This window comes from Vibrio sp. 1S139 (assembly GCF_041439475.1).
Classification (GTDB): domain Bacteria; phylum Pseudomonadota; class Gammaproteobacteria; order Enterobacterales; family Vibrionaceae; genus Vibrio; species Vibrio crassostreae_C.
The window spans coordinates 57,672-115,342 of record NZ_JBGOOD010000005.1; the positions used below are offsets into that span (position 1 = coordinate 57,672).

Annotated in this window: 52 protein-coding genes (2 of these 52 cut by a window edge); 38 read left to right on the forward strand and 14 right to left on the reverse strand. The window is 46.0% G+C overall.

Going from position 1 to position 57,671, the window contains the following annotated elements:
• Positions 1 to 812, reverse strand: the 5' portion of a protein-coding gene (locus ACED46_RS03160) for an O-succinylhomoserine (thiol)-lyase (protein ID WP_017061143.1). 370 nt of this gene lie to the left of the window's left edge; the window shows 812 of its 1,182 coding nt (coding positions 1-812); its start codon is at positions 810 to 812; its stop codon lies beyond the left edge, outside the window.
• Positions 813 to 1,020: 208 nt separating this feature from the next.
• On the opposite strand from ACED46_RS03160, the gene metJ reads away from it, so the two are divergent.
• The gene (gene metJ / locus ACED46_RS03165; RefSeq protein ID WP_004415993.1) at positions 1,021 to 1,341 is read left to right on the forward strand and encodes a met regulon transcriptional regulator MetJ; all 321 of its coding nucleotides are present in this window, start codon (positions 1,021 to 1,023) and stop codon (positions 1,339 to 1,341) included.
• Between the two features lie 184 nt (positions 1,342 to 1,525).
• On the opposite strand, the gene ACED46_RS03170 is transcribed toward metJ, so the two are convergent.
• Both ACED46_RS03170 and rpmE read right to left on the reverse strand, forming a co-directional pair.
• Entirely contained in the window at positions 1,526 to 2,815 is a 1,290-nt protein-coding gene (locus tag ACED46_RS03170; RefSeq protein WP_371720881.1) for a malic enzyme-like NAD(P)-binding protein, read from the reverse strand.
• Positions 2,816 to 3,149: 334 nt separating this feature from the next.
• Positions 3,150 to 3,368, reverse strand: a complete 219-nt coding sequence (gene rpmE, locus ACED46_RS03175) for a 50S ribosomal protein L31 (protein WP_004737142.1) — start codon at positions 3,366 to 3,368, stop codon at positions 3,150 to 3,152.
• Positions 3,369 to 3,700: 332 nt separating this feature from the next.
• On the opposite strand from rpmE, the gene priA reads away from it, so the two are divergent.
• From priA to ACED46_RS03190, 3 genes are all read left to right on the forward strand, one after another.
• Positions 3,701 to 5,902 (forward strand): primosomal protein N', encoded by a 2,202-nt coding sequence (gene priA / locus ACED46_RS03180; RefSeq protein WP_371720882.1) that lies wholly within the window; start codon positions 3,701 to 3,703, stop codon positions 5,900 to 5,902.
• A gap of 240 nt (positions 5,903 to 6,142) precedes the next feature.
• On the forward strand, positions 6,143 to 7,147 hold the full coding sequence (cytR, locus tag ACED46_RS03185; RefSeq protein ID WP_017061147.1) for a DNA-binding transcriptional regulator CytR: 1,005 nt from the start codon (positions 6,143 to 6,145) through the stop codon (positions 7,145 to 7,147).
• A 122-nt stretch (positions 7,148 to 7,269) separates the two neighbouring features.
• Positions 7,270 to 7,809 (forward strand): SPOR domain-containing protein, encoded by a 540-nt coding sequence (locus tag ACED46_RS03190; protein ID WP_371720883.1) that lies wholly within the window; start codon positions 7,270 to 7,272, stop codon positions 7,807 to 7,809.
• Between the two features lie 108 nt (positions 7,810 to 7,917).
• On the opposite strand, the gene ACED46_RS03195 is transcribed toward ACED46_RS03190, so the two are convergent.
• Positions 7,918 to 8,178 carry a hypothetical protein gene (locus tag ACED46_RS03195; RefSeq protein ID WP_017061149.1) on the reverse strand — a complete coding sequence of 87 codons (261 nt, stop codon included), beginning with the start codon at positions 8,176 to 8,178 and terminating at the stop codon, positions 7,918 to 7,920.
• Between the two features lie 298 nt (positions 8,179 to 8,476).
• Between ACED46_RS03195 and hslV the strand changes: the two genes are divergently transcribed.
• The 4 genes from hslV (at position 8,477) to rraA (ending at position 12,089) form a co-directional block, all read left to right on the forward strand.
• The gene (gene hslV / locus ACED46_RS03200; RefSeq protein WP_004729692.1) at positions 8,477 to 9,025 is read left to right on the forward strand and encodes an ATP-dependent protease subunit HslV; all 549 of its coding nucleotides are present in this window, start codon (positions 8,477 to 8,479) and stop codon (positions 9,023 to 9,025) included.
• 58 nt (positions 9,026 to 9,083) lie between these two features.
• Positions 9,084 to 10,424 (forward strand): HslU--HslV peptidase ATPase subunit, encoded by a 1,341-nt coding sequence (hslU, locus tag ACED46_RS03205; protein ID WP_017061150.1) that lies wholly within the window; start codon positions 9,084 to 9,086, stop codon positions 10,422 to 10,424.
• 155 nt (positions 10,425 to 10,579) lie between these two features.
• The gene (locus tag ACED46_RS03210; protein ID WP_017061151.1) at positions 10,580 to 11,497 is read left to right on the forward strand and encodes a 1,4-dihydroxy-2-naphthoate polyprenyltransferase; all 918 of its coding nucleotides are present in this window, start codon (positions 10,580 to 10,582) and stop codon (positions 11,495 to 11,497) included.
• Between the two features lie 73 nt (positions 11,498 to 11,570).
• Positions 11,571 to 12,089, forward strand: coding sequence for a ribonuclease E activity regulator RraA (gene rraA / locus ACED46_RS03215; protein ID WP_102333889.1), 519 nt, complete (start codon positions 11,571 to 11,573; stop codon positions 12,087 to 12,089).
• Positions 12,090 to 12,186: 97 nt separating this feature from the next.
• Here the strand turns inward: rraA and zapB are convergent, their stop codons facing one another.
• Positions 12,187 to 12,429 (reverse strand): cell division protein ZapB, encoded by a 243-nt coding sequence (gene zapB, locus ACED46_RS03220; protein WP_008219652.1) that lies wholly within the window; start codon positions 12,427 to 12,429, stop codon positions 12,187 to 12,189.
• A 324-nt stretch (positions 12,430 to 12,753) separates the two neighbouring features.
• Here zapB and glpX point away from each other — a divergent pair, with 324 nt between their 5' ends.
• The 3 genes from glpX (at position 12,754) to ACED46_RS03235 (ending at position 15,050) form a co-directional block, all read left to right on the forward strand.
• The gene (gene glpX / locus ACED46_RS03225) at positions 12,754 to 13,761 is read left to right on the forward strand and encodes a class II fructose-bisphosphatase (protein WP_017061153.1); all 1,008 of its coding nucleotides are present in this window, start codon (positions 12,754 to 12,756) and stop codon (positions 13,759 to 13,761) included.
• 198 nt (positions 13,762 to 13,959) lie between these two features.
• Complete coding sequence (locus ACED46_RS03230; RefSeq protein WP_017063674.1) at positions 13,960 to 14,580, forward strand: metalloregulator ArsR/SmtB family transcription factor; 621 nt, start codon at positions 13,960 to 13,962, stop codon at positions 14,578 to 14,580.
• 122 nt (positions 14,581 to 14,702) lie between these two features.
• Positions 14,703 to 15,050, forward strand: coding sequence for a DUF3135 domain-containing protein (locus ACED46_RS03235; protein WP_017061155.1), 348 nt, complete (start codon positions 14,703 to 14,705; stop codon positions 15,048 to 15,050).
• A 61-nt stretch (positions 15,051 to 15,111) separates the two neighbouring features.
• Here the strand turns inward: ACED46_RS03235 and ACED46_RS03240 are convergent, their stop codons facing one another.
• Positions 15,112 to 15,540 (reverse strand): DUF805 domain-containing protein, encoded by a 429-nt coding sequence (locus ACED46_RS03240; protein ID WP_017063673.1) that lies wholly within the window; start codon positions 15,538 to 15,540, stop codon positions 15,112 to 15,114.
• A gap of 45 nt (positions 15,541 to 15,585) precedes the next feature.
• Positions 15,586 to 15,933 (reverse strand): 5-carboxymethyl-2-hydroxymuconate Delta-isomerase, encoded by a 348-nt coding sequence (locus ACED46_RS03245; protein WP_050632402.1) that lies wholly within the window; start codon positions 15,931 to 15,933, stop codon positions 15,586 to 15,588.
• A gap of 249 nt (positions 15,934 to 16,182) precedes the next feature.
• Between ACED46_RS03245 and tpiA the strand changes: the two genes are divergently transcribed.
• Complete coding sequence (gene tpiA / locus ACED46_RS03250) at positions 16,183 to 16,953, forward strand: triose-phosphate isomerase (RefSeq protein WP_017061158.1); 771 nt, start codon at positions 16,183 to 16,185, stop codon at positions 16,951 to 16,953.
• A 142-nt stretch (positions 16,954 to 17,095) separates the two neighbouring features.
• Positions 17,096 to 17,449: an endonuclease domain-containing protein gene (locus ACED46_RS03255; protein WP_017061159.1), complete on the forward strand. Its 354-nt coding sequence runs from the start codon at positions 17,096 to 17,098 to the stop codon at positions 17,447 to 17,449.
• Between the two features lie 370 nt (positions 17,450 to 17,819).
• Here ACED46_RS03255 and pfkA read toward each other — a convergent pair whose 3' ends face one another.
• The 3 genes from pfkA to ACED46_RS03270 all read right to left on the reverse strand — a co-directional run bounded on the left by pfkA (position 17,820) and on the right by ACED46_RS03270 (position 20,682).
• Positions 17,820 to 18,782, reverse strand: a complete 963-nt coding sequence (gene pfkA / locus ACED46_RS03260) for a 6-phosphofructokinase (RefSeq protein ID WP_017061160.1) — start codon at positions 18,780 to 18,782, stop codon at positions 17,820 to 17,822.
• Between the two features lie 317 nt (positions 18,783 to 19,099).
• Positions 19,100 to 20,008 carry a CDF family cation-efflux transporter FieF gene (gene fieF, locus ACED46_RS03265; RefSeq protein ID WP_371720884.1) on the reverse strand — a complete coding sequence of 303 codons (909 nt, stop codon included), beginning with the start codon at positions 20,006 to 20,008 and terminating at the stop codon, positions 19,100 to 19,102.
• Positions 20,009 to 20,172: 164 nt separating this feature from the next.
• Positions 20,173 to 20,682: a CpxP family protein gene (locus ACED46_RS03270; RefSeq protein WP_371720885.1), complete on the reverse strand. Its 510-nt coding sequence runs from the start codon at positions 20,680 to 20,682 to the stop codon at positions 20,173 to 20,175.
• Between the two features lie 178 nt (positions 20,683 to 20,860).
• On the opposite strand from ACED46_RS03270, the gene ACED46_RS03275 reads away from it, so the two are divergent.
• The 4 genes from ACED46_RS03275 to trmL all read left to right on the forward strand — a co-directional run bounded on the left by ACED46_RS03275 (position 20,861) and on the right by trmL (position 24,180).
• Positions 20,861 to 21,550 (forward strand): response regulator, encoded by a 690-nt coding sequence (locus ACED46_RS03275; RefSeq protein ID WP_017066566.1) that lies wholly within the window; start codon positions 20,861 to 20,863, stop codon positions 21,548 to 21,550.
• The gene (cpxA, locus tag ACED46_RS03280; RefSeq protein ID WP_017066565.1) at positions 21,550 to 22,929 is read left to right on the forward strand and encodes an envelope stress sensor histidine kinase CpxA; all 1,380 of its coding nucleotides are present in this window, start codon (positions 21,550 to 21,552) and stop codon (positions 22,927 to 22,929) included. Before ACED46_RS03275 ends, cpxA begins: the two co-directional genes overlap by 1 nt.
• Positions 22,930 to 23,005: 76 nt before the next feature.
• A complete protein-coding gene (locus ACED46_RS03285) occupies positions 23,006 to 23,623 on the forward strand; it encodes a superoxide dismutase (RefSeq protein WP_017066564.1) in 618 nt (205 codons plus the stop codon).
• Positions 23,624 to 23,700: 77 nt separating this feature from the next.
• Positions 23,701 to 24,180, forward strand: coding sequence for a tRNA (uridine(34)/cytosine(34)/5-carboxymethylaminomethyluridine(34)-2'-O)-methyltransferase TrmL (gene trmL / locus ACED46_RS03290; protein WP_009844716.1), 480 nt, complete (start codon positions 23,701 to 23,703; stop codon positions 24,178 to 24,180).
• Positions 24,181 to 24,319: 139 nt separating this feature from the next.
• Here trmL and ACED46_RS03295 read toward each other — a convergent pair whose 3' ends face one another.
• The gene (locus ACED46_RS03295) at positions 24,320 to 24,844 is read right to left on the reverse strand and encodes an FxsA family protein (RefSeq protein ID WP_004729712.1); all 525 of its coding nucleotides are present in this window, start codon (positions 24,842 to 24,844) and stop codon (positions 24,320 to 24,322) included.
• A gap of 284 nt (positions 24,845 to 25,128) precedes the next feature.
• Here ACED46_RS03295 and aspA point away from each other — a divergent pair, with 284 nt between their 5' ends.
• The 11 genes from aspA (at position 25,129) to ACED46_RS03350 (ending at position 39,833) form a co-directional block, all read left to right on the forward strand.
• Complete coding sequence (gene aspA / locus ACED46_RS03300; protein WP_371720886.1) at positions 25,129 to 26,580, forward strand: aspartate ammonia-lyase; 1,452 nt, start codon at positions 25,129 to 25,131, stop codon at positions 26,578 to 26,580.
• 180 nt (positions 26,581 to 26,760) lie between these two features.
• Positions 26,761 to 28,068: an anaerobic C4-dicarboxylate transporter gene (locus ACED46_RS03305; protein ID WP_017061168.1), complete on the forward strand. Its 1,308-nt coding sequence runs from the start codon at positions 26,761 to 26,763 to the stop codon at positions 28,066 to 28,068.
• A 510-nt stretch (positions 28,069 to 28,578) separates the two neighbouring features.
• Positions 28,579 to 30,027, forward strand: coding sequence for a YfcC family protein (locus tag ACED46_RS03310; protein ID WP_371720887.1), 1,449 nt, complete (start codon positions 28,579 to 28,581; stop codon positions 30,025 to 30,027).
• 804 nt (positions 30,028 to 30,831) lie between these two features.
• Positions 30,832 to 32,055 (forward strand): arginine deiminase, encoded by a 1,224-nt coding sequence (arcA, locus tag ACED46_RS03315; RefSeq protein ID WP_017062724.1) that lies wholly within the window; start codon positions 30,832 to 30,834, stop codon positions 32,053 to 32,055.
• Between the two features lie 73 nt (positions 32,056 to 32,128).
• A complete protein-coding gene (arcC, locus tag ACED46_RS03320) occupies positions 32,129 to 33,040 on the forward strand; it encodes a carbamate kinase (RefSeq protein WP_017062723.1) in 912 nt (303 codons plus the stop codon).
• Positions 33,041 to 33,181: 141 nt separating this feature from the next.
• The gene (locus ACED46_RS03325) at positions 33,182 to 34,192 is read left to right on the forward strand and encodes an ornithine carbamoyltransferase (protein WP_371720888.1); all 1,011 of its coding nucleotides are present in this window, start codon (positions 33,182 to 33,184) and stop codon (positions 34,190 to 34,192) included.
• Between the two features lie 493 nt (positions 34,193 to 34,685).
• Positions 34,686 to 35,615, forward strand: a complete 930-nt coding sequence (gene pyrB / locus ACED46_RS03330) for an aspartate carbamoyltransferase (protein WP_371720889.1) — start codon at positions 34,686 to 34,688, stop codon at positions 35,613 to 35,615.
• A gap of 15 nt (positions 35,616 to 35,630) precedes the next feature.
• Entirely contained in the window at positions 35,631 to 36,095 is a 465-nt protein-coding gene (gene pyrI, locus ACED46_RS03335; RefSeq protein WP_371720890.1) for an aspartate carbamoyltransferase regulatory subunit, read from the forward strand.
• Positions 36,096 to 36,422: 327 nt separating this feature from the next.
• A complete protein-coding gene (locus ACED46_RS03340; RefSeq protein WP_017063664.1) occupies positions 36,423 to 36,911 on the forward strand; it encodes an arginine repressor in 489 nt (162 codons plus the stop codon).
• A 229-nt stretch (positions 36,912 to 37,140) separates the two neighbouring features.
• Positions 37,141 to 38,991, forward strand: a complete 1,851-nt coding sequence (locus ACED46_RS03345) for a protein-disulfide reductase DsbD (RefSeq protein ID WP_371720891.1) — start codon at positions 37,141 to 37,143, stop codon at positions 38,989 to 38,991.
• Positions 38,992 to 39,203: 212 nt separating this feature from the next.
• Positions 39,204 to 39,833, forward strand: coding sequence for a response regulator transcription factor (locus ACED46_RS03350; protein WP_017062717.1), 630 nt, complete (start codon positions 39,204 to 39,206; stop codon positions 39,831 to 39,833).
• Here ACED46_RS03350 and ACED46_RS03355 read toward each other — a convergent pair.
• Positions 39,830 to 41,581, reverse strand: a complete 1,752-nt coding sequence (locus tag ACED46_RS03355; RefSeq protein WP_017066561.1) for a potassium/proton antiporter — start codon at positions 41,579 to 41,581, stop codon at positions 39,830 to 39,832. The two genes, ACED46_RS03350 and ACED46_RS03355, sit on opposite strands and share 4 nt — an antisense overlap.
• Positions 41,582 to 42,007: 426 nt before the next feature.
• On the opposite strand from ACED46_RS03355, the gene ACED46_RS03360 reads away from it, so the two are divergent.
• From ACED46_RS03360 to ACED46_RS03375, 4 genes are all read left to right on the forward strand, one after another.
• On the forward strand, positions 42,008 to 42,274 hold the full coding sequence (locus ACED46_RS03360) for a DUF4212 domain-containing protein (RefSeq protein ID WP_010435433.1): 267 nt from the start codon (positions 42,008 to 42,010) through the stop codon (positions 42,272 to 42,274).
• A 10-nt stretch (positions 42,275 to 42,284) separates the two neighbouring features.
• The gene (locus ACED46_RS03365) at positions 42,285 to 43,988 is read left to right on the forward strand and encodes a sodium:solute symporter family protein (RefSeq protein WP_017062715.1); all 1,704 of its coding nucleotides are present in this window, start codon (positions 42,285 to 42,287) and stop codon (positions 43,986 to 43,988) included.
• A 187-nt stretch (positions 43,989 to 44,175) separates the two neighbouring features.
• Entirely contained in the window at positions 44,176 to 44,562 is a 387-nt protein-coding gene (locus tag ACED46_RS03370) for a hypothetical protein (protein ID WP_017062714.1), read from the forward strand.
• 12 nt (positions 44,563 to 44,574) lie between these two features.
• A complete protein-coding gene (locus ACED46_RS03375; RefSeq protein ID WP_017062713.1) occupies positions 44,575 to 45,960 on the forward strand; it encodes a lyase family protein in 1,386 nt (461 codons plus the stop codon).
• A gap of 117 nt (positions 45,961 to 46,077) precedes the next feature.
• On the opposite strand, the gene ACED46_RS03380 is transcribed toward ACED46_RS03375, so the two are convergent.
• Positions 46,078 to 49,509, reverse strand: a complete 3,432-nt coding sequence (locus ACED46_RS03380; protein ID WP_032545914.1) for a PAS domain-containing hybrid sensor histidine kinase/response regulator — start codon at positions 49,507 to 49,509, stop codon at positions 46,078 to 46,080.
• Between the two features lie 118 nt (positions 49,510 to 49,627).
• A complete protein-coding gene (locus ACED46_RS03385; protein WP_017062710.1) occupies positions 49,628 to 50,824 on the reverse strand; it encodes a 3-phenylpropionate MFS transporter in 1,197 nt (398 codons plus the stop codon).
• Between the two features lie 232 nt (positions 50,825 to 51,056).
• Between ACED46_RS03385 and ACED46_RS03390 the strand changes: the two genes are divergently transcribed.
• The 6 genes from ACED46_RS03390 to accC form a co-directional block, all read left to right on the forward strand.
• A complete protein-coding gene (locus ACED46_RS03390; protein ID WP_102429028.1) occupies positions 51,057 to 52,889 on the forward strand; it encodes a DUF294 nucleotidyltransferase-like domain-containing protein in 1,833 nt (610 codons plus the stop codon).
• 10 nt (positions 52,890 to 52,899) lie between these two features.
• A complete protein-coding gene (locus ACED46_RS03395) occupies positions 52,900 to 53,532 on the forward strand; it encodes a 3'-5' exonuclease (RefSeq protein ID WP_371720892.1) in 633 nt (210 codons plus the stop codon).
• A 218-nt stretch (positions 53,533 to 53,750) separates the two neighbouring features.
• The gene (gene acs / locus ACED46_RS03400) at positions 53,751 to 55,700 is read left to right on the forward strand and encodes an acetate--CoA ligase (protein ID WP_009844693.1); all 1,950 of its coding nucleotides are present in this window, start codon (positions 53,751 to 53,753) and stop codon (positions 55,698 to 55,700) included.
• Positions 55,701 to 56,023: 323 nt separating this feature from the next.
• A complete protein-coding gene (gene aroQ / locus ACED46_RS03405) occupies positions 56,024 to 56,473 on the forward strand; it encodes a type II 3-dehydroquinate dehydratase (protein WP_371720893.1) in 450 nt (149 codons plus the stop codon).
• A 74-nt stretch (positions 56,474 to 56,547) separates the two neighbouring features.
• Positions 56,548 to 57,000 (forward strand): acetyl-CoA carboxylase biotin carboxyl carrier protein, encoded by a 453-nt coding sequence (accB, locus tag ACED46_RS03410; protein WP_017062707.1) that lies wholly within the window; start codon positions 56,548 to 56,550, stop codon positions 56,998 to 57,000.
• Between the two features lie 15 nt (positions 57,001 to 57,015).
• A protein-coding gene (gene accC / locus ACED46_RS03415) for an acetyl-CoA carboxylase biotin carboxylase subunit (protein WP_017062706.1) crosses the window boundary here: on the forward strand, positions 57,016 to 57,671 show its 5' end (the start). It continues 688 nt past the right edge of the window; only the first 656 of its 1,344 coding nucleotides appear in the window; its start codon is at positions 57,016 to 57,018; the stop codon falls past the right edge of the window.

The window sequence follows — 57,671 nt, forward strand, 5'->3', positions numbered from 1 at the left end:
TCTTGTTGCTGTAGAGACGCTAGAATCTCACGTGAGCTTTCTTCGTGAACTCGCATACGCGCACCTAGCGTACGAATACCACGTAAAGTCATGTAGCTATCAAATGGTGTGCCGGTCGCACCAATACAGTTGCCCCACCATGCTAGCTCTTCAGCGTGCTCTTCAGTTTTCGTGACGACAACGCCACCAATAACGTCCGAGTGTCCGTTGATGTACTTAGTGGTTGAGTGGATAACAAAATCCGCACCCAGCTCTAAAGGCTTTTGGAACACAGGAGTCAAAAACGTGTTGTCGACAGCAACCAGAGCACCAACCTCTTTCGCTTTTCGGCAAGTTTCTGCAATATCAACCACACGAACCAAAGGATTCGATGGTGTTTCAATTAAGATCAACTTTGGCTTAAGCGCGATCGCTGCATCCAGTGCCGCTTGATCCGATTGATCAACGAATAGAACTTTGAAGTCACCTTTGAGTGAGCGAGTGTTAAACAGACGGTAAGTACCACCGTAGCAGTCGTGTGGCGCGATAATAAGATCATCGCCACCTAAGAAAGCAGAAACCCATAAGTTTAGCGCCGAGGTACCACAGTTAGTGACCACCGCGCCTTTGCCCGATTCAAGCTCAAACAGTGCCGTTTCTAGTAAACCGCGGTTTGGGTTACCTGAACGGGTGTAATCGTACTTTGGCACTTCACCAAAAGCGGGAAAACCATAGTTAGTCGAAAGATAAATAGGTGGGACAACGGCATGGTGTTGCGTGTCTGACTCGATACCAGTACGTACTGCGATTGTTGCTGGCTTCCGGCTGCTCATAGGTGCTTCCTTACAAGTTTTGCGTCTGAGAATCACAGCTGCTTGTCGGCATTTTGCGACTGTGTTAGATATATGTTATTCACTTTACTTTCATAAACGTGAGACGTCAACACTTCTAGACGTCTATATGTCTTTGCTTATGGCGGTAAATCCCGCTAAAATCACCACTATTAATTTATTCTAACAACTAAAGTGATGAAGGTACGCAATGGCCGACTGGAATGGTGAATACATAAGCCCATATGCTGAGCATGGAAAGAAAAGCGAACAAGTAAAGAAAATTACAGTTTCTATCCCTTTAAAAGTGCTAAAGGTGCTTACTGACGAGCGTACTCGCCGCCAGATTAACAACCTACGCCATGCAACAAACAGTGAGCTACTGTGCGAAGCCTTTCTACATGCGTACACAGGCCAACCACTACCAACGGATGAAGACCTTCGTAAAGACCGCCCAGACGATATTCCTGCTGAAGTGAAAAAACTGATGACAGAGATGGGTATCGAGTTCGAAGCGTTTGACGAAGAATAAAAACAACTCAGTCACTGCCTTCATTATTGATTCGCTCTAGCTGAACCCTATTGATCACATCACGCATAGTTTTATATGATTGCGCTGTGAATGATAGACATAAAAAAACCGACTCCAGATGAGTCGGTTTTTTATTATTCTTTTGCGCTCAATAGAGCAGTCGCTATAAAACTATAACAAGCTATTAAGCCATATAGTTAGCAGGCATCTCGATACGAGCTACGCCAGATTCAACAGCCGCTTCCGCAACTGCTCGTGCTACGCGAGGAAGTAGACGTGGGTCCATTGGCTTAGGAATGATGTAACCCTTACCGAACTCCAGTGCAGTCTCGCCCGCAGCTGCTAGTACTTCAGCTGGAACTTCTTCTTTCGCCAGTTCACGAATCGCTTTAACCGCCGCTAGCTTCATTTCGTCATTAATTTCGCTCGCACGCACGTCTAGTGCACCACGGAAAATGAATGGGAAACAAAGTACGTTGTTTACTTGGTTAGGGTAATCACTGCGGCCTGTACCCATAATTAGGTCAGAACGAACTTCGTGTGCAAGCTCAGGCTTGATCTCTGGATCTGGGTTTGAACATGCAAACACAACAGGCTTATCAGCCATCAGCGTTAGTGCTTCAGCAGGCAGTAGATTCGGCCCCGATACACCCAAGAACAGGTCAGCGCCTTCGATAACATCTTCAAGCGTACGCTTATCAGTGTTATTTGCGAACAGCTCTTTGTATTCGTTGAGGTCATCACGACGAGTGTGGATCACACCTTTACGGTCAAGCATGTAGATTTTTTCACGCTGAGCGCCACACTTAATCAGTAGCTCCATACAAGCAACCGCTGCTGCGCCAGCACCTAAACAAACGGTCTTACACTCTTCAAGTTTCTTACCTTGAAGCTCGATCGCATTCAGCATACCCGCTGCCGTTACAATCGCTGTACCATGTTGGTCATCGTGGAATACCGGAACATCACAACGTTCAATCAGGCGGCGTTCAATCTCAAAACAGTCTGGTGCTTTGATGTCTTCCAGGTTAATACCGCCGAATGTATCTGCGATATTCGCAACCGTATCAACGAACTCATCGATTGTGCGGTGTTTCACTTCAATATCGATAGAATCTAAACCAGCAAAACGCTTAAACAAGAGCGCTTTACCTTCCATAACTGGTTTAGAGGCAATAGGGCCAAGGTTACCTAGGCCAAGAATCGCTGTACCGTTAGAGATAACAGCAACCATGTTGCCTTTACCTGTGTACTTATAAACGTTATCAACGTTCTGTGCGATCTCGCGAACAGGCTCAGCCACGCCAGGGCTGTATGCAAGTGCTAGGTCTTCTGCAGAGTTTGCAGGCTTCGTCAGTTCTACGGCAATTTTGCCTGGAATCGGGAACTCATGATAATCAAGAGCTTGCTGACGGAATTGTTCTTGAGGCGATAATTCTTGAGAGGATTGAGCTTGGCTGCTGTCTTCAGACATAGGTGTAGGTTCCTAGGATATTATTATTTGGGGGATCTTGTTCATGTTAATGGATGTACTTCAAAGTTCCTAGGTGGTTGAAGCCTCTGTCTCATTAAAAAACGAGATTTCACTACTAATAAGACCAGTGAGCAGTTGAAATTACTATCGCTTGTTGAAGTTTCGTGCTGAATTTTGGTGAAGAGAGATACGCAAGGAATTGCCCTGAAATAGAATAGAGAGGCAACTTATCGTTGGGTGAGAGTGATGCTTGAATAGAAGTCAGTGCTTTCTCAAATTACAGGCAACAAAAAAGGACACCGAAGTGTCCTTTTTCATGTCTAAATAGCGAGAATTACTTCTTGCTAGAAAGAGCACCGAAACGCTTGTTGAAGCGATCAACACGGCCGCCAGTATCTACGATACGTTGCTTACCAGTGTAGAACGGGTGACATTTGTCACATACGTCTAGGTGGATTGATTCTTTTGCTAGCGTTGAGTTGAACTCAAATGTGTTGCCGCAAGAACAAGTTGCAGTAACTGCTTTGTATTCTGGGTGGATTCCAGCTTTCATGGGATAACCTCAAGTAGGCCGTGTCGCTATACGATTCTAAGCCGCACACCACACGTAGTTTAAAAAAAGAAATAAAGACACCGCATCGACACAAAAGAGTGATGAAGCCATACCTTTAAGGCGCAGTATAGTAATGAATCTATAAAGCAGGATCAACCGATTTGATACATTTTTCACCAATTCTCTCTTTATTTCCTTTATCGGCCTGAGATTTCGGGCTGTCGTTGTCGGTATACGCTAACTCGCCACCTTCATCCAAACTGCTTCTCGAATTTAACCGCCTTATCCTTTAGACTGTTCGCTCTCGTCAACTCAGATAAAGCCGTCCCTTTATGCGTCCAATGATTGCCCGTGTGGCACTGCCGGTTCCACTCGACAAGCAGTTCGATTACAAGATTCCAAACCACCTATTTCCGATTATTGGTGGACGAGTCTCTGTGCCTTTTGGACGACAAACCTTAACCGGCATTGTCACGGCTCTGGTTAACGAATCCGAGTTCGATCTAGATAAGCTCAAGCCCATTAAAGCCTTATTAGACAACCAACCCGTTTGGCCGGAATCTGTCTATTCACTGTTAATGTGGTGCAGTCAGTTTTATCAGTACCCCCTTGGCGAAACCTTTGCTAACGCCCTTCCGAGCGCTCTAAGAAAAGGCAAAGCCGCCGACTTCGCGACGCTGGTTGAGTGGCAGTTAACACCATCAGGCAAAGACCAACTGATGCAAGGTTTTGGTCGCGCGGTCAAACAAGCCAAAGTGATGCACATGCTTGAGCACGGTCCGGTTCCTCATCAAGAGTTCATTGATGAAGAAGTTGGCAGTGCCGTACTCAAAACGCTAGAAGAGAAAGGCTGGATTGAATCAATAGAGAAAAAGCCAAAACGTCAGCCATGGCCAGTTGAACTTGAGAATGACCAAGACAAACCTAAGCTCAATGCCGAACAAGCCATCGCGATTGCGACCGTAAATAGCCAAACCGACTTTGGTTGTTTCCTGTTAGAGGGCGTTACTGGCTCAGGTAAGACCGAGGTTTACCTGAATATGATTAAGCCGATTCTCGATCAAGGTAAACAAGCGTTAGTGCTCGTGCCCGAGATTGGTCTCACTCCTCAAACGATTAACCGCTTTAAGCGACGCTTTAATGTGCCTGTTGAGGTTATCCACTCAGGTTTAAACGATTCAGAACGCCTGAATGCGTGGTTATCGGCGCGCGATAAAATAGCAGGCATCGTGATTGGTACCCGTTCAGCTCTGTTCACGCCATTTGCTGACCTAGGTATTATCATTGTCGATGAAGAACACGACGCGTCTTATAAACAGCAAGATAGCCTGCGCTACCACGCTCGTGATGTGGCGATCATGCGTGCGCACAAAGCGCAGATCCCGGTTGTGTTAGGCTCTGCAACTCCAGCATTTGAAACACTGCACAACGCTCAAATAGGTAAATACAGTTATCTCACCCTGACTTCACGTGCGGGTGTCGCACTGCCGACCACCAATAAGGTGTTGGATGTTAAAGGTGAATATCTAGAAAGTGGCCTGTCTGCGTCGTTAATTGCAGAGATGCAAAGACACCTCAAAGCAGGCAACCAAGTGATGCTGTTCCTCAATCGCCGAGGGTTTTCTCCGGCATTGATGTGTCACGATTGTGGTTGGACAGCCGAGTGTAAACGTTGTGATGCTTACTACACCTATCACCAATACAGTAATGAGATGCGCTGCCACCACTGTGGTTCTCAGCAGCATATCGTGCACAACTGCCAAGGTTGTGGGTCTGTGAACTTGGTGACAGTGGGTGTCGGTACCGAGCAGTTAGAAGCTCAACTTGGTCAACTATTCCCGGAATACAAAACCATTCGTATTGACCGCGACAGCACCCGCCGTAAAGGCAGTTTAGAAAGCGCGCTCGAGTCGATTCGTAAGGGTGAATTCCAAATTCTTATCGGCACGCAGATGCTTGCTAAGGGTCACCATTTCCCTGACGTGACACTTGTGGCGTTATTGGATGTGGATGGCTCTTTATATAGCAGTGACTTCCGAGCGTCTGAACGTCTTGCCCAGCTATTCATCCAAGTAGCGGGACGCGCAGGACGAGCAAGCAAACCCGGTGAAGTGATCTTACAGACTCACCACCCAGAACATGGGTTGTTGCAAGCCTTGCTACACAAAGACTATAACCACTTTGCTCAGACGGCACTGGCAGAGCGTAAGCAAGCAATGTTACCGCCCTATACCTTTATGACGCTGTTTAGAGCAGAAGCCAATGACACTCGCTTGGTGGAAGAGTTCTTGCGTCAGGTTCGTCACACATTGGAATCGCACCCTCTGTTTGACCAATATTGCATGGTGTTAGGGCCAACCCCGGCTCCGTTAGCAAAACGAGCGGGCAAATCGCGCTGGCAGTTAATCTTACAAACTCAGACGCGCTCGTTAATGCAGAAGCTATTGATGAGTGCCAAGCCGGCCATCAATATGTTACCTGCTGCGAAAAAAGTTCGCTGGTCACTCGATATTGAGCCGCAAGATTTGAGTTAAACCCACTTGGGTTAAAACTAATGATAAGTTTGTTCACAAATATTTCATATTTATCGTGAGCAACTTCACACTAGTCATGTGATTTTTGTTAATCTAGCCGTAACTTTACACGGATTAAACGAATAAAATATTGCAATAAAAAAAGTGTTAGCAACACTTTCATAATATCTATTCGATTACATTTATTATTCACGCCTTAGATGCTTAGGCGGCAAAGGAACTTAAAAGAGGGTTTAATTTATGGCGACAATGAAGGATGTTGCCCAGCTAGCAGGCGTCTCAACAGCCACGGTATCACGTGCATTGATGAACCCTGAGAAAGTCTCAGTTTCGACTCGCAAACGAGTGGAAACAGCAGTACTTGAAGCTGGATACTCACCCAATACATTAGCTAGAAACTTACGTCGCAACGAATCAAAAACCATCATCACTATTGTTCCTGATATCTGTGACCCTTATTTCGCCGAGATCATTCGTGGTATCGAAGATGCCGCAGTAGAAAATGATTACCTTGTTCTACTGGGTGATAGCGGCCAGCAAAAGAAGCGCGAGTCTTCGTTTGTTAACTTAGTTTTCACCAAACAAGCCGACGGCATGTTGCTGCTTGGCACTGACCATCCGTTTGATGTCAGCAAACCTGAACAAAAGAATTTACCGCCGATGGTAATGGCGTGTGAGTTTGCCCCTGAGCTTGAACTGCCTACGGTACACATCGATAACCTGACCTCTGCCTTTGAAGCGGTGAACTACCTAGCTCAGTTAGGTCATAAGCGTATTGCTCAAATTTCAGGACCAGTATCGGCAACACTGTGTAAGTTCCGCCAACAAGGCTACCAGCAAGCGCTGCGTCGCGCCGGAGTCTCAATGAATCCAGCCTATAGCACGGTCGGTGACTTCACCTTTGAAGCGGGCGCTCAAGCGGTTCGTCAATTACTGGCACTTCCTGAACAACCTACAGCTATCTTCTGTCACAACGATGCGATGGCGATTGGTGCGATTCAAGAAACGAAGAAGCTGGGCTTGCGCGTTCCTCAAGACCTATCGATTGTCGGCTTCGATGACATCCAATTCGCTCAATACTGCGATCCACCGCTAACCACCATTTCTCAGCCTCGTTATGAGATTGGACGCCAAGCGATGTTGATGATGCTTGATCTATTAAAAGGCAACGATGTGCAAGCAGGTTCACGTCTGCTTGAAGCTAAATTAGTGGTTCGAGGCAGTACAGCGCCACCTCGAATATAACCCTTAGAAATACCCTTATAAATATGCGGCACATTTTGATGTGCCGCTTCCATTTCTGCACTATTATCCTCGCGCAATCTGGATTACCATGAGGGCAGAATCAGCAACTATTGAATTGTCTTGTGGCTAATAGAGATTATGTAAAGCGCGGTCGTGGCACGAAAAAACCGACCAAAAAACAAGCCCCTCGCCGTAAACCTTGGCGCAGTGGTCTTTTGGCGATCCTCCTTGCCGGTGGTTTTGGTTACGGACTTTACCTATTGAGTAATGATCCTGAGCCGCCTGCACCAACGCCTGTGGCAACCAAACCAAAACCTAAGCCAAAACCAGCGAAAGTGATTCCGCCGCCTCCTGAAGAGAAGTGGGACTACGTTGAAACGCTGCCAAACCGCGAGATTGAAGTAAAAGCCAAAGAGCAACAGATCTCTAAGATCCCTTACATCATGCAGTGTGGCGCTTACAAAACCTCGTCGCAGGCAGAAGCACGTAAGTTGGATATTGCCTTCCAAGGTATCTCAAGTGAGATCCGCAAGAAAGATGGCAGTAGCTGGTACCGTGTGGTTTTAGGGCCATACAAGTTGAAGCGTGACGCAGAACGCGATCGCCATAAGCTGCAACGAGCGAAAATTGAACCTTGCGCTATTTGGAAAGACGGGTCTTAATCAACTCAATATATAATAGGGGGAAGAGGATTCCCCCTATTGCTGTTTGAAAGCGTTCAATAGTTCATCGCACAAGCAATACCAGTATGTTAATCAAAAGAGTGCGTTTTAACGAAACTGAGGTACTTGTTCGTAGTACTCAAGCCCAAAGTCAGTCAGGTAGACCTGCTCCTTATTTATCTCGATGTAACCAAAAAAATCCAAGTGCGCTAAAACGTTAGGAAATGGACGTTTAAGAAAAACGTTGACCGAGTTTTTTAGATGTTCTGTTGAACACTCGCCCGCCTCCTGATACATCAGATGATGCAGTATAGACAGCTCATCCAGATCCATATCTCTATTAAAAAAACTGATATTGTCACTATTCATCACACTACTCCTTATGCAGTGAATACCACTGATTAGTGAACATCATTCCTTATAAATCAAACAAAAAGTGTTAACCATTTCACGTTAGAAATTTGTTTTATCTTTTTTTATATTTATCACAAACTATTAACCCACCAACCCTTGCCACACATAGGCTCAACAGGTAATGGATGTTTGAAACAACTGGTAACATTTAGTTTTTTTGATATGACATACCATTAAATGTGGCACTTGAATTCATGATAGTGGAGCCACATATAAGTAGTAACCATAAATAATAATCAAAAGAGGTCGACTCGTGACTACCATTGTATCTGTACGTCGTAATAATAAAGTCGTCATCGCGGGTGATGGACAAGTATCTCTGGGCAATACAGTAATGAAGGGCAACGCCCGTAAAGTACGTCGCCTATACAACAACAAAGTACTGGCCGGTTTTGCTGGCGGTACGGCTGATGCTTTCACGCTATTCGAAAAATTTGAAAGCAAGCTGCAAATGCACCAAGGCCATCTCACCAAAGCGGCAGTTGAGCTAGCGAAGGATTGGCGTAGCGACCGTGCTCTACGTAAGTTAGAAGCACTGTTAGCAGTAGCGGATGAGACCGCTTCACTGATCATCACAGGTAACGGTGACGTAGTTCAACCTGAGAACGACCTGATTGCGATCGGTTCGGGCGGAAACTTCGCTCAAGCAGCCGCTACTGCACTATTAGAAAATACTGATTTAGATGCGCGTGAAATCGCAGAAAAGTCGCTGAACATTGCAGGCGACATCTGTGTCTTCACCAACCATCACCACACTATTGAAGAACTAGAAAGCACCGTTGAGCTGCCAAAGCCAGAGTAACGACCGCTTCCATCAATAACGTTGTATTCAACAGTGATTAAAGAATTAAGGAAAAACCATGTCTGAGATGACTCCTCGCGAAATTGTTCACGAACTCAATCGCCACATTATCGGCCAAGACAACGCTAAGCGCTCAGTGGCTATCGCTCTTCGTAACCGCTGGCGCCGTATGCAGCTTGAAGAAAGCCTACGTGTTGAAGTATCGCCAAAAAACATCCTGATGATTGGCCCAACGGGTGTAGGTAAAACTGAAATCGCTCGCCGCCTAGCGAAATTAGCAAACGCGCCTTTCATCAAGGTAGAAGCGACTAAGTTCACCGAAGTGGGTTACGTTGGTAAAGAAGTTGAAACCATCATCCGTGATCTAACGGACGTTGCGATCAAGATGACGCACCAACAAGCGATGGAAAAAGTACAATACCGCGCTGAAGAACAAGCTGAAGAACGCATTCTTGATGCCCTTCTACCACCAGCGCGTGATGCTTGGGGTCAGAACGAGCAATCAACTGAAGACACAACCTCTTCAAACACTCGTCAGATTTTCCGCAAGAAACTGCGTGAAGGTAAGCTAGATGACAAAGAGATTGAAGTTGATGTAGCCGCACCGCAAATGGGCGTTGAAATCATGTCACCTCCAGGCATGGAAGAGATGACAAACCAGCTGCAAGGCATGTTCCAAAACCTAGCGGGCGACACCAAGAAAAAGCGTAAGATGAAAATCAAAGACGCATTCAAAGCACTGACGGAAGAAGAAGCTGCGAAGCTTGTGAACCAAGAAGAGCTGAAAGAGAACGCGATCTTCAACGCTGAAAACAACGGCATCGTATTCATCGATGAGATCGACAAAATCTGTAAGCGTGGCGACAGTTCAGGCCCAGATGTATCTCGCGAAGGTGTTCAGCGTGACCTACTGCCTCTTATCGAAGGCAGCACAGTATCAACCAAGCACGGTATGGTTAAAACTGACCACATCTTGTTTATCACATCAGGCGCATTCCAAGTGGCTAAGCCATCTGACCTGATCCCTGAGCTACAAGGTCGTCTACCAATCCGCGTAGAACTTGAAGCACTATCAGCACATGACTTCAAACGCATCCTAACTGAGCCAAAAGCATCTCTAACAGAGCAATACATTGCCCTAATGAAAACAGAAGATGTCAACATTGAGTTCACTGAAGATGGCATCAACCAGATTGCGGACGCAGCATGGCGCGTAAACGAAACCACTGAGAACATCGGTGCGCGTCGTCTACACACAGTGATGGAGCGTCTAATGGATGAGATTTCATTCGAAGCAACAGACAAAGCTGGCAGCAAGCTAGTGATTGATGAAGCTTACGTAACATCGAAACTTGGCGAATTCGTTGAAGACGAAGACCTAAGCCGCTTCATCCTGTAGCACACCAAACTCTAACTTATTGCTCTATCTCAAAGAAATAGCAGCTAATAAGCGAATTCAAGGCCCACTTTCGAGTGGGCTTTTTATTACCCGAAAAATGGGCGTATACTCAAATCACAGTATGAAACGAAGACTTACAAAGAATTAGACCTACGATGAAACAATCTCTACTGATCTGGCTTGATGCCGCACGACCAAAAACTCTGCCTCTCGCACTTGTCTCTATTCTTACAGGAAGTAGTTTAGCGTTCGCCGGTGGTCAGTTTTCTTTATCGATAGCCCTACTGGCATTTTTAACCGCCACCCTATTACAGATTTTATCGAACCTAGCCAATGACTATGGCGACGCCGTAAAAGGCACAGACAACGAAAATCGTCTGGGGCCAACACGTGCCATGCAATCTGGCGCGGTAACAGCGAAAACCATGAAGCAAGCGATCATCCTCAACATCGTGTTTACTATGGTCGCTGGGCTGATTCTTATTTTTCATGCCTTAACCTCGATTGAAAGTATCTTATCTTTCATTGCGTTAGGCATATTAGCCATTGTTGCTGCCATCGCTTATACCGTCGGTAATAAGCCTTATGGCTATATTGGCCTTGGCGACTTATCGGTATTTATCTTCTTCGGTTTATTAGGTGTTTCAGGGACTTACTTCTTGCACACTGGCCATGTTGAACCAAGCCTATTCCTTCCGGCATTGGGCTGTGGCTTGATGGCGGTTGCGGTACTCAATATCAACAACATGCGTGATATCGAAAACGACAGCGAATGTGGTAAGCGCACCATGGCGGTTCGCCTAGGACAACGCAAAGCCAAACACTATCATTTTGCTCTGCTTGGCCTCGCCCTTGCGTCTTTCGCTATCTACCTGCTTATTCAAGAAAAACCGGTCTGGATCAGCCTGCCGTTTTTGCTGAGCATTATTATTGTTTACAAGCATGGCAAAGCCGTTTGGGAAACCGAAAAGCCAGCGCAAATTGCACCAATGATGCCCGTGATTGTGAAATGCTCACTGGTCACTAACCTATTGTTTGCAGGGGTTGTCGTAGCTCAAACTCTATTGAGTTAAATGAGACTAATCATTGCAAAGGGATCAAGCGCCGATATACTCAAAGTAAGCTCATTGTTCAAAAGGTATACTAATGGAATACAACACTTCAGCACTGTGCGACATATATTTGGATCAAGTTGATGTCGTGGAGCCAATGTTCAGCAACTTCGGTGGACGTGCATCCTTCGCAGGACAGATCACGACATTAAAGTGTTTTGAAGACAACGCTTTGATTCGCTCTGTACTAGAGCAAGACGGTCTGGGGCGTGTGTTGTTAATCGATGGGGGCGGCTCACTACGTAAAGCGCTGATCGATGCTGAGATAGCCCTACTTGCCGAAGACAATGAGTGGGAAGGGATTGTGGTTTACGGGTGCGTTCGTGAAGTCGATGAGCTTGAAGACATGAACCTAGGTATCCAAGCCTTGGCTTCTATCCCTGTTGGTGCGAGCCAAGAAGGTGTCGGTGAATTAGACGTTCCAGTGAACTTTGGCAGCGTGACCTTCTTACCTGAAGATTACCTCTACGCAGACAACACTGGCATCATTCTTTCTGCCGAACCTCTAGATGTAGAACTCAATTTGGATGTCGAGGAAGAAGACGTCGAGTAACTCTCACTCAGCTTCAAATAATAAAACAAATCATAAGAACACAAACAAAAACGCCCGCTACTGAGTAGCGGGCGTTTTTTTAAATCTGAAGAGTCGATTACTCTACTTCATCCATTTTACCAAGAAGGTTACGGATGCGATCTTGCCATGCTGAATGCTCTTCCTGCATTTGCTGAGTTTTTTGCTCTAGCTCGTGACGGCTTGCTTTAAGCTCACCAGCTTCTGTTGCTAGTGCTTGTTTCTCTTCTTTAAGCTCTTCCACTTCCATTTGAAGAAGTGCAATTGTATCTACTGCTGTTTGAATTTTTGCTTCTAGCTGCTCTAGTACTTCAAAAGACATTCTGGCCTACCTTTAAGTTATCCGTTTGATGGTGAAGGTTCACTCCACTTATTTCCCCATTCTACTCAGCAGAGCAAGGATAAACACTCAATATATTCGATATTTTGCGCCATTCGATGAAAAAAACAGCGCTTTTTACCGAATATTGACGTGAACGATTACCGCCACAACGGCAAACCGATTATTTTGATGAATAATAACTGTTTTCCACTGCGAATTGATCGAGAGCAATCTCCAAAAAACAAAAAGGCAAACGTTTCCTTTTGGATATGGTAAAATTCGCCGCGAAATTTCTATTCCCCCTTTGAAAATTTTGGAGTCCGCATGAAACGCGATTTAGCAATGTCATTCTCTCGTGTCACAGAAGGTGCAGCACTAGCTGGTTACAAGTGGCTTGGCCGTGGCGATAAAAACGCTGCAGATGGCGCTGCTGTAGAAGTAATGCGTAGCCTATTAAACAAAACCGAAATTAGCGGTGAGATTGTTATCGGCGAAGGTGAAATCGATGATGCACCTATGCTATACATCGGCGAAAACGTAGGTGTGGGCGGCGACGCTGTCGACATCGCAGTTGACCCAATTGAAGGGACACGCATGACAGCAATGGGCCAATCAAATGCATTGGCTGTATTGGCTGCGGGCGAAAAAGGCAGCTTCCTTAAAGCGCCTGATATGTACATGGAAAAGTTGGTTGTTGGCCCTGGCGCTAAAGGCGTGATTGACCTAGAACTGCCACTAACAGAAAACCTAGAAAACATCGCTAAAGCACTAGGTAAAACACTTGATACTCTAGTCGTAACCACGCTTGCTAAGCCTCGTCATGATCAAGTCATCGCCGACATGCAAGCAATGGGCGTTCGTGTATTTGCTGTGCCAGACGGTGATGTTGCGGCTTCTATCTTAACCTGTATGCCAGACAGTGAAGTAGACGTCATGTACTGCATCGGCGGCGCACCTGAAGGTGTGGTCTCGGCGGCGGTAATTCGCGCACTCGACGGCGACATGCACGGTCGTCTTCTACCTCGCCACGAAGTGAAAGGCGACACAGAAGAGAACCGCAAGCACGGTGAACTTGAACTTGAGCGCTGCGCAGAAATGGGCGTAACGGCGGGTATCGTATTGAAGATGGAAGACATGGCACGCAGCGACAACGTTGTATTCTCAGCAACAGGCATCACTAAGGGTGACTTGCTAGAAGGTATTTCTCGTCAAGGTAATATCGCAACCACAGAAACCCTGCTTATCCGTGGCCGCTGCCGTACAATTCGCCGCATCAAATCTATCCACTACCTAGAGCGTAAAGATCCAGAAGTAGTAGGTCATATCCTGTAAGCCTAAATTCGGTGAAACAGAATATTCCAAGGCTGATACCTAGTATCAGCCTTTTGTTTTATTAGCGCACCAGAATCTGACCATGGCAGCCAATAGAGTAAAACGCTATCTATAGAGTAAATTATCATCAATATAGTAAATGGTTTGCTTTATAAACACCTTGCCTCATAATAGTAAGGTTCATTAGGTAGGGATAGTATGAAAACAAGCGACAGAATCTTACAGACCATTAAGCGTCAAGGCGCGGTAACCGCGAAACAACTGTCAGAAGAATTTGGCATGACGACAATGGGGGCAAGGCAACATCTGCAAAGCCTGGAAGATGACGGTATTCTTGCGTTTCATGATGTGAAAGTGAAAGTGGGTCGCCCGACTCGCCACTGGTCCCTGACTCAACAAGGTCATAACCAATTTTCAGACCGACATGGTGAACTCACCATTCAAGTGATTGATGCTGTCGAGAATCTATTTGGTAAAGAAGGGCTGGCTAAGGTTGCTGCCGAGCGTGAACAACACACTCTTAAGCAGTATCAAACTGCGCTGTCTGGCTGTGATTCACTCATCAGCAAGCTTAAAAAACTCACCCAGCTTCGTGAAGACGAAGGCTACATGGCTGAGCTTCAAGAGCATGATGATCACTACATCTTAATTGAGAACCACTGCCCTATCTGTAAGGCTGCAACTCGCTGCCCTAGCCTGTGCCAATCTGAGCTCAACGTGTTTACTGAGTTACTAAAAGATGAGTGTCACGTGAGCCGTACAGAGCACATCATTGCTGGCGAACGACGCTGCACTTACACCTTAACACCCGCCCTTTGATTGCAAAGGTAATCGGCTAATACCGTCTCAATATTGAGAAAATACAAATAGATTAAAATTTGTACAGATTTCTTTCTTAAGCTTAGAGCATATGAAACACGCTTAATGCTAAGGAAGGAATGATGGCGCATCCACAACCCGCTCAAAAACTGCCACCCTTTGATGAACTTGTCCAACTCGCGAAAAGCGACCCGAAAGCATTCAATCAATTCAAACACGAGATGTGCGAACAGATGATTTGTTCGGCTTCAGACGTGATGCAAGACCGACTTCGTGCGCAGCAAAGTCACATCGACTTAGTGGTTAGCCGTTGTAAAAACCCACACCACGCCAATGTCGTACTCATGCAAGAGCTGCGCTGTCAGGTCTGTAAGTTCCAAGATGCACTCGAAGGGCGCTGCGGCTTTGAAGAATCTCTGCCTGAAAATGTCGTGCCTTTTAAGCCGAATACCGAACCTAAAATGTACTGAAATTAGCAAAGCACTAAAAAGAAAAAGGGAGCGTAATGCCCCCTTCTTATTGGTTCGCTGTTCAATATTTACATGGGTCTTCGCCGTAGTCATTACGGCCTTCTGTACCTTTCAACAAACCACACTCAATCAGAATCCAGAAACCACACACTAATGCCGCGACGGTTGCCGCCATATGAATTGGCGATACCGGCTCTGTCGTCGTTGCAACCATTGGCGAAGCTAAACGACCCAATACTAATGGCACATTCAATAGTAGCCAGTAATTAGACTTATTGCGGTCGTGCCAGCGCTTAGCGGTTACCGCAAGGTCTGGGATCACAAGCATCAATAGGATGATTGGTAGCAGGATATAAGAGTAAGCAGGGAACAACACAGAGATACCTGAAGCAAAACCGGTAATCGCTATGTAGTAGAAAACATTCCAAATCCAGTAAGTCTTACGACCAATTCTCCCCTTGAAAGAGAGCAGTAATTCTTTCATCGACATCTTAAATACTCAAATTTATACGCCGCTAAAAGTCAGCAGCAATGGTTAGTTTATTACTTTTTGAAAGCAACTTTTATCCATATCACGAATATTCACCGTTAAGCTTCTTACATGACTCGCTTGTTCTTGCAGGACCTGCATTAACGATCGTGACAATTCTCGCTTTTGCTCTTCCGTTCGTCCCGAAAGTAACTCAAAGCTGATATGAATAAAGTCTACACTATCTTCCTCATCACCGACCAACCAATTATGGCAACGCAGTGAACGAGATTTCACTGATGGCACATCAAACAAGCCACATGTGAGAGCGACTTGGTGGAGATCTTCCAGTAAGCCTTGGATATTTACTCGCTCATCCACTGAATTGGAGTACTCTAGAACTAGATTCGGCATTGTTACTTCCTGTTGTTAACGCAATCGTTTGTCCCTTAATAACAACTAACGATGAAAAATCCGAGAAGTTAGCTATTATTCTGTCTGCCGGATCACTGATATATGCTCAAAATCTACTCTGACCATTGAGTAAGATCCAAGAAAGTCATGACCACAGTCATGATCTGTTGATATTAATCTGTTATATTATTTCGTAATAAAGTTTACTTTTTTACATTCGATTTATTTAAATACTTTGGAGATATTCCTATGCGTCATCCTGTAGTTATGGGTAACTGGAAACTAAACGGCAGCAAAGAAATGGTTGTTGATCTACTAAACGGTCTTAACGCTGAACTTGAAGGCGTAACAGGCGTAGACGTAGCAGTTGCTCCACCAGCACTTTTCGTTGATCTAGCAGAGCGTACGCTTACTGAAGCGGGCAGCGCGATCATCCTAGGTGCTCAAAACTCTGACCTAAACAACAGCGGTGCATTCACTGGCGACATGTCTCCAGCAATGCTTAAAGAGTTCGGCGCATCTCACATCATCATCGGTCACTCTGAGCGTCGTGAATACCACAACGAATCAGATGAGTTCGTAGCTAAGAAATTCGCATTCCTAAAAGAGAACGGCCTAACTCCAGTTCTTTGTATCGGTGAATCTGAAGCACAAAACGAAGCAGGCGAAACTGTTGCAGTATGTGCTCGTCAACTTGACGCTGTTATCAACACTCAAGGTGTTGAAGCTCTTGAAGGCGCTATCATCGCTTACGAACCAATCTGGGCTATCGGTACTGGTAAAGCAGCTACAGCTGAAGATGCACAACGCATCCACGCTCAAATCCGTGCACACATCGCAGAGAAATCTGAAGAAGTTGCTAAGAAAGTTGTTATCCAATACGGCGGTTCTGTTAAGCCAGAAAACGCAGCAGCTTACTTCGCACAACCAGACATCGACGGTGCTCTAGTTGGCGGCGCAGCTCTAGACGCGAAAAGCTTCGCAGCTATCGCTAAAGCAGCAGCTGAAGCAAAAGCTTAATTTAAACTTCACCGTTTAAATTAAATGAAAGGTCAACTTAGGTTGGCCTTTTTTGATCTCGCTCGAAAACCGCCACTCCCAACCTCTTTTTTGCACTGAGCTCTTTGTAACTTAATAACATTCCGGTTTATTAGACTGCGTTATGAAGATTTATACACAAGCTCATCTAAACACATTTCGAAAACAGCTCCGAAACAACATGCCTCAACCAGAACGCAAGCTATGGTTTTATATACGGAACAAGCAGCTTGGTATTAAGTTTCGCAGACAACATAGCATCGGAAAGTACGTCGTGGATTTCTTCAGCTGTGAACTAAAACTGGCCATTGAGATAGATGGTAATAGCCACTTTTCAGAACAAGCACAGGCTTACGATCATCAGCGTACACGAGACTTAAACAAGATTGGAATCAAGGTGCTTCGCTTTACCAATAATGAAGTTAATCAGAATCTTGAAGAAGTTTTGGTGAAAATCATGAATTCAATCCCCAAATAAACTTCTGTGTACACATCCCCCTCTAACTCCCCCTTATTTCAACATTTTCGATTACCCTGCCGATCTAAGGTAAAGGGGGAGAACTTTCTTTGTTCACTTAGGTTCCTAGGCTTACTGAAACCATAAAATGTTCAATAAATCGCTAATAGGAAAGCTTACGTTAATCGCTAAAATTTGTTGTAGTCGGTATATGCTCCAACAACTACGGAACGGTTCCTCCCCTTTCCAATGAAAGCTAAAGGGATCTAGAAACCTGACATAAGGGGAGGCTAGGAGGGGATTTTACAATGAATCTAAAGAACGGCAGGCACAAAAAAACCGCTGAATAATCAGCGGTTTTTAAATTCTTTAAGCGAACGCTAAGCGTGGCTTAGAACAACTCTTCTGCAACGCGGAACAGCTCAGAACGGTCTGGGTTCTGCATGTTCTCGATACAATCGATGATGTCGTGGTGAACAAGTTCTTCTTTCTCGATACCCACACAACGACCACCGTGACCTTCTTGAAGAAGGTGAACAGCGTAGTTACCCATGCGAGAAGCCAATACACGGTCAAATGCAGTAGGACGACCACCACGTTGGATGTGACCAAGAACCGTTGCACGAGTTTCACGACCTGTTGAAGATTCGATCTCTTTAGCCAGTTCGTTAGCATCCATCATTAGCTCAGTTAGAGCGATGATTGCGTGCTTCTTACCTTTCGCAATACCATCTTGGATGTTGCTGATAAGCTGTTCTTTATCTAGGCCAGTCTCTGGAGTAATGATGTACTCACAACCACCCGCGATTGCTGACATAAGCGTAAGGTCACCACAGTGACGGCCCATGATTTCAACAATAGAAATACGTTGGTGAGAAGAAGACGTGTCACGTAGACGGTCAATTGAATCAATAACAGTGTTAAGCGCTGTTAGGTAACCGATTGTGTAGTCAGTACCCGCGATATCGTTATCGATTGTGCCTGGAAGACCGATACATGGGTAACCCATTTCAGTCAGCTTCTTAGCACCCATGTAAGAACCGTCACCACCGATAACAACAAGTGCTTCGATACCGTGCTTCTTAAGGTTCTCAATGCCTTTCTCACGAACAGCAACGTCTTTAAATTCAGGGAAACGTGCAGAACCTAAGAAAGTACCACCACGGTTGATCACGTCAGATACGCTTGAACGGTCAAGCTTTTCGATGCGGTCTTCAACAAGGCCTTGGTAGCCATCGTAAATACCGTAAACTTCAATGCCAACTGATAACGCAGTACGAACAACGCCGCGAACTGCTGCGTTCATACCTGGAGCGTCACCACCACTGGTCAAAACACCGATCTTCTTAATCATGCTCACCCTCGATTTTTGGGAATCTATTATTCAATTCTTGTTCTTGCTGATTGTATATCAACAAGATTTTAAATCTATATTTGTGCGTTATGTTACATTTCCTCAACAGGAATAGCACTCAAATCGCGTAAAATTATGTAACATTTCTACTTCTGTAAGAGTATTACAGTTTTACTCAATAACTTTGTTGATTCACATCAGAATCAACATTAATTGTTACTAAGGTGGTTTTTGAATCACCTAACAGTTAATAATTTTTACTCACTTTAGTTCAAAAGCCACTCACTTACCATTTGCCCGCTGATTTTTAGCACGCATTACCACGAGTGGAATTTCTGCTGCTTCTCTGGTCCAAATACGACCGAATACGGGTCTTGGTGAATTAATACATCAGCATCAGGGAACAAGGAGATAAGCTTAGCCTCTACTTCGTCAGAAATGCGATGCGCTTCAATAAGTGGGATATTATCTTCCAATTCTAGATGCAGTTGGATGAAGCGTATTGGCCCCGAGCGACGCGTTCGTAATTGATGTACACCCAACACGCCTTCCACGCTCAATGATGTCTCTTTAATCTGTTTCAGCTCATCATCTGGCAGCTTATGATCAAGCAGAGACTGAACCGCTTCCATCGCCATTTGATAAGCGCTGTACAGAATGTAGATACCGATACCGACCGCGAATACTGAGTCCGCCTGACCAATCCCAAACCAGCTCAATGCCAGTGCCAGCATGATCGCAGCGTTCATATAAAGGTCTGATTGATAGTGCAGAGAGTCGGCCGCAATAGCTTGGCTGCCTGTTTTGTTGACCACATGCTTTTGGAATCGAACCAAACCGAAGGTCATCACCATCGCAAATAAGCTGACATAGATACCAATCTCTGGAGAATTCAGTTCATGAGGTCGGAAGAAGCGCTCAATACCATTGAGAATAAGGAAACATGCAGAGCCTGAAATAAACATTGCCTGCGCTAATGCAGCGAGAGATTCAGCCTTACCATGACCAAAGGTGTGCTCTTTGTCGGCAGGCTGCAGAGAGTAACGAACCACGATAAGGTTAACGACAGAGGCCGCGATATCCAGCATTGAATCCACGACGGAAGCCAACAGACTCACGGAACCTGTCACCCACCAAGCTGCGACTTTCACTATCAATAAAATAGTGGCGATGGTGGTGGCTGCCCAAGCGGCGAGCGTAACTAAACGTGCGTATTCTTGTTTCATAACTTGGCTATAAAGTGACTGATAGCACAAAGTATAACCTGCAAACCACCAATTGAATATGACAGCCATGATGTAAAACATTCATTTTTAAGGATCAAAAAAAGCGACACTCGGCCGCTTCTTTCTAAACACTTTCATTCAACGCTGATTTTTCAAGCAATGAATTACTTGTCTTTGTTCATGCGTTTTCCCATTTTGTCAGCACACTTAGTCATGCGCTCTTGTTGGGTTTCTTTCAGTTGAGTCTTTTGCTCAGCCGTTAGTACGCTCATCATTTGGTGTTGCTTCTTAAGCATTGCTACGCGACGCTCAGTTTGCTTCTCAACCATTTGGCTTGCTAGGTCGTTTGCTGCTGCTTCGTCAAAGTTGTCAGCAAGTACCAATGCTTGAACCTTTTCGTGATGCGCTTTCATTTGCGCCATTTTTGCCGTTTTGTTTGCACCGCGCTTTGCTTTCATCTCAGCACGGTCTGCTTCACGCATCTCTTTTAACTGTTCTTTTTGAGCGTCGGTTAGGTCTAGTTGGCGCATTACTTTTTTATCGAAACCGCCACACTTGTCGTGCATACCTTTGTGGTCACCTTTATCACCACCACCGTAAGCATACGCGCTTGCTGTACCAAAAATAAGTGGAAGTGCCGCAGCTGCTAGTACAAGTTTCTTAGTCATTTTCATAATTGTTGCCTCAATTCGGTATAATAAGTCATGTGTTGCGTCTGTTTCTCAGCGCTTGAATATAGATTAGTCTTTCCCTCGTAAAGTGACGTTTAGAAAGCGTAAAGAATCGTAAAGAGTGAAAGTTGACGAATAATTAGCAGTATTATTAACCTAACTAAATGATTAAGGCTTCCCAATGGCGAACATTCTTCTTATTGATGACGACACAGAGTTAACCAGCTTACTTAAAGACATTTTGAGCTTTGAGGGCTTCACTGTCTCCGAAGCCAATGATGGCTATGCCGGGCTTGAAGCGATCAATGATGAGATTGATCTGGTCCTTTTGGATGTAATGATGCCGCGCCTTAATGGCATGGAAACGCTAAAAAAGCTGAGGGAAAATTGGGAAACGCCGGTACTAATGCTGACCGCAAAAGGCGAAGAGATCGACCGTGTGATTGGTCTTGAACTTGGCGCGGATGATTACCTGCCTAAACCTTTCAGTGACCGAGAGTTGTTAGCTCGTATTCGAGCTATCTTGCGTCGTACTCAAACCAACACCGCACCTAAGGCGGCCAGTGATAGAGTTCAATATCAAGACATCGAAGTCTTCCCTGGCAAACAAGAAGCCTACTGCAATGGGGAGCTCATCGACCTCACCACAACCGAGTTCGCCCTACTGAGTCACCTTATCCAAAACCCAGGGCAAGTGATCACCAAAGAAGCACTGAGTTTGGATGTGCTGGGTAAAAGGCTCGCAGCGTTTGACCGCGCGATAGACATGCACATCTCTAATCTACGTAAGAAGATTCCTGAGCGCACTGACGGCAAATCACGTATCAAAACCTTACGAGGCCGTGGCTACTTATTGGTAGAGGAAGATTAATGCGTATACCTAAAATCACCAGCTTATATGGACGTATCTTTGCTATCTTTTGGTTCACCATGTTACTGGTGCTTTTGTCGGTGCTGTCACTTCCCCATTTAGACCCTCGAGTCGCGCGAGATGTGCCCGCAGATCACCTCGATAAACTCGAGCGTATCGCTAAAATCACAGAGAAACGCTACGCCAAAGAACCTAATCTGGGCAAGATTGTCTTCCAACTGGAGGCGCCACGCAGCCGCAAGGATTCTAGAGCTCGCATCTACCTGACCGATCTTGAGGGCGCAGTCCTTACCTCGAAAAGGCATTCAGACTATAAGCTAAAGGCGATTCGTAACTTTGTTACCTCGATTGATAACCCTGAGATGCCGAAGCAAAAACTCTACGGACACTACATGGTCGCAGGGCCAGTGCCAATTACTCTCGCTGGTGAAGAGTTGCTGATGTATGCCGGAGTGAAGTGGAACCAACCACCGCCATTCTTACTGCGCCTGTTTGATAGACCTCTGCAGCTATTGCTTGCCGTGATGTTGGCGAGTACCCCGCTATTACTTTGGTTAGCTTGGGCACTGAGTCAACCCGCTCGCAGGCTAGAACGCGCGGCACAACGCGTGGCGAAAGGTCAATTCGAGGTCGATCCAACACTCGAAAAAGGTACTTCAGAGTTCAGACAAGCTGGTGAAAGCTTTAACCAGATGGTAGAAGCGGTAAACCAGATGATTTCGGGGCAACAACGCCTGCTCTCTGATATCTCACACGAGCTCCGCTCGCCACTGACACGTCTTCGCATGGCCAATGCACTGGCGATTCGTAAACAAGGCGAGAGCCAAGAGTTAGAACGCATTGATACCGAAGCACAGCGTTTGGAACAGATGATCAGTGAGCTGCTGACGCTATCTCGTATGCAGGTCGACAGCCATATTACTCGTGAGGTTCAGCCTATCTCGAGCCTATGGGAAGAGATCTTAAAAGACGCAGAGTTTGAAGCCGAACAGATGGGCAAACAACTGACGTTCTCGGAGATCCCAGAACGCTCTATTTCGGGGAACCCTAAACTGCTGATGAGTGCGCTAGACAACATTACACGCAATGCCATCTACTACGGTAAAGACCAAGTGGATGTACAGTTCCATGTGGTTCAAGATCAGCTAACAATTTGCGTCAATGATAATGGTGATGGTGTTCCAGAGGATGAACTCGATTCTATCTTCAGACCTTTTTACCGTGTCTCAACAGCGCGTGACAGAAACTCTGGCGGCACAGGGCTTGGATTAACCATTACTGAAAGTGCGATTCGCCAACACAGCGGAACCATCACCGCAACCCGCAGCCAGCTCGGTGGATTACAACTCGAAATCACCCTGCCTATCTTACCGGTGTAATACCCCCACAAAGATCGCAGTTGATAATGATTGTCATTACCATTATGGTAAATCCTCTAATTAAGGAGGATTTACCATGTCGCACACTTTCCCTGCTTTACCCTACGCTTACGATGCCCTAGAGCCTTACATTGACGCTAAGACAATGGAAGTGCATTACAGCAAGCACCATAGAACCTACTACGATAAGTTTGTTGCGGCGGTGTCTGGCAGCGAGCTAGAACAGCAATCTCTGACCGAGATCTTCGCCAACATCTCTCAGCACAGCCCGGCTGTTCGTAACAATGGCGGTGGCTACTACAATCACATCTTGTACTGGAACTGCATGTCGCGAGACGGCGGTGGTGAACCTACGGGCGAGCTTGGTGAGGCTATCAAGAGTACCTTCGGTGATTTCGAGACATTCCAAGATCAGTTCGCCCAAGCGGCGATCAATACCTTTGGCTCCGGCTTTGCTTGGCTAGTGGTAGAGCAAGGGCAACTGAAGATCATCTCAACCTCGAACCAAGATAATCCGTGGATGGATACCGTTGTCAGTGATGGCGAACCGATTCTTGCGCTCGATGTTTGGGAACACGCCTACTACATCAGCTACCAAAACCGTCGTCCTGATTACATCAACGCATGGTGGAATGTGGTGAATTGGAAGGCGGTTGCTGAAAACTACGCACAAGCACTCGCGAATAAAGCGTAAGCGAATGGTGGTGAACTGTACTCACTCAGCTTGCCACCGTATACTCGGGCTATCTTTGATTACTCTTGTGAACCAACATGTTTGATATCGCTCTATACGAACCAGAAATTGCACCCAATACGGGTAACATCATCCGCCTATGTGCTAACTGCGGCGCAAACCTGCACCTGATTGAACCGCTTGGCTTTGATTTTGAAGAGAAGAAGGTTCGTCGTGCTGGCTTGGATTACCACGACCTTGCGCGAGTTAAGCGTCACAAGAACCTAGAAGCTTTCCTTGAGTATCTTGAGAATGAACGCGAGGGTGACTTCCGCATCTTTGCCTGCACCACTAAAACGACAGGTCACCACGTTGATGCAAAATTCCAACAAGGTGATGTGTTGATGTTTGGCCCAGAGACTCGCGGCCTGCCTGCTGAGTTCATTGAAAGCATGCCAATGGAACAACGCATTCGTATTCCAATGATGCCAGACGCGCGCAGCCTGAACCTGTCTAACGCAGTGGCAATCATTGCTTTTGAAGCATGGCGACAAATGGGCTTTGAAGGCGCGGTATAACCGAACGCTCAAACTGCCTGTTATCTGTAATCGCTAATGCGCAATAAAAAGGCTCTTACCATTATCACTTTCTTGCGAAGGATAACGGTAAGAGCCTTTTCTGTTTTTCCCTCTATATAAAGAAAAGAGAAAAAACGGATTAATTTAAGCGGTTACGATCGTTGTCGTCGTCTTTCTTCTCAAACTCACCCTCAAAGGTGTTGCCGTCTTTTGATTGGTCAGATGGACCTGAATTGAATGGGTCTTGTCCAAATGGGCTCTGGCCAAAACCAGCTTGTCCACCCGCATGAAAACCACCAGACATATTGGTCACCACCATTTTTTCCATCATTTTCTTGGCAATCATCGCTCTTGGTGCTGGTAACAATACCAACATACCGAGTGCGTCCGTCATAAAACCCGGAGTCAGCAGCAATACGCCTGCAACCGCAAGCATCACGCCTTCAAGAATCTGTTGTGCTGGCATTTCGCCTTGTTGCAACCGACCTTGAACAGACATAAGTGTCTGAATGCCTTGGCTACGAACCAGCGATGCACCCACAAATGCAGTGATCAGAACCAACGCGATAGTTGGCCACAATCCTAAGAAGCCACCAACTTGAATAAATAGCCCAATCTCAATGATGGGTACGAAGATAAATAGTAATAATAAGATAGGAAACACACGCCCTCCTTTGTTACATCCAGTTTACGCTGAAAGCCCTATCAATCTCAAATTTATCCTGTAAATAAGCGTGTTTATTGACCCGGAATAAGTTTGCTAAATATTGACGAAACAAAAACGAAAAAGGTGATCAACTTAATATTTTTATGCGCTAAGTACAGTATCATGTGCCACATAAGTCAGGACGGATTTATCAGCCCAATATTCTAGCGAACGGAGTATTTGCACACAGAATAGGCTAATAACTAACTATATAATCAGAATAATTCTCTAAGGATCCTGTTATGGCTACTCAATCAGAAGCTCAAGTTGAAGCTCCTCAAGCTACTCGTCTCGAAGAAGATCTATTAGGTCAACGTCATGTTCCGGCTGATGCTTACTACGGCATCCACACTCTACGCGCAGTTGAAAACTTCAACATCTCAAATGTAACGATCTCAGATGTACCTGAATTCGTTCGCGGTATGGTGATGACAAAGAAAGCAGCGGCTTTAGCAAACAAAGAGTTAGGTGTAATTCCAAGCGAAGTGGCTAAATACATCATCGAAGCTTGTGACCTCATTCTAGACACTGGCAAGTGCATGGATCAGTTCCCATCGGACGTTTTCCAAGGTGGTGCTGGTACTTCTGTAAACATGAACGCGAACGAAGTCGTTGCGAACGTGGCACTTGAACTTATGGGCAAAGAAAAAGGCCAATACGAGTTCATCAACCCAAATGACCATGTAAACCGCAGCCAATCTACAAACTGTGCTTACCCAACGGGCTTCCGCATCTCTGTTTACAACAGCGTGCGTAAACTGATCGATGCTATCGAATACCTAAAAGGTGCATTTGAGCTTAAGAGCCAAGAATTCAACACGATTTTGAAGATGGGTCGTACTCAGCTTCAAGACGCAGTTCCAATGACGGTTGGCCAAGAGTTCCACGCTTGGGCTGTAACCATCAATGAAGAAATCAAAAACCTAGAATACACTTCAAAACTACTGCTTGAAGTAAACCTAGGCGCAACGGCTATCGGTACAGGTCTGAACGCAGCACCGGGTTACCAAGGCCTAGCAGTGAAACACCTAGCAGAAGTAACAGGCCTAGAGTGTGTAGCGGCTGAAGATTTAATCGAAGCAACGTCTGACTGTGGCGCATACGTAATGACGCACGGCGCACTTAAGCGTCTAGCAGTTAAGCTATCTAAGATCTGTAACGACTTGCGTCTACTTTCTTCAGGTCCACGTACTGGTTTGAACGAGCTAAACCTACCTGAACTGCAAGCAGGTTCTTCAATCATGCCTGCTAAAGTAAACCCAGTTGTACCTGAAGTAGTAAACCAAGTTTGCTTCAAAGTTCTAGGTAACGACAACACGGTTTCTTTCGCTGCGGAAGGTGGTCAACTTCAACTGAACGTAATGGAACCTGTTATTGCACAAAGCATGTTTGAGTCTCTAGACATTCTGACAAACGCTTGTGTGAACCTGCGCGACAAGTGTGTAGACGGCATTACGGTAAACAAAGAAGTATGTGAAGCGCACGTATTTAACTCTATCGGTATCGTCACTTACCTAAACCCATACATTGGCCACCACGAAGGTGACATTGTTGGTAAGATCTGTGCAGAAACAGGTAAGAGTGTTCGTGATGTAGTTCTAGAACGCGGTTTATTGACCGAAGAAGAACTTGATGACATTTTCTCTGTTGAAAATTTGATGCATCCTCAGTATAAAGCGAAGCGCTACGAATAAAGTTAGCGAGAAAGGGTTCCAAACGGAGCCCTTTTTTAGGCTCCAATACGGTTAACCATGATTATTTTGTGGATTTCCGTTGGTTGCGCTTTTGCCAAATTGAATCTAAACCATAGAACTATTATGTGAACATTCCAGCGGCGAATGTTCACATAATAAAATCTAAATGAGGTGTTACTTATGATTGCAGTAGAACTGTTTGTCGTCCTGCTCTTTATCTTTTTGGGGGCCAGAATTGGCGGTATCGGTATTGGTTTTGCCGGTGGTGCTGGTGTTATTGCCCTTTCACTTATTCTTGGCGTTCCAACAAGCCAATCTTTCATCCCGATCGACGTAATCTTGATCATCATGTCAGTTATCACCGCAATTGCTGCAATGCAAGTTGCTGGCGGTATGGACTGGTTGGTACAAATTGCCGAAAACTTTTTGCGTAAACACCCTGAACGCATCACCTTTTACGCGCCGATTGTGACCTTTGTAATGACATTAATGGCGGGTACTGGTCACACAGCATTCTCTACGCTTCCTGTTATTGCAGAAGTAGCGAAAGGCCAAGGTGTTCGTCCTTCTCGTCCACTGTCTATCGCAGTTGTCGCTTCTCAAATTGCTATCACAGCTTCGCCAATCTCGGCTGCAGTTGTGGCTTTCGCAGCAATGTTGGCACCATTTGGTGTTGATTACCTAACGCTATTGATGGTTTGTATCCCAACAACCTTCATCGCTTGTATGGTTGGTGCGGTTGTTGCTAACTACATGGGTAGCGAATTGAAAGACGATCCTGTTTATCAAGAACGTCTAGAGAAAGGTCTAATCAAGCTAGCAACAGAAGAGAAACGCGAAATTCTACCTACAGCGAAGAAAGCAACGTACATCTTCCTAGCTGCAATTGGTTTCGTGGTTTGTTACGCAGCGGCTATCTCTAGCTCTGTTGGCCTAATTGAAAACCCGGCGCTAGGTCGTAACGAAGCGATCATGTCTGTAATGCTGGCAGCAGCAGCGGCTATCGTGATGTTCACTAAGATTGATGCAGCGAAGATTTCTTCAGCACCAACGTTCCGTTCTGGTATGACGGCATGTGTATGTGTACTTGGTGTGGCTTGGTTAGGTTCAACGTTTGTAAACGCACACGTTGCTGAAATCAAAGACGTAGCAGGCGCTCTACTGGCTGACTACCCATGGATGCTGGCTCTTGTTCTGTTCTTCGCTTCTATGCTGCTTTACTCTCAAGGCGCAACAACAGTTGCACTGATGCCTGCAGCACTAGCGATTGGCGTAGCACCACTAACAGCCGTTGCTTCTTTTGCTGCGGTAAGTGCGCTGTTCGTACTTCCAACTTACCCTACGCTACTAGCAGCGGTTGAGATGGATGACACAGGCTCAACGCGTATCGGTAACTACGTATTCAACCACCCATTCTTCATTCCAGGTGTGGTAACAATCAGTACTGCGGTAGCACTCGGCTTCGCATTCGGCGGTCTGTTTATCTAACATTCGCTGGTGATTGAACATTTAAAAGGAAGCTTCGGCTTCCTTTTTTGTTTTCTGCTCAATGTGTTATTTGATACGCATCAAATAACCATTATAAACTTTAAAAACCGCCTAAAAATAAAGTTTGAATAAAATTCCAAGATTATTCTGCCAAATCATAAACAACACCTACCAAATCAATCTCCTTCCACTTCCAGTTAATCCACAACGAATATTAATCCAAGCTAACTAACCAAAAAACCTTGACGATTTTCTGCCATTTTTTAGCCCTTTTATTAGCCATTATTTTTGTGAACAGCACCAAACTTAAATACCGGAGTAAGGAATAAAATAACCGCAGCTAAATTAAATCTAACTTCATTTGGATTAGTAAATATAAAAACAACCTTAATTTAAAGTCAGCAACTTTATATCGTTGAGTGCTTTATAAGTGTCCGTGTATTTACAATCTATAAATCATTAGTCGCTAATTCACATCACTTCTATTTAAGATGATGTAAGGAGATAGCCATGACAACTCAAACGATACCAAGCGAGAAAAAAAAGGGCGGCTTCTTTGCCAACTTTAAATTCCCTTCTGCCTACACCATTCTATTTATTCTGATTGCGTTCGTCGCACTGCTTACCTGGATTGTTCCAGCAGGCCAATACGACCGTGCAATGAATGAAGAGCTAGGCCGAGAAGTACCCGTAACCGGAACCTATCAAGCGGTAGAAGGTAACCCTCAAGGCGTGATTGATGTACTGCTCGCGCCTATTGACGGCTTCTATGACCACAATAGCTATGAAGCGGCGGCTATCGACGTTTCGCTGTTCATCTTAATCATTGGTGGCTTCTTAGGGCTAGTAACCAAAACGGGTGCCATTGATGCCGGTATCGAGCGCGTCACCGCCCGCTTAGAAGGGCGAGAAGAGTTGATGATACCAATACTGATGGCGCTATTTGCCGCAGGTGGTACCGTCTACGGCATGGCGGAAGAATCACTGCCCTTCTATACATTGCTAGTGCCGGTAATGATGGCAGCTCGCTTTGACCCTCTTGTTGCCGCTGCGACCGTACTGCTTGGTGCAGGTATTGGGGTGCTGGGTTCAACGATTAACCCATTCGCAACCGTGATCGCTGCCAACGCCTCTGGTATTCCATTTACAGACGGTATCGTGTTGCGCATTGCGATGTTGATTATTGGTTGGGGTATTTGTGTTGCCTACGTAATGCGTTACGCAAGAATGGTTCAAGCCGATCCAACAACATCAATTGTCTACGACAAATACGAAGAGAACAAAGCGCACTTCTTAGGTAATGCGAGCGGCGAAAAACTTGAATTCACCGCGACTCGCAAACTGATTCTGACCATTTTTGGTGGCTCGTTCGCTGTAATGATTTATGGTGTATCCGTTGCTGGATGGTGGATGGCTGAGATCTCAGCGATGTTCTTAGCAGCAACCATCATCGTTGGTATTGTGGCTCGCATGAGCGAAGAAGAGTTTACCACCAGCTTCATTGATGGTGCCCGCGACCTACTTGGCGTTGCGCTCATCATAGGTATTGCACGTGGTATCGTAGTGGTGATGGACCGCGGTATGATCACCGATACCATTCTCTTCTCAGCAGAACAGATGGTAACGGGGCTTTCTTCGGTTACCTTCATTAACGTGATGTTCTTCTTAGAGATTCTACTGTCGTTCTTAGTGCCATCGACCTCTGGCTTAGCGGTACTGACCATGCCAATCATGGCACCACTGGCCGACTTTGCTGGCGTAGGTCGTGACTTGGTTATCACTGCGTACCAATCTGCATCTGGCTTGGTGAACCTAATCACCCCAACCTCCGCGGTGGTGATGGGTGGTTTGGCGATTGCTCGTGTCCCTTACGTGCGCTGGGTTAAATGGGTGATGCCACTAGTCGGTATATTGATGGTGTTCTGCATTGTTGTACTGAGTATTGGTGCGCTGATCTAACTAACAGCACTTCACTCCTTTCTCATCCAAAGCCGCTTCTCACAGCGGCTTTTTTATTGTTCCCTCTCAATGTAACCCTCTGCCACTGAAACAGCTCCTCAAAGCCATACACGCGATATTCAAGGTTCTTCTGTTCGTAGCCAAGCTCAACTAAACTCAAAGCACTCGCAATAGAAGAATCAATCCTACTTTTAAACATCTAATTTTCTTGATGAAATAACACTCTATTTTCAACCATGATGTTTAAACAAATAGTTAGTCACTTATTAGCGTTAATTATATTTAAAGTAATTAATAGCCTAATAAACAGACGAGGATTAATGCCCTTTTCTATCAAAAAACACACTTAAACAGCCGATTTTAAAATGTGATCGCAACAGCTTTATTCGCATTTACTTTGTTAATAAACAATTAATTCCACATCCAAAATTAAATATCTAAATAAAAACACTGCATACTTCCAAGCTAAGTACACTCTTATCAATAAAACTATTCTGCATATAATCCCTCGTAAATTAGATTCTAGTAAGTTTCGTCAAAAAAGCGTGCATAAAGTTCCCTAACTGCTAACTATTTAGAATGTATTATTCATAACTGAAAGTGCATAAAGTTTGTTAAACCCTTAATTTTAAAGGGCTGCGGGATAAAAAACGATTTGTGATAGATCTCTAAGAATACCTGACTAGCAGGCGTAATATTAATTCCAGACAAGAGATATGAATAAATAATTCATTCTTCTCAACTGAAAATAAATAATTACTCTTAGCGATAAAAGTAATTCAAATATATAAGAGAGAGACGATCATGAGTAAGTTCTATGTAGGTTCTGAAATAGGTCAATTACGCCGCGTTCTAGTTCACCGTCCAAGACGCGCACTGACTCACCTAACACCCTCTAACTGTCACGATTTACTATTTGATGACGTACTGGCTGTTGAACGTGCTGGTAAAGAGCATGACGCATTTACTCAAACGCTGCGTGATCAAGGTGTTGAAGTTCTTCTTCTTACTGACCTACTAGCAGACACGCTAGCAGTGCCAGAAGCGAAAGATTGGCTTTTGAATCATCAAGTTTCTGATTACCGCTTAGGCAAAACCTTTGCTAACGATGTGCGCTGCTACTTGGGCGACTTACCAAACCTAGAACTAGCAAAAATCCTAACGGGTGGTCTGTCTTACGCTGAGATGCCAATGAAATCATCTTCAATGATGCAAGGCATGCACGCACCAACCGACTTCATTATCGAACCGCTACCAAACCACCTATTTACTCGTGACACATCTTGCTGGGTATACGGTGGCGTATCCATCAACCCGATGGCGAAACCTGCTCGTCAACGTGAAACCAACCACGTTCGCGCTATTTACCGCTGGCACCCAACATTTGCTGGCCAAGACTTCATTAAGTACTTCGGCGATGAAGAAAACATCAGCTACGACAACTCAACCATTGAAGGCGGTGACGTTCTTGTAATCGGTCGCGGTACGGTTCTTATCGGTATGTCTGAGCGTACAACAGCACAAGGTGTTGAGCACTTAGCATCGAGCCTATTCAAACACGGTCAAGCGAAACAAGTTATCGCAATGCAGCTACCAAAACACCGCTCTTGCATGCACTTAGACACCGTTATGACGCACATGAACGAAGATACGTTCTCTGTTTACCCTGAAGTGGTGAGTAAAGACGTTCAGTGCTGGAACTTAACTGGCGATGAGTCTGGTGCGGTAAAAGTGAAAGAGGAAGGCTACTTCGTAACGGCTATCGAAAAAGCATTGGGCGTAGACAAGTTAAACCTAATCACGACTGGTGGTGACAACTTCCATGCAGAACGTGAGCAGTGGAACGATGCAAACAACGTTCTAACGGTTAAACCTGGCGTCGTGATTGGCTACGAAGGCAACACATACACCAATGAAAAATACGATAAAGCAGGCATCACAGTTCTTCCTATCCCTGGAGATGAACTTGGCCGCGGTCGCGGTGGCGCACGCTGCATGAGCTGCCCAATTGAGCGTGATGGTATCTAATCACTAAGACGAAAACGGCCAAGTTGAATGATCTTAAATAATCTCAGCTTGGCCAAAATGAGAGAACACAATTATGACTAAGCAAACTGTTGTTGTTGCACTCGGCGGTAATGCCTTACTTCGTCGCGGTGAGCCGTTAGAAGCCGATGTTCAACGCCGTAATATTGAAACAGCGGTTAAAACCATCTCTGAAATCGCGAAAGTGTACAACGTGGTTCTAGTACATGGTAATGGCCCACAAGTTGGTTTACTGGCTCTGCAAGGTTTGGAATACAAAAAAGTAAACCCGTATCCGCTAGATGTATTGGGCAGTGAGACTCAAGGCATGATCGGCTACATGCTGATGCAAGAGTTCAAGAACTATCTACCTAACCGCAACATCTCGTGCATGTTGACGCAAATGACCGTTGATCCAAACGATCCTGCATTCGCCGATCCAACGAAGCCGATTGGCCCGATCTACGAAGAAGCGGAAGCGCGTGAATTGGCGGAGAAATTCCACTGGATCGTCAAACCAGACGGCCAACACTTCCGTCGCGTTGTGCCAAGCCCACGCCCTACTGGCATTGTTGAGCACGAAGCGATCACCCAACTTATCGATGCAGGCCACCTAGTGATTTGTACTGGCGGCGGTGGCATCCCAGTGAAAAAAGAGAACGGCAAATTAGTGGGTGTTGAAGCGGTTATCGACAAAGACATGTCAGCGGCTTTCTTAGCGAAACAACTGGATGCGGATGCACTGCTTATTTTGACCGACGCGGACGCTGTTTACCTTGATTGGGGCAAACCGACTCAACACGCACTGCGCAGCACCACACCAAGTGAACTGGCGAAATTCGAATTTGATGCAGGCTCTATGGGACCAAAAATTGAAGCATCGTGCGAATTCATTCAGCAAGGCGGCAAAGTCGTCGGTATTGGTGCACTCGAAGATGGTTTGCAAATCCTGCAAGGCTTGGCGGGCACCAACATCACCAAAGATTAATCTACTCGCGAGCTTTTCAAACCTTGCGAGAAAACTGAATCACCGTTTGAACTGAAATTAATACACAAAAATTGAATCGCGCTTTCTTGAATTTTCTTTCCCTGTAACAAGAAAGCGCCTAAATCTAAGAAGGAATACATCATGGCTTTTAACCTACGCAATCGTAACTTCCTAAAACTACTAGATTTCACTCCACGCGAAATTCAACACTTATTAGATCTTTCTATGGAGCTAAAAAAAGCGAAGTACAACGGTTACGAACAGCCAACACTAACTGGCAAAAACATTGCGCTTATCTTTGAGAAAACCTCAACTCGTACTCGCTGTGCATTCGAAGTAGCGGCATTCGACCAAGGCGCTCGCGTGTCTTACTTAGGCCCATCTGGCTCTCAAATTGGCCACAAAGAATCAATGAAAGATACCGCTCGCGTTCTTGGCCGTATGTACGATGGCATTGAATACCGCGGCTTCGGTCAAGAGATTGTTGAAGAGCTAGGCGCTTACGCTGGAGTTCCAGTATGGAATGGTCTGACTGACGAATTCCACCCTACACAAATTCTTGCTGACTTCCTAACCATGACGGAATACGGCCGTGGTAAACAACTGCATGAAATCAGCTTTGCTTACCTAGGTGATGCTCGCAACAACATGGGTAACTCTCTGATGGTTGGCGCAGCGAAAATGGGCATGGACATTCGCCTTGTTGCTCCAAAACAGTTCTGGCCACAAGAAGAACTATTGGCTCAGTGTCGTGAAATCGCAGAGCACACAGGTGGCAAAATTACACTGACTGAAGATGTTCAAGAAGGCGTGCAAGATTGTGACTTCCTGTACACCGACGTTTGGGTATCTATGGGCGAAGCGAAAGAAGCATGGGCTGAGCGTATCAACCTAATGATGCCTTACCAAGTGAACATGGAAATGCTGAAAGCAACGGGTAACCCACATGTGAAATTCATGCACTGTCTGCCAGCTTTCCATGGCGAAGATACCACGGTAGGCAAACAACTTGCGGCTGAATATCCACAGCTAAAAGACGGTGTGGAAGTGACTGATGAGGTAGTTGAGTCTGAATACTCTATCGTGTTCGATGAAGCTGAAAACCGCATGCACACCATCAAAGCAGTAATGGTTGCAACACTAGGCAGTTAATTACCTAAACAGCTAAGAATCGAAACAACTAAGAAGTTAAGCACTCACTTGTTCGCGAGACATTGACAAGTTAAGTGTAATGACAGGGAAATGCGGGCGGCGAACTTGGGATTTAGCCCTTGGATAAAGCCCGCATTTTTTTTCATGTACTTGAGGGCATTATCGCCCCAAAAACCCTGAGATTTTCTGTTTCAACAAGGGCTTAAATCAAAGCAAAATGTAGAGGTTATTTCGCATAAAAATCCATTAAATGAATACTTTACAGAAAGTATTGCATGCCGTTTTTATCTGAGTATAATCCTCCGCAATTTGTCTTAAGAGAGCAAAAAATGAACTGCAATTCTGTCGCACATGATTGTCAAACTACACGCCAAAGAGTGGCGGTGGTGTCATTTTTATTTTGCTCTATTGATCGTTTCGAAGCCTCCTATTTTTAGGGGGCTTTTTTTTTGTCCGCAATTTGACTGTATGCATAGAAAAAGGAAGACCCGTTATGGCGCATTCGTTATTTAACAAGCACATCATCTCCATTCCAGAGCTCTCTCGTGATGAACTGGAGCTTATCGTCGATACTGCCGCAAGACTCAAAGCAGAGCCAAATCCAGAGCTGCTGAAAAATAAGGTGGTGGCGAGCTGCTTCTTTGAGCCTTCAACTCGAACTCGCCTTTCATTTGAGACCGCCGTCCAGCGCCTTGGTGGCACGGTCATTGGCTTTGATAATGGCGGTAACACCTCACTGGCGAAGAAAGGCGAAACACTTGCCGATTCAGTGCAGGTTATTTCATCCTACGTCGATGCCTTTGTAATGCGTCACCCACAAGAAGGGGCAGCACGTTTAGCGTCTGAATTTTCTAACGGTGTGCCGGTAGTAAACGGCGGCGACGGTGCTAACCAGCACCCGACGCAAACCTTGCTGGACCTGTTCTCGATTTACGAAACACAAGGCACGCTCGATAACCTCAATGTGGCGTTCGTCGGCGACCTAAAATATGGCCGTACCGTGCACTCATTGACCCAAGCACTATCGAAATTCAATAACGTGCGTTTCTTCTTTATCGCGCCAGAAGTCTTAGAGATGCCAGATTACATCTGTGAAGAATTGGAAGAGATGGGCATCCAATACAGCACCCACAGCAGCATTGAAGAAGTGGTGCCTGAGCTTGATGTTCTGTACATGACTCGCGTACAGAAAGAGCGCTTTGATGCGTCAGAATACGCGCACATGAAATCGGCTTACATTCTAACGGCTGATACGCTGAAAGACGCGCGCCAAAACATGAAGGTGCTTCACCCACTACCACGTGTCGATGAAATCACAACCGACGTAGATAAAACACCACACGCTTACTACTTCGAGCAAGCTGAAAACGGTGTGTATGCTCGCGAATCCCTATTAGCCCTAGTTCTAAACGACACTTTATAAGCAGGAGAAACAGTCATGGTTAAACAAACTCAGCTACAAGTAGAAGCGATCCGTAATGGCAGCGTCATTGACCACATCCCTGCTCATCTTGGGATTAAAATTCTCAACCTGTTCAAGCTGCATAAAACAGAACAGCGCATCACTATGGGGTTAAACCTGCCATCATCAGCACTCGGCAACAAAGACCTAATCAAGATTGAGAACATCTTTCTGACCAAGGAACAAGCCAACCAATTGGCTCTGTACGCCCCGCAAGCGACGGTCAATCAGATTGAAGAGTACAAGGTGGTGAACAAGCTAACATTAGTGCTGCCAGACCAAATCAACAGTGTCTACTCTTGCCCGAATAGCAACTGTATTTCGCACGGTGAGCCAGTCGAAAGCAGCTTTAAAGTGCAGCTAAAACAGGAAAACGTGCAGCTAAAATGTCACTACTGTGAAAAAGTATTCTCTCGCGAGATCATGAGTGAAATTCGCTAACCCTTAGCGCCATTATCACGGTCTCCAAAGCACCCTAATACCGATGGATATTTATGCCAAACTTGGAATAAATATCCATTTAACAAAAGAATAAAACTCCAAAATAAAAGCAATTAACTAGAATTTTATTTGGTGATCCCCTTCAAAAAGATAACTATTCTTTAGTGGTAGACTCAATGGATAGACGATCATACATCACGCATACCTTCCCTCTCTATTTCGGGATTCATCGGTAAGCCCTATTTAACAATCGTACTCTACGGCTTTGGGAGTACGCTCGGCGCTATGGACAAGCGATAACCACATGTTGACCTTAAGGAGTTGTTCATGAACCCAATCACTGAGCACGGTTGCTTGTATTCAGCTGAAGATAAAACACTGACTGCAGCGTGCAAACGCTTACTACAACAACAAAGCTTCTCGACCCAAAATCAACTGCGAGAGAAACTCGTCGATATTGGCTATACCGGTATCAGCCAATCGACCGTATCTCGTATTTTGTCACAGCTTGGTGTTGTCAAAATTCAGAATGCTTGCGGTAAAAAGGTTTACTGCATCACGGTTGAAAGTGCACCGGTTCGTGTCGATGCATCCATCTCATCGCAAATCGAATTCATCACTCATAACCAAGCGATGGTCATCGTAAAAACTCATCCAGGTTGTGCTCAATTAGTCGCAAGATTAGTCGATATCGACCCACATACTGAGATTATCGGCACCGTTGGCGGTAATGATACCGTGCTTATTATTCCAAAAGATACGATGAATATTGATGCTTGCGAACAAGTAGTAAAAGCACGCTTGGGTGTAGCTTAAATGTCTCTTTTACTGGGTGTAGCTTAAATGTCTCTTTTACTGGGTGTAGCTTAAATGTCTCTTTTACAAAGGCAAGTCACTCAAGTTGAATTGCAGCTCCCCACTCGATTACCCAATAAAATCGCTATCCCGCCTTAGGGGATATTTGTTTGCCGATGAAACTAATAGCAAACTATTACGGTCTGATTGAGTTAAGATACCTTCAACTCCATTTTGATGACTAAATAGTATGCGACGACTTGCCACATTACTTTTTGTTTGTGTTTCCCTATTCACCCAGCCTGCGTGGGCGCTATTTGGGAACGACAACGCCGAGCCAAGCTTCGGAGGCAATAACAATGGTTTTGTCCCTGTAGACCAAGCTTTCCCTTTCAATTACTACCAGCAAGACGACAAAGTCCTTCTCGACTGGCAAGTAAAAGAGGGCTACTACCTCTATCAACATAGCCTCTCGTTCACCGGGCAAAATCTCGCTATCGGTAATGTTGAATTAGAAGATGGTAAGCCGCACCAAGATGAATTCTTCGGTGAGGTGAGCATTTATACTCAGCCGTTATTCGTGCAAGTTCCTCTGCAGAGTTACCAAGATGGCTCACAGCTGATCGTTAAGTATCAAGGCTGTGCGGACGCAGGGTTCTGCTACCCACCAGAGACTCGTATCATCGACATTGAACCTTTCACAGCAACAGGTTCTGCTAATTCGCAAGGTAGTGACTCACAAGCTTCATCTTCTGCTGGCAACGAAACCGATGTTTCTACGCAACCAACATCTCCGAAAGCAGACGTTGTAAGTAACACGACTCAACAGCCAAATACCCCTGTTTCAAAAGAAGCAGGCTTAGCCGATAAGCTCGGTGACAGTTGGTGGACCCCTCTATTATTCTTAGCACTCGGTGTTGGTTTAGCCTTTACGCCGTGTGTGCTGCCTATGTATCCGATTCTAACGGGTATCGTTTTAGGTGGTGGCAAACTCAGCCAAGGTCGCGCGCTGATGCTGTCCTTTATTTACGTGCAAGGCATGGCGTTAACCTACACCTTATTAGGTTTAGTGGTTGCTTCAGCAGGCATGCAATTCCAAGCCGCTATGCAGCACCCTTACGTGCTGATCGCGCTGAGTGTTCTGTTCGTGGCGTTAGCAATGTCGATGTTTGGCGTTTATAACCTGCAACTGCCAAGCAGCATCCAAACTTGGCTCAACAACCAAAGCAACAAGCAGCAAGGTGGCAATACCTTGGGCGTATTCGCAATGGGCGCTATCTCTGGCTTGGTGTGTTCACCTTGTACCACGGCGCCATTGTCAGGCGCACTGCTGTATGTGGCTCAGAGTGGTGACCTATTTACCGGTGCAATTGCTCTGTACGCGTTGGCTATGGGTATGGGTATCCCACTGATTTTAGTGGCAGTGTTTGGTAATAAGCTATTGCCTAAAGCGGGCAGCTGGATGAACAAGGTGAAGATCGTATTCGGCTTTATCTTGCTTGCCGCGCCTATCTTCCTGCTAGAGCGCATCATTCCTGAATTGTGGGCAACCGTGCTTTGGTCTGGCCTTGGCTTCATCGCCTTTGGTTGGCTTTACCACAGTAAGAATGCACTGCCATTTGGTGGCTGGAAGCAGAGTGCGGTAGGCATCATCGCGATGCTTGGCTTGTTTGCTTCGGCACAGCCTGCATTGAACTATTGGTTTGCGGAGAAGAGCGTAACGGTAGAACAACAGCACATCCAATTTGCACGCATCAACACGGTTGAAGAGCTAGAAATCCAGCTCATCGAAGCGAAGAAACTCGGTAAGCCTGTGATGCTCGACTTCTACGCCGATTGGTGTGTGGCGTGTAAAGAGTTCGAGAAGTACACCTTCCATCAAGCTGATGTGGAAAACAAGCTTTCTGACTTTGTACTGCTACAAGCCGATGTAACGAGAAACATGCCTCAAGACATTGAACTGCTTAAACAATTACAGGTACTTGGCTTACCGACGATTGAGTTCTGGGATGGCGAGGGTAACCATGTTCCAAATGCTCGTGTAACCGGTTTTATGCCTGCTGATGTATTCTTAAAACACATGCAAAACCACCAGCTATAACGGCAATATTCACTAAAATATAAGCCGAATCGAAAGCCGCACCGCCCCTCCGTAACGAGATGGCAGTGCGGCTTTTTTGCTATTCAGAGTAACGCTTTCTTATTCCGGGGATAAAAGTCGATATGGTTCAGACTTTTAATGCATAGATATTGTCCACATACTCAATCAGGATGATAATAAATATTAACTAAATTGTTAAAAGTATGAACGTCATGGACTCGACCTATACCATCATCATTGCTGATGACCACCCTCTCTTTCGCAACGCCCTGTTTCAGTCAGTTCATATGGCGATCAGTGGTGCGAACCTGCTTGAGGCCGATTCTCTCGATGCCTTACTGACTCTGCTAAAGAAAGAAGGCGAGCCGGATCTATTACTGCTCGATCTGAAAATGCCGGGCGCCAATGGCATGTCAGGCTTAATTCAACTGCGCGCTGAATACCCAGATCTACCGATTGTGGTGGTTTCTGCCAGTGAAGATGCCAGCGTGGTCACTCAGGTGAAGAGCCACGGTGCGTTTGGCTTTATTCCTAAGTCGAGTGATATGCGTGAGTTGGTGAGTGCACTGAATCAAGTGCTGAATGGCGACCCGTTCTTCCCTGAAGGGCTTATCACCAATAATGCAGCGTGTAGCGACCTTGCAGAAAAGATTTCCACACTGACGCCTCAGCAATACAAGGTATTAGGGATGCTTTCTGACGGCTTGCTTAACAAGCAAATCGCGTATGAATTGAATGTTTCGGAAGCGACCATCAAAGCACATATGACGGCCATCTTCCGTAAACTGGATGTGAAAAATCGTACTCAAGCGGTTATCTTGCTACAAGAAGTCCACAATTAAGCTTCACTGATATCCTCTTCTAAAGTCGTCTTAGGTAAACATAAACCCAACCTGACGACTTTATGATCATCTATCTCTGCAACCACCCAAGTGATGTCATGCCACTCAAAGCTATCACCCAATACAGAGTGTGCGCCAAGCTCTTGAGCAACCAATTGTTTTAGCGTCATTTCTCGCTCTTCTTCCGAGCCAAGTTCAATACCATAACAATCACTCACTGCCGCAACTGATAGCTCAACATCCAAGAAGAAGTCACCAAAGAATCGTGCCGCCTCTTCTGCTAGAGGCGCCTCACTGAACAACGAACTTAAGCTGTCCAAATCTTTGTCTTGACCAAGCACACATAAGATATCGTTCGCCTCTAACACGGTGCTGCCTGATGGGTGAAGCAAGGCATCCTTTCTAAACAGTGCAGTAATTCGCGTTCCTTCCGGCATAGACAAACGCTTTAGTGGTTCGCCCACACACCACTTCTCTTCTTTCAGCTTGTAGACAAACATCTCCCACTCACTAGCAGGGTAAATTTCAATGCCAGTACGAGAAATCGGTGTCGGCGTTGGAGGTAGCGTCACTTGAGCCAATCTCGCGACTTTCATCAAGCTGCCGCCTTGAACAATCAGCGACACCATAACCACGAAGAACGCGATGTTGAAGTAAAGCTGAGCATTAGGCAGGCCAGCCATCATCGGGAACACCGCCAGAATGATCGGTACCGCGCCGCGTAGACCGACCCAAGAAACAAACCAACGTTCCTTGGTGGTAAAGCTTCTGAACGGCAGCAAACCCAACCAAACCGACAGCGGACGAGCAAACAAAATCATACCGAAGGCCAGTGCCAGCGCAGGCAGAGCAATGTCCATCAACGTTGATGGCGTCACCAATAAACCCAATACCAAGAACATCACGATCTGGCTTAGCCACGTCATGCCATCAAGAACATTAAGAATCGAGTGTCGCGAGCGCGTCGGACGATTACCAATGAACAAGCCCACTAAGTAAATCGATAAGATGCCGCTGCCGCCAAGCATGTTAGAGAACGCAAACAGAGCCACGCCCCCACTGAGTACCAGAATGGAATAAAGGCCATCAGCCAATTGTACTCGATTGATTAAGCTCCATAGAACCCAGCCGCCGCCAATACCAACAAGAGTACCGATACCAAACTGCATCGCAAAACTTTGCAGTAGGAAGTTCATTCCCATCTCAGCGTCAGGGTTACCTAACAGCGCAATTAAGGTCACCGTCAGGAAGACCGCCATTGGGTCGTTAGTGCCCGATTCGATCTCTAGGGTTGAGCCAACACGCTCATTGAGACTCTGTCCTTTCAGCAAAGAGAATACCGCTGCCGCATCGGTTGAACCAACAATCGCCCCGACCAAGATGCCCTGCATTAATGACAAGTCAAACAGCCAAGCCGCCATTAATCCGGTTAAGGTTGCTGTACATGCGACACCTATCGTCGCCAGCGAGAGCGAAGGCCAGAAAGCGACCTTGAAGCTCGCCACCTTGGTTCGCATACCGCCATCCAACAGAATCACGGCAAGCGCAAGGTTACTCACCAAGTAGGTCAGTGAGTAATCATCGAAATGAATATTACCGGGTCCATCTTCACCCGCTAACATACCAACGAATAAAAAGATCAAAAGAATCGGAACGCCCAATCGTGAGGACACTTGTGAGAAAAGCACACTGATGGCGATGAGCACCGCACCAGTTAAAAATAAGTGGTTGATAGTTATTGCGTCCAATTCGTTCCCCCAAAGAATAAAACTCAAGATATAAGCATGTTGATCTTCTGCCGTTTAGCAAGGCACGGTCGGTGAAAGTGCCGTTGTTACTATAACAAACTTATGTTTCGCTTCGTGTCATAAGCAGGGCTAAATACCGTTTCTCGGTCATTTAGTTGTTAAATTTTATGACTCGCAGTCTAATTCATCCCTTTTTGTTAGACCTTTGGCTAATTTAACAACATTGTAACATCACATTTTTCTATGGTTATGTCTCCTAGCTCCCATATTTCAGTACATTAGCGCTAATACCATCCCGACTAAAGTTGCACAGATCCCTTGACTTATCCTTGCTACATTCTAAATCGTAACATTACGTTAACACGTTATTTTACAAAACGGTTTCACAAAAACAGTTTCTACGAAAACGGAATAAAGGAGAAGGCAATGGCGTTCGAATCTACGGAACATGCTCAAGCCTACTGGAAGGAAAACTTGGGAATTATGGGAACACTGCTCGCGGTCTGGTTTGCGGTGTCTTACGGCGCTGGCATCTTATTTGTGGATGCCCTCAATACCGTTCAGTTTGGCGGGTTCAAGCTAGGATTTTGGTTCGCTCAGCAAGGTTCGATATACACCTTCGTGGCGCTGATATTTATTTACGTTGTCCGCATGAATGCGCTCGACAAAAAATACAACGTACAGGAAGACTAGAGGCTAGAACATGGATATTCAAACTTGGACGTTTATTCTCGTCGGTATTACTTTCGCGGTATATATCGGCATCGCAATCTGGGCTCGTGCAGGGTCTACTAGTGAGTTCTACGTTGCTGGCGGTGGTGTACACCCAGTAGCAAACGGCATGGCGACCGCCGCTGACTGGATGTCGGCAGCATCATTCATCTCAATGGCAGGTATCATCTCATTCGTTGGTTACGACGGTGCGGTTTACCTAATGGGTTGGACAGGTGGTTATGTACTACTTGCGCTATGTTTAGCACCTTACCTACGTAAGTTCGGTCAGTTTACGGTTCCTGATTTCATCGGTGAGCGTTACTACTCGAAAACGGCACGTATGGTAGCGGTATTCTGTGCAATCTTCGTATCGTTTACGTACGTTGCAGGCCAGATGCGTGGTGTGGGCGTTGTATTCTCTCGTTTCCTAGAAGTTGATATTAACCTAGGCATCATCATTGGTATGGGTATTGTGTTCTTCTACGCAGTACTAGGTGGCATGAAAGGCATCACTTATACGCAGGTAGCTCAATTCTGTGTCCTCATTTTCGCCTTCCTTGTTCCAGCAATCTTTACCTCAATCATGATGACAGGTAACCCACTTCCACAAGTTGGTATGGGCTCTACGCTATCAGGCACAGATGTTTACCTTCTTGATAAACTGGATGGACTGACCGAAGAACTCGGATTTACCGCCTATACCGAAGGTAACAAGAGCATGGTAGATGTATTCTTCATCTGTGCGGCTCTAATGGTCGGTACTGCGGGTCTTCCACACGTAATCATTCGTTTCTTCACGGTACCAAAAGTACGTGATGCTCGTATCTCAGCGGGTTGGGCACTACTGTTCATCTCATTGCTATACACAACAGCACCAGGCGTTGCAGCATTCGCTCGTGTAAACATGATCGAAACAATCAACGGCCCTGACATGCAAGGTGTCGCTGCAGCGGACGCACCAAGCTGGTACAAAAACTGGGAAAGCACTGGCCTAGTAGGTTGGGAAGATAAGAACGGCGATGGCAAAATGTTCTACTCGGGCGATGAGCGCAACGAGATGAAGATTAACCGTGACATCATCGTACTGGCTTCTCCAGAGCTAGCGAAACTACCAAACTGGGTTGTAGCACTGCTTGCAGCCGGTGGCCTAGCAGCCGCACTATCAACAGCCGCGGGTCTACTATTGGTCATCTCAACGTCGATTTCACATGACTTGTTGAAGAAAGGCTTCAGACCAAACATGACCGACAAGCAGGAGCTGTTAGCCGCTCGTCTGGCAGCCATGGTCGCGATTGTCGGTGCCGGTTACTTAGGTATTAACCCACCAGGCTTTGTAGCACAGGTAGTAGCGTTTGCCTTCGGCTTAGCCGCAGCATCCTTCTTCCCAGCGATTATCCTAGGTATCTTCTACAAGAAGATGAACAAGGAAGGCGCAATTGCAGGTATGTTGTCAGGTATTGCCTTCACAGCAAGCTACATCATCTACTTCAAGTTCATTAACCCAGCAGCAAGCACACCTGAAAACTGGTGGTTTGGTATCAGCCCAGAAGGCATCGGTACGCTAGGTATGTGTCTAAACTTCGTAGTATCGATTGCTGTAAACAAAGTAACTGCTGAAGTACCACAAGATGTACAAGATATGGTTGAGAACATCCGTTACCCGAAAGGTGCAGGTGAAGCTCACGACCACTAAACAAAGATGTTTAGCAAAAAATGAATCAGTACTTACATTGTAGGGATTAGGTACTGACTCCAGAAAGCCGATACTTCGTGTATCGGCTTTTTCTTTTTCTGCTCACTTTATAAAAAGATAAACAAAGGGTTGTTTTTAAAACTTTATTTGATAATAATTATCATTAACATCCAATAAAGAGATGCAGATGATGATGAAAGAGCAGCAGGTTCTCTATTCGAGATTTTACAAAGCACAGGATCGCTTTGCTTCATTAGAACAAGTTCAAGGCCATGAGCCGTTTGTAATTCGAGAGTATATCGAGTGTGCACTGACGCTTTCGGCTTACTATGAAAAGCATGCCGCTCAAGAAAACATCTTGTTGTGCGAGCTGTATCTACGCCAAGTTTTCTTTCATTTGATTGAAGCGATTGAGTCTCCTCAGCGCAGTTTCGCCTTTCGTCATATCTGCCTAGACTCTATTCACTCACCACTATTTTATTTGAAGCGCCACTACTGCCAGCAACCTCAAGGCCAAGCGCGTTTTTTGAATCTCAGCCAAACACTACAACAAGTCCAAGCCCCACTTGGCTAACAAGGATAGAACATGACCCTACAATTTCGGATTGAAAAAGACAGCATGGGCGAAGTGAAAGTCCCTGCCGATGCGCTATACCAAGCACAAACTCAGCGTGCAGCGGATAACTTCGCGTTTAGCTCTCACAAGATGCCGACCAGTTTTATTCAAGCACTGGCGTTAATTAAACAGGCAGCGGCAGATACCAATGCTCAGTTAGGTCTACTGGAAGGTGATATTGCCAACGCGATAGCCGAAGCCAGCCAAGAGATCATTGAGGGTAAACACCTCGATCAATTCCCTATCGATGTCTACCAAACCGGTTCAGGTACCAGTTCCAACATGAATGCCAATGAAGTGATTGCTACGCTTGCCTCAAGAAGCTTGCAAGGCGACGTGAACCCCAATGATCACGTCAACATGGGCCAAAGCAGTAACGATGTGGTGCCAACCGCAATTCAAGTGAGCGTTGCTTTGATGGCTGAAAATAAGCTATTACCTGCATTAACTCACCTTTCTGAAGCACTCACCATCAAACAACAGGAACTTGCGGAGGTCGTGAAGACCGGCCGCACTCATCTAATGGATGCGATGCCAATGACCTTTGCTCAAGAGCTAGGTGGTTGGAAATTTCAGATAGAACACGCTAAGCAAGCAATAGAGAACACCCTGCCCGCTATCAAGGCTTTAGCACAAGGTGGTACTGCGGTTGGAACAGGGATCAATGCTGACCCACGCTTTGCCGATAAGTTTGCGAGTAACCTGTCTCAATCGACAAAGATCAGTTTTAGCTCGAGTGAAAACTTCTTTTTTAGCCTCAGCAGTCAAGACGCGATCGTTGCGCTGTCAGGTCAGCTCAAAACGGCAGCAGTTGCGATCATGAAGATCTCAAACGATCTTCGCTGGATGAACTCTGGGCCGTTGGCTGGCTTAGGGGAAATTGAATTACAGGCTCTACAACCAGGCTCATCGATCATGCCTGGCAAGGTAAATCCTGTGATTCCAGAAGCTGCAGCTATGGCGGCGGCGCAAGTCATTGGCAACGACACCACCATTACCGTAGCCGGACAATCAGGTAACTTCCAACTTAATGTGATGCTGCCAGTGATTGCTCATAACGTGTTGGAAAGTATTGAGTTATTGGCAAACAGCTCAGTCGCTTTAGCGGACAAAGCCATCGCGACCTTCACGGTACGCCAAGACAATCTCGATTTGGCACTGTCAAAGAACCCAATCCTAGTGACCGCACTTAACCCTGTGATTGGCTACTTGAAGGCGGCTGATATTGCCAAGAAAGCTTACAAAGAAGGCTTACCAATTCTGGATGTCGCAGAAAGAGAAACCGATCTTAGCCGAGAAGAGCTAAGTAAACTGCTTGATCCAACCACACTGACACAAGGTGGCATTGCTGGTTAGTTATTGAATTAACAAGCGAATCGGCGTTCGCAAAAAAAACAGAGACAAAAAAGGCCTCATCTGAGGCCTTTTCACTATCCGCTCACGAACGTACTAATCCGAGCCTGTTAACCCAAACTAGCTCACTCGATTCAAGACCGCTCTTAACTTAAGTGGCTTCACTGGCTTGGCAATAAAGCGAAAGCTGTTGGCCTTTATCGCTGCCAACATGTCATCGGTTCTATCGGCACTAATGATGACCCCTTCAAAAGAGTCTCCGAGGCGCAAGCGACACTGCTGCAGGACTTCGAGACCCGTTCTGCCATTATCTAAACGGTAATCAGAGAAAATCACATCAGGTAGCCAACCCTCATCTAGGCACTGCAAGCTTTCGACCAAATCAACCGCCGTCTTAACCTCACAGCCCCAACGTCCGATCAGGTTTTCCATACCGACTAAGATTTCTCGTTCATTATCGACACACAATATCTTGAGATGTTCGATGTCGCTGGTCGCCATTGGCGTCGAAGCTTGCACAACTGGAGCCACTTTTTCCGCTCTAGCTAAGGTGATGGAAAAGACACTGCCTTGCCCCGGCCATGAGCGCATCGAAATTTGATGGCCAAGCACATGAGCAATACCTTTCGAGATAGCCAGCCCTAACCCCAATCCTTGATCGGCTCGTACTTGGCTGCCACGAGTAAACTCTTCAAAGATTTCTTGTTGCTTGTCTTCATCGATACCGGTTCCATTATCCCACACATCAATTCGAACCTGTCCATTGACTCTTCTCGCACCCAGTACCACTTTCCCTTCCGGGTTATAGCGGAACGCATTGGTCAAAAAGTTCTGAATCACACGCCTCAACAGCTTAGGGTCTGAATGAATGAACAATGACGACGGAATCATCTTAAACTCAATTTTCTGTTGTCTCGCTAGAGCGCTAAATTCCGCGTTCAAATTGGTTAATACGTCATGCACGGCAATCGCGTGAATGTTGGTTTCTAACTTTCCGGACTCCAATCGAGAGATATCCAGCAAGTCACCAATCAAATCTTCTGCGGCGCCAAGTGCACTCTCGATGTGAGATGACAATTGCTTCACCTCTTGCTCTTTTGCCACCTCAGACAGTGACGAAGCAAATAGACGTGCGGCATTGAGCGGCTGCATCAAATCGTGGCTTACCGCGGCTAGAAAACGACTCTTAGATTGTGATTCTTGATCCGAAATCTGCGTGGCTTTTACCAAGCGATGGTTCAGTTTTTCGAGTTCTTGAGTTCGCTCATGCACTCTCGATTCCAAACTTTCGTTGGCATCTTTTAGCGCTTGCTCTGCTTGTCGGAATACCGTGATGTCGGTAAAGCTCATCACAAAGCCACCACTTGGCATCGGGTTACCTTGCACTTCAATCACTCGACCATCAGGACGAATGCGAGAAGAGGTGTGTCGTGTTCCTTGCTCAAGGTGATAAACACGACGGCGAACGTGATCTTCTGGGTCACCCGGGCCACACAAACCTTGCTGAGCATTATGACGAATCACATCTGAAATGGGTCGCCCAACCTGAATCAAGCCAGCAGGGAACTCAAACAACTCTAGGTAACGCTGATTCCATGCCACCAGCCTCATTTGTTTGTCGATTACTGCGATGCCTTGGCCAATATGTTCAATCGCGCCTTGCAGTAAACCACGGCTGAAGTCGTACAGTTCCGAAGCTTCATCCACGATGGTCGCGACTTCTTCAAGCTGCATGTTTCTTCCCTGTAAAGCGGAAGTAAGTACTAACTTAGCAGACGAAGCACCGAATACTCCGGCGAGCACGCGCTCTGCGTGTCGAATCAGACTTGCAGGCGCTTGTTGATTAGGAAGCAGCGGCTGACCGTGTTGTTGCCAATAGCTGTGTAAGGCACTTTTGGCACGCTTACGGCCTACAAAACGCGACGCCAGCATCTCTAATTCAGCGACCGTCACTCGGTTCTGGTAAAGGCTGATATTCTCGTTTTCAGGCAGCGGCGTGCCAACAAATGCTGCTGATTGTAAGCGCTCACTTAGGCTTGGGCGAGTCGTCATCGAAACCACGGCATAGCACAAGGTATTAAGTACAATACTCAGCACAATGCCCCAGTTTGAACTGCTGATATTCCAGCTACTGAGCAGTTCTGGCGGCGTGATAATCCACAGTAAAAGGTTACTTTCACTGTCGCCAGCCAACATGCTGGTTTGGCTCATCAAGGTAATCAGCCAAATCAACGAGCCCACCATTAAGCCGACATACACGCCCTTGCGGTTACCCGGGCGCCAGTACAAACCACCAATAAGTGCTGGCGCGAATTGAGCAATCGCAGCAAAGGAAAGAAAGCCAATCGCTGACAGTGAATGGATGGTATCGAGCGCCTGATAAAACAGCCAAGCACCCAGTAACAGCAGTAAAATTAGCCCGCGGCGAATCACCAATAGCAGGCCAGAAAAGTGTCGATGGGTTCTTTGAGTTAGGCGCATACGGCGCAGTAACAATGGCATCACTAAATCATTCGACACCATGATCGCCAAGGCGATGGTCGACACTATCACCATGCCACTTGCCGCAGACGTACCACCAAGGAAAGCCAGCAAGGCAATGTGATTAGCGCCTTCTGACATTGGCACACTGATCACATAGGTATCCGCTGGCATACCAGTAAGTAGTCCTTGTCCTGCCCAAGCAATTGGCAGCACGAACAGTCCCATCAAAATCAGGTAAAGCGGAAACAACCAACGAGCGGTATGCAGGTCTTGAGGACGTTCGTTCTCTACCACCATGGTATGGAACTGGCGTGGCAGACAGACAATCGCCAACATGGTCAAAACGGTATGAATAATTAAGGTCGGAATATTGGGTGATTCGTAGGTGGAAGCCGCCACATCAAGCAAGTCGATCTTGTCGCTGCTCATCGCCAGATACATGATGAATAGGCCAACGATCAGGAATGCCGCGAGCTTAACGATGGATTCAAACGCCACCGCCATCATCATGCCACGGTGATGCTCTGTGTTATCAATGTGTCTTGTACCAAACAGCATGGTGAAAATAGCCAAAGCACCGACCACAAACCAAGACACATGATAGTCCTGATAACCGAAGTCAGCCGCTAGGTTGGGTGCAACAATATCCAACCCCATGGTAATACCACGCAGTTGCAGAGCAATATAAGGAAGGATACCAACCACGGCGATAACCGTCACCGCCACCGCTAAGCCCTGAGATTTTCCATAACGAGCCGCGATAAAGTCGGCAATGGAGGTGATATGTTCCCGCTTCGCAATCAGGATCAGCCGCGCCAAGATCCGCCAGCCTAGTGTAAAGACTAGAATCGGGGCGAGGTAAATGGGTAAAAAAGACCAAGGGTTGTTACTCGCCTGCCCGACCGTTCCATAGAAGGTCCAAGAGGTACAATACACGGCAATCGAAAGGCTATAGATCCACGGGCGCCAACGCGATAGCCAACGAACCTGCCTGTCTCCATACCAAGCGATCAGAAATAACACGCCCAAGTAGGCTAAAGAGACTGGAATTACTATCCATCCTTGCATTGAAAACCCTTTTTTCATCCATAAAAAAACCTCTCCATAAGGGAGAGGTTTCATTTAACTAAGGATGGGTGATTAACTCAATCGCATCGCTTAAATTCTGTGCTTTAGACTCTAATTATCAGCATTTGCTGTGAGATTCTGACTGTTCCGAATCTGATTGATTAATCTCAACCACTGAACTTCTTTCATCCAACTTAATGAACAGAGCAAGTGCACCCATTGCAGCCATGCCCCAGAAGATATTTGCGCCCCAAAGCTCATAACCCCAACCACTTAAGGTGGTCATCAGTGCAATAAAGGCACCTAATGGAATCGCGTTATACAGGGCTTGTAGCGCAACCATCTTGTTTTGTTCTTCAGATTGGATGTATTGAATCGCGGCGATGTGTGCCATGGCAAATGTCACACCGTGCAGCAACTGCACCATCACCAGTGCAAAAATCGCCGTGGTTGATGCGGTAATACCCCAACGCGCCATCACCCCAATAGCCGCGACGACAAACAAAGTACGCAGTGACCAGCCTGAGAATAATCGCTTACTCAGAGCAAATACGGCCACTTCAGCAACAACACCTAAACTCCACAAATAACCGATGATAGCTTCTGAGTGACCCGCTTCTTTCCAATAAATCGCACTAAAACTGTAGTAAGCCGCATGACTACCTTGCAGCAGCGCCATCAAGGCTAAAAACTTTACCACTGACGACTCACGCAGCAGTTCACCTAGTTTTGGTCGCGCCGCTTGTTGCTCAGATTGTGTTACTGGCATCACATTGGGGTTTCTCATCGCAAGAATCAATGACAGCAACACACCGGCAAGCGCAGTATACAAAATCATGTCAGTGCCGAATTGTGCCACCAAATAGCCAACAACCGTTGAACCTGCGATAAAGGCAATTGATCCCCAAAGACGAGTTCGGCCGTAGTCGAGCATTTTCAAACGACTGTAATGGTTAGCCATCGCATCAGAAAGAGGAATGATCGGCCCACAACAGAGGTTAAACAGTACCGTTGCCAACAACATCAGTATAAAGCTGCCACCGGTGAAGAAGTGGAAACCGACAAACAGCAGCGCAGCGAAACTCAAACAGCGTAGCGCTGGCATCAAGTGTTCCACTTTATGGATACGCGGCGTAATCACTAAGTTGGCCACACAACGAGTCGCAAAGCCGATACCAATCAATACGCCAATATCACCAGCAGACACGCCTTGGTCTTCAAACCACAACGCCCAAAATGGCAAATACACGCCATACGCAAAAAAGAAACCAAGAAAATACTGAGAGATCCAGCCATAGGGTGAAGGGCTAAACATAAATGACCTATAAAGTGTGCGGAAAAAGGCAGCACCAATTATGCCTATCTCGCATACGATGAAAAAGGGAATTATTACTGGGATAGTATTCCCATATTCAATGGGTCTGGATATCGCATTTCAACAAGAGATTTCACGCTCATCAATACTCATACTCGCATTTAGACTAAAGTCGTCTGGAGCTTCGCTGGTATTTTGTCAGACTGATTAAAGACTCCCATTTCTTCTTGTGATGCTTATGCCTGACAAATTTAATATGCAGCACCCGCCCTTCGATAGCCTGTCCGACGCCGAACAGTTGAAGCTTCGCTCTTCATTAGACGTGGTGTATTACCGCTCTCAAGAAGTGATACTGGAAGCTGAAAGGCCGAGCCGACACCTGCATATTTTGATCAAAGGAGCTGTTGAAGAGCGCGCGAGCAGTGATGGTGAGATTTACGCACACTATGCCAATGACGATATTTTTGATGTCCGCAGCCAGTTTGAACCCCACACCAAACACCAATATATCGCACTCGAAGATACATTAAGTTATCTGCTGCCCACCGATATTTTTCTTGAGCTTTACCACGCCAATGGCCAATTCGCTGCCTACTTTGATAGCAACCTATCAACACGAAAAGCTTTGATAGAAGCCGCCCAGCAGCAACAGAATCTTGCCGAGTTTATATTAACCAAAGTGGATGACTCTATCTATCACCCACCACTGATACTTGAACCAAACCAACCGATCAACCAAGTCACTCAAACCCTTAAAGAACAAGGGTTAGACTCGGCCCTAGTCCATTTGGAACATAATGATCCAAAAGCTTTTGGATCATCATGTTCCTTGTCGTATGGAATCGTCACTCGAACCAATTTATTGCATGCTGTGATGCTCGATAATTTCACACTGGATGCGCCTGTCGGTGAGATCGCAACGTTTCCGGTGATGCACGTGAACCAAGGCGATTTCTTATTTAACGCCATGATTACCATGACCAGAAATCGAGTAAAAAGGTTGATGGTTTGTGATGGTAAAAATGCGGTCGGCATGGTGGATATGACACAGATTCTCAGTGCATTCTCCACACACTCCCACGTTCTTACTTTGCGTATTGCGCGCGCCACCAGCGTTGAAGAATTGGCAATGGCATCCAACAAACAACGTCAACTGGTCGAGAGCTTGCTCAGTAATGGGATTCGCACACGCTTTATCATGGAGCTGATTTCTGCGGTCAACGAACAGATCATAGAGAAGGCTTTTGAGTTGGTGATCCCACCTGCACTGCATAATCATTGCTGCCTAATCGTGTTGGGTTCTGAGGGGCGTGGAGAGCAAATTCTCAAAACCGATCAAGACAACGCTCTGATTATTCAAGATGGTTTGGAATGGCATCAATGCCAAAGTGCCATGAACGACCTCACCCATACCCTTCAACAATTGGGTTACCCACTGTGCCCGGGCAACGTAATGGTCAACAATCCGAAATGGGTGCATTCAGAACAAGAGTGGAAACAAACCCTCACCCATTGGGTAAAAAAAGCCACGCCAGACACCGTGATGGATATCGCGATCATGGCAGATGCACACGCAGTAGCGGGGAATAGAGAGTTATTAAAACCTGTAAAGCAGCACCTCAGTGATTTAATGCTCGGACAAGAATTGATTCTGACGGAGTTCTGCCGCCCGGCGCTGAACTTCTCAGTTCCCCTGACCCTGTTTGGTAATGTGAAGCAATCCAAGTCCGGACTCGATATCAAACAAGGCGGTATTTTCCCTATCGTGCATGGTGTGAGAGCGCTTTGCCTAGAACATGGTGTCACGGTCAACAACACCTTCGAACGCATTGAGCAGCTGGTCAGCAAGAAAGTATTAGAGCAAAGTACTGCCGATAATCTCAGTGAAGCACTCAAGCAATTCTTTAAGTGGCGCTTAGCCCAAAGGCTTTCTCAGCAGCACAGCAGCAACAAGATTAACGTCAAACTGATGGAACGAGCAGACAGGGATCTGCTTCGTCATAGCCTGCACGTGGTGAAGAAATTCAAGCAATGGCTCGGCTACCACTATCAGATACGGGATTAGGCATTGAACGATGAATAGGTTGGTTCGCTATTACTGGCATCACAAGCTCAAAGGCTCCCTCTATCAGCCTCTGTTTACTGCGCCTATTGATCATGAATATGTATCGCTCGATTGTGAAACCACCAGCCTAGATCCCAATCAGGCAGAATTAGTTACCATTGCCGCGACCAAGATCATCGGTAACCGAATCATTACCAGCCAACCTTTTGAAGTCCGGTTGCGCGCCCCCCAATCGCTCGATTGCAATTCAATAAAAATCCACCGTATCCGTCATCAAGATCTAAAGCACGGCATCGAAGAAAAACAGGCTTTAATCAAGCTACTGAACTTCATTGGAAATCGTCCTTTAGTCGGCTATCACATCCGCTATGATAAAAAAATTCTCGACCGCGCCTGTTTAAAACAGCTTGGATTTCCACTGCCTAACCGATTAGTCGAAGTGAGCCAACTCTATCAAGACAAACTCGAAAGACAGCTGCCCAATGCCTATTTTGATCTCAGTATGGACGCCATCTGTCGCCAACTCGATTTACCTATCCCGGTCAATAAACATGATGCATTACAAGACGCTATCTCCGCTGCGCTGATCTTTGTGCGCCTGAAACATGGTGACCTTCCCCGTTTCAACTCTTCTTATTCTTAATTCAACCACTGGCGCTTCACATAGAGAGCAACATCTCAAAATTGAACTTAACTCGCTATTTTGTAAGTGAAAAGCAGCGTCTCATCCTAAAGTCTAATTGTGGAAATCGCCGTCCTAGCCGAGAGTGATAACACAAAGACGGTTCTGTAATAGACCTAGAAACTGAACACAAAGGAAGTTGCCAGTTCATTAGGAATGTAGGCACAAGGAGAGATGCAATGAGTGAAGCCCACGTTTATCCGGTAAAAGAAAATATTAAATCAACCACACACGCGGATAATGACACTTACCTAGCCATGTACCAGCAATCTGTTTCTGACCCTGAAGGCTTTTGGGGTGAACACGGAAAAATCGTTGATTGGATCAAACCTTTCACACAAGTAAAAAACACCTCTTTCGACCCTGGCCACATTGATATTCGCTGGTTTGAAGATGGCACGCTTAACGTTTCGGCTAACTGTATCGACCGCCACCTTGCTGAGCGCGGTGATGAAGTCGCTATCATCTGGGAAGGCGATGACCCGGCAGATGATAAAACTCTAACTTTTAATGAACTGCATAAAGAAGTGTGCCTGTTTTCGAATGCTCTAAAAGAGCAAGGCGTGCGCAAAGGTGATGTGGTTTGTTTATACATGCCAATGGTGCCAGAAGCGGCAGTAGCCATGCTGGCGTGTACCCGTATCGGTGCGGTTCACACAGTCGTATTTGGTGGTTTCTCACCAGAAGCACTGTCTGGTCGTATTATCGATTCAAATTCTAAAGTCGTTATCACTGCCGATGAAGGCGTGCGTGGCGGCCGTGCTGTTCCACTGAAAAAGAATGTCGATGAAGCACTGACGAACCCTGAAGTGAAAAACATCGAGAAGGTTGTTGTATTCAAACGCACTGGCGGTGATGTGGCATGGCACGAACATCGCGATGTGTGGTGGCACGATGCTATTGCTAATGTATCTGCAGATTGCCCACCAGAAGAGATGAACGCAGAAGATCCACTATTCATCCTTTATACGTCAGGCTCAACAGGTAAACCTAAAGGCGTTATGCACACCACAGGTGGCTACCTTGTTTATGCTGCGATGACCTTCAAATACGTATTCGATTACCAAGAAGGCGAGACTTTCTGGTGTACAGCCGATGTGGGTTGGATTACCGGTCACACATATCTTGTTTACGGACCGCTTGCTAATGGCGCAAAAACGATTCTGTTTGAAGGCGTGCCAAATTACCCGAACACCAGCCGCATGAGCGAAGTGGTCGATAAGCACCAAGTTAATATTCTTTATACGGCGCCAACGGCTATTCGTGCATTGATGGCGAAAGGCAATGAAGCCGTTGAAGGTACTTCTCGTGACAGCCTAAGAATCATGGGCTCAGTGGGTGAACCTATCAACCCAGAGGCGTGGGAGTGGTACTACAAAACAATCGGTAATGAGCAATCTCCAATTGTTGATACATGGTGGCAAACAGAAACGGGCGGTATCTTGATTGCACCGCTACCAGGCGCAACAGACCTGAAACCGGGCTCTGCAACTCGTCCATTCTTCGGTGTGCAACCGGCACTGGTTGATAACATGGGTAACATCATTGAGGGTGCAACAGACGGCAACCTAGTGATTCTTGACTCTTGGCCAGGCCAAATGCGTACCGTTCATGGCGATCATGACCGCTTCGAACAGACTTACTTCTCGACCTTTAAAGGCATGTACTTCACCAGTGACGGCGCTCGTCGTGATGAAGACGGTTACTACTGGATTACGGGGCGTGTCGATGATGTACTTAACGTATCAGGTCACCGTATGGGTACTGCTGAGATTGAATCGGCTCTAGTCGCGTTCGATAAGATTGCAGAAGCCGCGATTGTGGGCATCCCTCATGATATTAAAGGCCAAGCGATTTACGCTTACATCACGCTGAATGATGGTGAGTTCCCAACCGCAGAGCTTCATAAAGAAGTAAAAGACTGGGTACGTAAAGAGATTGGCCCAATTGCAACGCCAGATGTACTGCACTGGACCGACTCTCTACCAAAAACTCGTTCGGGTAAAATCATGCGTCGTATCCTGCGTAAAATCGCGACTGGCGATACAGGTAACCTAGGTGATACCTCGACACTGGCCGACCCAAGTGTGGTTGATAAGCTGATTGCCGAGAAAGCAGAACTGGCATAAGCAACCAGTCACAGCAGCTAATCACTGTTTAAAACAGCACTTTCTAAACCGTCACCTATGTGGCGGTTTTTTTTATGGCTGATCTTGATCTCAAATATCCCGCCCCAAATTAAGGCTAAGACGCTTTTTTGTTAAGTTGGTAACAATTCCAAGCTGTATCAATAGGAGATTAGACCAGTAAATTGCTGCGATTTGCGCTGAATTAGCTATAATCTGGTTCTAATTTTTAAATTTGGGTTTTTCTCACTGGAAATTAACCGCAAATTTTCAATAAAATGGCAACATTCACGTTCGTAAACACGATAAAGGAAGATAGCCCCACGATGTCTACAAAGTTTCGCATTCTAGTTTTAAATGGCCCAAACCTTAACCTGTTAGGCCTTAGAGAGCCCGCACACTACGGTTCTCAAACACTTGACCAGATTATTAGCTCACTGACCGAGCAAGCGAAAGCACACGATGTTGAGCTATCTCACTTACAGTCAAATCGTGAGTACGAACTGATTGAAGCTATCCATAGTGCTTATCAAAATGTTGATTTTATTATTATCAACCCAGCAGCCTTTACACATACCAGTGTGGCAATGCGTGATGCACTACTTGGCGTTGCCATACCATTTATTGAGGTTCATCTATCGAATGTTCACGCGCGTGAACCATTCCGTCACCACTCTTACCTATCTGATAAAGCAGAAGGTGTGATTTGTGGCTTAGGTGCCCAAGGTTATCAATTTGCTTTGACCGCTGCGCTCAGCAAGCTCAACTCAAAGTAAACATAAACAACGAACTATTACTAACCTACTCAGTCATAGAGTAAGTTCAATTAACAGATAAAGAGAAAGAAACAATGGATATTCGCAAAATCAAAAAGCTAATCGAATTGGTTGAAGAGTCTGGTATTTCTGAGCTAGAAATCTCTGAAGGTGAAGAGTCAGTACGAATCAGTCGTAACAGCACTGCACCTGTAGCACCTGTTCAATATGCAGCTGCTCCAGCACCTGTAGCGGCAGCAGCTCCTGCGGCGGCACCTGTAGCAGCAGAAGCAGCAGCTCCTGCAGTTCCAGCTGGTCACCAAGTTCTTTCTCCAATGGTTGGTACTTTCTACGGCGCTCCAAGCCCAGACGCAAAACCATTCGTTAAAGTTGGTCAATCTGTAACTGCTGGCGAAACGCTATGTATCGTTGAAGCAATGAAAATGATGAACCAAATCGAAGCTGATAAATCTGGTGTTGTAACAGCTATCCTAGTTGAAGACGGTCAACCAGTAGAATTCGACCAAGCTCTAGTAATTATCGAATAATAGAGAGCACTCATTATGTTAGATAAATTAGTAATCGCGAACCGTGGTGAGATTGCACTACGTATTCTGCGTGCATGTAAAGAGCTTGGCATTAAAACGGTAGCGGTTCACTCAACTGCTGACCGTGACCTTAAGCACGTACTGCTTGCAGACGAAACCATTTGTATCGGTCCAGCTCGTGGTATCGATAGCTACCTAAACATCCCTCGTATCATCAGCGCAGCTGAAGTTACAGGTGCAGTAGCTGTTCACCCTGGCTACGGCTTCCTATCTGAAAATGCAGACTTTGCAGAACAGGTAGAGCGCAGTGGCTTTATCTTCGTTGGCCCTAAAGCTGAAACCATTCGCATGATGGGTGACAAAGTGTCAGCTATCACGTCAATGAAGAAAGCTGGCGTACCTTGTGTACCAGGTTCTGACGGCCCTCTTGACGACGACGAAGCAAAAAACAAAGCGCACGCTAAACGCATTGGCTTCCCAGTTATCATCAAGGCATCTGGCGGCGGCGGCGGTCGTGGTATGCGTGTTGTTCGTTCTGAAGCAGAATTAACAGAAGCTATCGCGATGACTCGTGCTGAAGCAAAAGCATGTTTCAACAACGACATGGTTTACATGGAGAAATTCCTAGAAAACCCACGTCACATTGAAGTACAAGTGCTTGCAGATGGCCA

Bases quoted from the DNA above. Each gene is read 5' to 3' on its own strand.
- ACED46_RS03375 (WP_017062713.1), top strand. From the start codon at position 44,575: ATGACCCTACAATTTCGGATTGAAAAAGACAGCATGGGCGAAGTGAAA.
- zapB (WP_008219652.1), bottom strand. From the start codon at position 12,429: ATGTCTTTTGAAGTACTAGAGCAGCTAGAAGCAAAAATTCAAACAGCA.
- ACED46_RS03340 (WP_017063664.1), top strand. From the start codon at position 36,423: ATGAACCCAATCACTGAGCACGGTTGCTTGTATTCAGCTGAAGATAAA.
- ACED46_RS03380 (WP_032545914.1), bottom strand. From the start codon at position 49,509: ATGCAAGGATGGATAGTAATTCCAGTCTCTTTAGCCTACTTGGGCGTG.
- rraA (WP_102333889.1), top strand. From the start codon at position 11,571: ATGGAATACAACACTTCAGCACTGTGCGACATATATTTGGATCAAGTT.
- ACED46_RS03390 (WP_102429028.1), top strand. From the start codon at position 51,057: ATGCTTATGCCTGACAAATTTAATATGCAGCACCCGCCCTTCGATAGC.
- ACED46_RS03325 (WP_371720888.1), top strand. From the start codon at position 33,182: ATGGCTTTTAACCTACGCAATCGTAACTTCCTAAAACTACTAGATTTC.
- acs (WP_009844693.1), top strand. From the start codon at position 53,751: ATGAGTGAAGCCCACGTTTATCCGGTAAAAGAAAATATTAAATCAACC.
- ACED46_RS03245 (WP_050632402.1), bottom strand. From the start codon at position 15,933: ATGCCGAATCTAGTTCTAGAGTACTCCAATTCAGTGGATGAGCGAGTA.
- ACED46_RS03240 (WP_017063673.1), bottom strand. From the start codon at position 15,540: ATGTCGATGAAAGAATTACTGCTCTCTTTCAAGGGGAGAATTGGTCGT.
- aroQ (WP_371720893.1), top strand. From the start codon at position 56,024: ATGTCTACAAAGTTTCGCATTCTAGTTTTAAATGGCCCAAACCTTAAC.
- pyrB (WP_371720889.1), top strand. From the start codon at position 34,686: ATGGCGCATTCGTTATTTAACAAGCACATCATCTCCATTCCAGAGCTC.
- ACED46_RS03170 (WP_371720881.1), bottom strand. From the start codon at position 2,815: ATGTCTGAAGACAGCAGCCAAGCTCAATCCTCTCAAGAATTATCGCCT.
- ACED46_RS03360 (WP_010435433.1), top strand. From the start codon at position 42,008: ATGGCGTTCGAATCTACGGAACATGCTCAAGCCTACTGGAAGGAAAAC.
- ACED46_RS03235 (WP_017061155.1), top strand. From the start codon at position 14,703: ATGGCGCATCCACAACCCGCTCAAAAACTGCCACCCTTTGATGAACTT.
- ACED46_RS03270 (WP_371720885.1), bottom strand. From the start codon at position 20,682: ATGAAAATGACTAAGAAACTTGTACTAGCAGCTGCGGCACTTCCACTT.
- ACED46_RS03310 (WP_371720887.1), top strand. From the start codon at position 28,579: ATGACAACTCAAACGATACCAAGCGAGAAAAAAAAGGGCGGCTTCTTT.
- ACED46_RS03305 (WP_017061168.1), top strand. From the start codon at position 26,761: ATGATTGCAGTAGAACTGTTTGTCGTCCTGCTCTTTATCTTTTTGGGG.
- ACED46_RS03370 (WP_017062714.1), top strand. From the start codon at position 44,176: ATGATGATGAAAGAGCAGCAGGTTCTCTATTCGAGATTTTACAAAGCA.
- cytR (WP_017061147.1), top strand. From the start codon at position 6,143: ATGGCGACAATGAAGGATGTTGCCCAGCTAGCAGGCGTCTCAACAGCC.
- tpiA (WP_017061158.1), top strand. From the start codon at position 16,183: ATGCGTCATCCTGTAGTTATGGGTAACTGGAAACTAAACGGCAGCAAA.
- ACED46_RS03345 (WP_371720891.1), top strand. From the start codon at position 37,141: ATGCGACGACTTGCCACATTACTTTTTGTTTGTGTTTCCCTATTCACC.
- ACED46_RS03230 (WP_017063674.1), top strand. From the start codon at position 13,960: ATGAAAACAAGCGACAGAATCTTACAGACCATTAAGCGTCAAGGCGCG.
- metJ (WP_004415993.1), top strand. From the start codon at position 1,021: ATGGCCGACTGGAATGGTGAATACATAAGCCCATATGCTGAGCATGGA.
- pfkA (WP_017061160.1), bottom strand. From the start codon at position 18,782: ATGATTAAGAAGATCGGTGTTTTGACCAGTGGTGGTGACGCTCCAGGT.
- pyrI (WP_371720890.1), top strand. From the start codon at position 35,631: ATGGTTAAACAAACTCAGCTACAAGTAGAAGCGATCCGTAATGGCAGC.
- ACED46_RS03395 (WP_371720892.1), top strand. From the start codon at position 52,900: ATGAATAGGTTGGTTCGCTATTACTGGCATCACAAGCTCAAAGGCTCC.
- glpX (WP_017061153.1), top strand. From the start codon at position 12,754: ATGAAACGCGATTTAGCAATGTCATTCTCTCGTGTCACAGAAGGTGCA.
- priA (WP_371720882.1), top strand. From the start codon at position 3,701: ATGCGTCCAATGATTGCCCGTGTGGCACTGCCGGTTCCACTCGACAAG.
- fieF (WP_371720884.1), bottom strand. From the start codon at position 20,008: ATGAAACAAGAATACGCACGTTTAGTTACGCTCGCCGCTTGGGCAGCC.
- rpmE (WP_004737142.1), bottom strand. From the start codon at position 3,368: ATGAAAGCTGGAATCCACCCAGAATACAAAGCAGTTACTGCAACTTGT.
- ACED46_RS03365 (WP_017062715.1), top strand. From the start codon at position 42,285: ATGGATATTCAAACTTGGACGTTTATTCTCGTCGGTATTACTTTCGCG.
- arcA (WP_017062724.1), top strand. From the start codon at position 30,832: ATGAGTAAGTTCTATGTAGGTTCTGAAATAGGTCAATTACGCCGCGTT.
- ACED46_RS03275 (WP_017066566.1), top strand. From the start codon at position 20,861: ATGGCGAACATTCTTCTTATTGATGACGACACAGAGTTAACCAGCTTA.
- hslU (WP_017061150.1), top strand. From the start codon at position 9,084: ATGTCTGAGATGACTCCTCGCGAAATTGTTCACGAACTCAATCGCCAC.
- arcC (WP_017062723.1), top strand. From the start codon at position 32,129: ATGACTAAGCAAACTGTTGTTGTTGCACTCGGCGGTAATGCCTTACTT.
- ACED46_RS03255 (WP_017061159.1), top strand. From the start codon at position 17,096: ATGAAGATTTATACACAAGCTCATCTAAACACATTTCGAAAACAGCTC.
- cpxA (WP_017066565.1), top strand. From the start codon at position 21,550: ATGCGTATACCTAAAATCACCAGCTTATATGGACGTATCTTTGCTATC.
- aspA (WP_371720886.1), top strand. From the start codon at position 25,129: ATGGCTACTCAATCAGAAGCTCAAGTTGAAGCTCCTCAAGCTACTCGT.
- ACED46_RS03285 (WP_017066564.1), top strand. From the start codon at position 23,006: ATGTCGCACACTTTCCCTGCTTTACCCTACGCTTACGATGCCCTAGAG.
- ACED46_RS03210 (WP_017061151.1), top strand. From the start codon at position 10,580: ATGAAACAATCTCTACTGATCTGGCTTGATGCCGCACGACCAAAAACT.
- ACED46_RS03195 (WP_017061149.1), bottom strand. From the start codon at position 8,178: ATGAATAGTGACAATATCAGTTTTTTTAATAGAGATATGGATCTGGAT.
- ACED46_RS03385 (WP_017062710.1), bottom strand. From the start codon at position 50,824: ATGTTTAGCCCTTCACCCTATGGCTGGATCTCTCAGTATTTTCTTGGT.
- trmL (WP_009844716.1), top strand. From the start codon at position 23,701: ATGTTTGATATCGCTCTATACGAACCAGAAATTGCACCCAATACGGGT.
- accB (WP_017062707.1), top strand. From the start codon at position 56,548: ATGGATATTCGCAAAATCAAAAAGCTAATCGAATTGGTTGAAGAGTCT.
- ACED46_RS03350 (WP_017062717.1), top strand. From the start codon at position 39,204: ATGGACTCGACCTATACCATCATCATTGCTGATGACCACCCTCTCTTT.